The organism is Pseudomonas sp. C1C7 (assembly GCF_013359595.1).
In the GTDB taxonomy this organism is placed as follows: domain Bacteria; phylum Pseudomonadota; class Gammaproteobacteria; order Pseudomonadales; family Pseudomonadaceae; genus Aquipseudomonas.
Window position 1 is genome coordinate 1 of the sequence record NZ_JABFMP010000045.1, and the last position, 46,729, is coordinate 46,729.

Here is a 46,729-nt window from a genome sequence, read left to right on the forward strand (position 1 = left end):
GGCATGTCGCGCCAAGCGGCGCCCGAACAAAGCACCCAAAGTACGCCGTTAAGCATTAAGCGATCATCTGTTCTCGGACGTCCGCTACGGCGAGGTTCGTCGAAGATATCCGCAACCAAATCCCAGGCTGCGTCGGGGAGTTCGTACCGTTTGGCCATCGTGGGCTCCTGCCTTTGATGGTCGCGGACCTTACTGAATCTCAACGTCCGTGGAATTCAATTTGGTTTCGGCGGATTTCGTACAGAACCTAGGCCAGCCACCGCTGGCATCCAGACAGCCAGCGTTATCGTTGACGACCATCGCGAGCATGCTCGCTCCTACAGTGGTATAGCTTGGTGTTGAGTTATTTTTAATTAATTACGCATTTGAGAATGCGGGTTCTGTAACCGCACGGATAAAAGCATCATCCAAAGTTTTTGCTCCGTATTTTTTCATAAACTCTGACCCGTTGGAAAATCGATTAAAACGTTGCTGGCTGATCATGTAAAAATAGGAGCAATTGTTTATTACTTCATCAACATTATGTGAGGACACCAGAATCGCAGCGCCGTCTCTGGCCGCGCCATGTAGGCACTCCCAAATATAGTGGCGAAACTCGGGGTCTACGCCAGCAGTGGGCTCATCGAGAATAATAAAACCTTTAGAGATCGCCAGTAGAGATAATGTAAAAAACCAACGGGTTTCGCCGTAGCTACATAGTGAGCATTTTTTATCCCAGATTTCCTTGTATCTATTAATGATCGATGGGCACCATACTTTCAGCTTTTCGAGTGCACGAGTTTGTGTCATTTGCTCATCAGAGCATAGTGCGACAATCATCTTGAATATGTCGCGCATCCGTAAGCCGGGGGGAGTTGAAATTATTTGAGAAAGGTAGGTGAAATCATGGAAGCTACTTTCAATTCTCCCTGATGAGGTTTTTTTTAGTTCACAGGCGATGTCAAAAAAAGTAGTTTTTCCTGAGCCATTCGGACCTAAGATTCCGGCTATCGAGCCTTCAAATATTTCCATGGATGCCTGGCTGAATATTGTTTTTTCGTCATAGTTGAAGTCGATGAGCTTTGCGCTAAATCTACGCATCAGTATCTGCTCCAGACTGGGTTTATTTTTAAGTGCTTTAGGAATATGAAAGTCGAGAAAATTACAGATAGAGCAATAAGCGCAAGCGTTAATAAGTTGGAGCTGAGTTTTTCAACCATTAACTGGCTCGCAATTGTCAAAGGGTTAGCCATGTTGATGGTTTTGATAATGTCGTTCGGGTAGCTGGCGCCCATTACCCCAAAGATGAGCATAAGAAAAGAGCAAACTGACAGAAGTGTGTTCGAATTTTGAAAATTTATTGGGAGTAGCGTGAAGATGACTCCAAAGCTGCAGAACATTAGAAAACAAATGTAAAACCGGAATATTATAGTTAGAGCTTCTGGTAAGTCATAATTTCCAAAGGGAGGTTTTGTGACTAGATAAAAAGTCGAGCAATAGGCAATTGAAACTATTGAATAAGCAAGGAAGTGTGAGCAAATAAATATACCTCTCGATTTTTTTGAATAGACAAATGAGCGAATAAACCCGCTTTCCCTTCTGCCGATGATGTAAAAGGCAAATCCAAACAAGGCAACGCTCGATGCTACATAAGAATAAAACCATGCTGAGGTCACGGGGTAATTGCCTTGAAAATAATCTGCGTCCTGTTTTGTTACTGCGAGAAAATAAAAAAATGCGCAGGGTGAAAGCATTATCCAAATTAAGGAAATTGGTTCTTTTATTTGCTCTTTTATAAAAATAAGTGCTAGGGTGGCAGTTCTCAATATAATATTTTTGCTCATGATTGGTGTCCTTAAGGAAATGGGACCATTTGTTCTTGGCGATACTCATCGATTGAGTTAGCGAATGGTTCTGAATAGTCATTATTCAGATTTATGTTTTTTGAGTTGTCCATATGCATAAACATGGATGGAGAGATAAATTTACAGAATGTATAGTCTGAGTTATCTATCCTGATCGATTTCATATACAGATAACCTTCGGTGCTTATCTCCTTTAAGGCCTGTTGTAATCCGGGAATGTCGAATTTTAGATCTTTTTTATTATAAATTGAGCTCTGTGGGTATACAATTTTTGATGCTATTTCATCGAATGTCTTGTAGGTATTGCATTTCATGAAGTGACGTATATAGGAGTCGTGGAGGGTGTCTGGGTTTCCTTGGAGAGTATTAAATAAGTTCATGAATCTAAATGTTTGCCACAATTCCAGTATGGATTTTTCAAGTGCTGTGGCTAGATTTTCCGCATAAGACATTCCCGCGCAATAGTGAACATTTCTACCTGGCTCATCGCTGCCGTAAATAGTTAGTAGACAAACACCAGGGAATCTGATGTCTGAAATATCAAACGTTAAGATTTCTCCCGATTTAGAAAGAGAATTGTATAAACCAAAGGCCGTTGTTGTTTTGATCGCGTTTCTGATGTCACCAGGACGAACGCATCCGCTACATTGTTTGGTCAACCAGAATCGGGTGAGGAATTGTCGCTCCAAAAATTCTTTAATAGCGCCGAAAATGGCTGATTCGATGCTTTTATGAAAGCTGCATCCACAAGTGTCTCTGCTCGGATAAATGTTGTCATTTTCCTCATCGCAGCCGTGGCTTAGCGCAATGCAAATAGTCGGAATGGAGCAGGCAGAAAAATTTGAGAGACGTACCACGGAACTCATATTGAACTGCCTTTGGGTCAGGTTGCTCAGGTCAGCATCAGTTGAAGCCGTTTGTCTAAAAGCTTTAACGAATTTTTCTACTTCTGGTGGACTCAGGCTTTCGTGAAAACTGGATGAACAATCTGGCAAAACATCAAAGTAGAAATGACTCCGCTCAAAATATTCGCCTAGTGCAGTCCGTACTGAACCAGAACCATTGCCTATTCCTGATCCCAAAGTGAGTCGATGACCTCCAACTTCCACAATGAAAGGGAAGCCCAGAATACTGGGAGGTTGAATCCATATTTCCTGTGGCAAAAATGAACTTGTGCTTTGATTTATTATGTTCACTTTTTACCTCCAATCAATTGAATGCAAGAAGGGTAGAAAAGAGTTGGATTTAAGCTCAAGGCCCTGCAGACCATATTGTCGGTGTAACCTGACCAAGGACGACTTTTGAGTTTTATAGCTTTGCACTGAAGATCGACTAGCATGTACATTGAGCCCGTTTCCATTAAAGCCAGCCTGTAACCACGGTAGCGATACTTGAACAACGTCTTAGGTAAATACATCATGTAAATAATGGCATGACTGGGGTTTCCCACGCTGTTTCCAGTTGGAAGTATGGCCTCCATCAGTAAGTTTGTTTCCTGGCTACCTTGAAGTATCTCGAATTTTCGGGAACTGGGGAGCAGATGTAAGACTTTCTCAGGGCACGGCCATATATTTGATGATGAAAGAGAGCAACAAAAAACTTCAACAGGATACAGTGCTCCTGCACTTGGGTATCCTCGTTTGGAAGAGTTGGTGCTCTTTGTTAGTAACGGTTTAACTACTTGTTTTATTAGTTCAAAGTCTACGGTGGTTCCGTCAAAAAAATCGCAGGAATGATCCCGATGCAGGGGGCTTTCAATAGATAGATTTTCTAGTGCATGCTCTTCCAGCGTAATATCCATGTCTGGGTATAGCTGAAGTTCGTTTCCAGTTAAGTCGCCGAGCAATTGTGGTTGAAAGTTGTGAAGGCAAGAGATATTTCTGACGCATTCATGAGTTGTGAAATTACCCTTGGTGTGAAAGTTCAATGTGTCGTCATAAACTTTTTGGTCAAGAAATTTCAGATAAAAATCATGCGGAATATTTTTCATTTTTTGATCTCAGGCAATTACAAGAATGCCAGTGTGGATTCGATTCTTCGGTTATAAATCCGCTATCCAAATCCACTGTTATTGATGAAAGTGCATCGTCTTGGTATCTGAATTCCTGACTGCCTTCTGTATGAAGTTTTATTTTTTTTACAAGCAAACCGATGGCCAAGCTTCTTTGCAATAGACCTGGTTTTTGTATTGGCAGGGTAGTGTTGCGTTCCATACAGAACTTTAACAAGGCAGGCCAGGAGTTTCGTGAATTACTGAATTTTTGATGATTTAGTTGTCTGTCAATCTGGCAAAAATGACAAGGGTTTCCGATGCTTGCCATATATGGCTGGTCAACTATAAAAGTATTTCCATTAAAATATGCTACAGAGATTGCGCTGTAAGGGTTGGCGTCTGCCAAGCTGAAATATGTTTTTTTTAACCTCGCATAGTCATACTGTGTGCAGATTATGCAAATAAAGCATGGTTGCTTTCCTATGTCTTCTAGTAAGGTGTCTAGGTTTTCGCTAATTTTGTATTTGCAATTCAATTCTTGACTAAATACTGACTCGATTTCATTTTTATCTTCCCAGTCATGTGTTATTAGTAGTTTTTTGAAGTATATATCTTCGGGTTGGATTTTTAATCCTATTGCCTGCTGAAGAAACTGTATGGTCTCTGTTTTCGGTAACTCAAGTTTCAATAAGGTGTCGGTGAGGTGAGTCTCTTCTATGGGGGCTTGATGTTTTTTTAATTTATGCATGATGCTTATCAGTTTTTCAGAGGTTACTTTGGAAATGCAATGACTGGATAGTATTAGTGATTCGTTGGGAAGATCTACTATGTCGTAATCGGAGTAGATAAGATTCATATAGCTTCTCCTGAAGGATTTTCCATGTCTGGAAAATCCTTTTGGTTTGCAAAGTCAAAGGGAAACGATTTGAGTTTAATTACATTCCCCTGCAACCACCGGTGCCGCCTCCACCCGTACCACCCGTACCTCCTGCCCCTCCGCAACCTCCATTGCCTCCACCGCTACCCCCGCTGCATCCACCTCCACCGCCACAGCCACCACTACCACCACAGCCGCCTTGTCCTCCACTACCGCCAGCAACTTGCGGATTGGTGTTTGAGTTAGAGTTAACTCTGAAGTTGAACAGAACCTCGCCAATCTTCTCGTTTTTCATTTTGTTTTTCTCATTTGAATGTCACTCGGGATTGAGTGGCGCCATTAGATTTAAAAGAATGCAGTCACAATCGCAAGTTGAAGATTTTTTATGTGTAGGAATCTTCATTCATCCTTTAGCGAATGGTCCTACGAATTATTTGGAAAGTTCTTTTGGTGTTTAATATTGAAAGGGCAATAGGGAATGGTGGGTGGTTACATTTTTTATTTAAAAAACTATGTATTAGTCTCTTGCAAATGAAATTCGACGAAAAATTGCGTCTGTAGGACTAAACAAAAAAATTCCTTTGACAGTTTTTTTATTGGCAAAAATAAGCGACGAACGGTAGCTACTTTTAAGTAATCAGCCACCCCTATGGCCCGGTTTGCCGACCTCAGCGACGAAGATCGTTCGAAGTCGGCCACCGGGGGGAAGGCATCATCGCGAAAACGGGTGGTGATACAGATCACATTAATGGTCTGACTTTGGGCTTGCCGAAAAGGACCATTATTCGATGTACCTCCTACATTAAAATTTCATGCAGTTGGGGCACGGTTTCATGGTTTCACAATCACCGGCGGCATGGTTTCCGGCGGGTCCTGCTTGGGCGGCGGAGTGGTGCCCGGCGGATCCTCCTCCGGCACCGGCTGCGGGTCGCTTGGCGGGATTACCGGATTGTCGATGTTCGGATCAGGGGTTTCAGCTGGAAAAGGATTGTTCATTGTTCAAACCTCCAGTGGCACATGGCGTGAGTCGTGCTTAAGTGGATTGACCACGGTTCGATGGATTTGATTCCGGCCAATTGGCGCTGAACTTTTCCCTGCGGCTGTCGCTCGGAACCTAAGTGAGTTCATTCGGCGTTGGACGACCGAAGGGCTAGACGATCAGACACAAGAGCGTCCATGGGGCGTGATGGAGAGATGCTCGATGACTGCTGAAAAACCCACGGAACTGAGCTACAACCCGCATATTCCGCTGTCCCAGGCCTTGTTGCTGCCGCGTATCGTGATCGAGAACACCATGCCGACCCTGGAGGGCGGGCAGTTCGCGGTCAAGGCGGTGGAGGGCGAGGAAGTGGTGGTGTCGGCCAAGGTGTTCGCCGACGGCCACGACAAGCTGGCGGTGCGGATTCGCTGGCGGGCAGACGGCGAGGAGGTCTGGCACAGCGAGGTCATGGCCGATCAGGGCAACAACGGCTGGCTGGGCCGCTTTCGCGTGCGCGAGCAAGGTCGCCATGTGTTCTGCATCGAAGCCTGGATCGACCAGTTCGCCAGCTTCTGCTACGAACTGAAGAAGAAACACGATGCCGGCGTACCGGTCAGCCTCGAGTTGCAGGAAGGCCGTCTGCATGTGCAACAGGCTGCCGAACGCACGGAAGGGCAACTGAGCGAGCAACTGGCGGCCTTGCACCATGAACTGGCCATTTTGCTGGAAGCCGAACAGGTCGCACTGTTTTTGCACCAACGTAGCGCCGATTTGATGGCCCAGGCCGATCACCGCGCCTTTTTGAGCCTCAGCCCCGAATACCCGGTGGATGTCGAACGCGAGTTGGCGCAGTTCGCCAGCTGGTATGAACTGTTTCCCCGCTCGATCACCGACGATCCTTCCCGACACGGCACGTTCAACGACGTGCATTCACGCCTGGCGATGATCCAGGACATGGGTTTTGACGTGCTGTACTTCCCGCCGATCCACCCGATCGGTCGCCGCTTCCGCAAGGGCCCGAACAATTCCCTGACCGCCGGTCCCGATGATCCGGGCAGCCCCTATGCCATCGGCAGCCCCGAAGGCGGGCACGAGGCGATTCACCCGCAACTGGGCAGCCGCGACGATTTCCGTCGGCTGGTGGCGGCGGCGCGGGATCACGGCCTGGAAATCGCCCTGGATTTCGCCATCCAGTGCTCCCAGGACCACCCCTGGCTGCAGCAGCATCCGGGCTGGTTCAACTGGCGGCCGGACGGCACGATCAAATACGCGGAAAACCCGCCGAAGAAATACCAGGACATCGTCAACGTCGATTTCTATGCGGTCGATGCGATTCCCAGCCTGTGGGTCGAGCTGCGGGACATCGTCGTCGGTTGGGTGCTGGAGGGCGTGAAGCTGTTTCGCGTCGACAACCCGCACACCAAGCCGCTGCCGTTCTGGCAATGGCTGATCGCCGACGTGCGGGCGCTGTATCCCGAGGTGATCTTCCTCGCCGAGGCTTTCACCACGCCGGCGATGATGGCGCGCCTGGGCAAGGTCGGTTACTCCCAGAGCTATACCTACTTCACCTGGCGCAACACCAAGCAGGAACTGGCGACCTATTTCACCGAGCTGAACGAGTCGCCGTTGCGCGAGTGCTACCGGCCAAACTTCTTTGTCAACACGCCGGACATCAATCCGGGGTTCCTGCATGACTCCGGGCGTCCGGGTTTCCTCATTCGTGCGGCGCTGGCGGCCATGGGCTCGGGCCTGTGGGGCATGTATTCGGGGTTCGAACTCTGCGAGTCGGCACCGGTGCCGGGCAAGGAGGAGTACCTGGATTCCGAGAAGTACGAGATCCGCCCCCGGGACTTCAACGCGCCGGGCAACATCATTGCCGAGATCGCCCAACTCAACCGGATCCGTCGGCAGAACCCGGCGCTGCATAGCCATCTGGGCCTGAAGATCTACAACGCCTGGAACGACAACATTCTGTATTTCGGCAAGCGCAGTGCCGACGGCAGCAATTTCATCCTGGTGGCGGTCAGCCTCGACCCGCACCACCCGCAAGAGGCCAATTTCGAACTGCCGCTGTGGGAAATGGGCCTGCCGGACGACGCCAGCACCCAGGGCGAAGACCTGATGAACGGCCATCGCTGGACCTGGCATGGCAAGTACCAGTTCATGCGCATTGATCCGGCGTACCAGCCGTTCGGGATTTGGCGGATTACCCCCTGATTGGCTCTGTGTAGGAGCTGTGTAGGAGCTGTCGAGTGCAACGAGGCTGCGATCTTTTGATCCTGAAAAACAAAATCAAAAGATCGCAGCCTTCGGCAGCTCCTACAGAGGGCATCAGCGCATTTTCACGCTGCGCAAAGCATTCAACAGGAGTTTCACATGGCGAAGAAACCCAAGGCAGCCACGTTCATCAAGGACCCGCTCTGGTACAAGGACGCGGTGATCTATCAAGTCCACGTCAAATCCTATTTCGATTCCAATAACGACGGTATCGGCGACTTTCCCGGCCTGATCGCCAAGCTCGACTACATTGCCGAACTGGGCGTCAACACCATCTGGCTCCTGCCGTTCTACCCCTCGCCACGTCGCGACGACGGTTACGACATCGCCGAATACCGTGGCATCCACAGCGACTACGGGACCATGGCCGACGCCAAGCGCTTCATCAGTGAAGCGCACAAGCGCGGTTTGCGGGTGATCACCGAGCTGGTCATCAACCACACCTCCGACCAGCACCCGTGGTTCCAGCGTGCGCGCAAGGCGAAGAAGGGCTCGGCGGCGCGGGACTTCTATGTCTGGTCCGATGACGATCAAAAATACGACGGCACCCGAATCATCTTTCTCGACACCGAAAAATCCAACTGGACCTGGGACCCGGTGGCCGGCCAGTACTTCTGGCACCGCTTCTATTCCCACCAGCCGGACCTGAATTTCGACAACCCGCAGGTCATGAAAGCCGTGCTGTCGGTGATGCGCTACTGGCTCGACATGGGCATCGACGGCCTGCGCCTGGACGCGATTCCCTACCTGATCGAGCGTGACGGCACCAACAACGAGAACCTGCCGGAGACCCACGACGTCCTCAAGCAGATCCGCGCCGAAATCGATGCCAACTACCCGGACCGCATGCTGCTGGCCGAGGCCAATCAATGGCCGGAGGACACCCAGCTGTACTTCGGCGACACCGACAAGAGCGGGCTCAACGGCGACGAATGCCACATGGCGTTCCACTTCCCGCTGATGCCGCGCATGTACATGGCGCTGGCCCAGGAAGACCGTTTTCCGATCACCGACATCCTGCGCCAGACCCCGGAAATCCCGGCCAATTGCCAGTGGGCGATCTTCCTGCGCAACCACGATGAGCTGACCCTGGAAATGGTCACCGACCGCGAACGCGACTACCTGTGGAACTACTACGCCGCCGACCGGCGGGCGCGGATCAACCTCGGCATCCGTCGCCGCCTGGCGCCGCTGATGGAGCGCGACCGCCGTCGGGTGGAACTGCTCAACAGCCTGCTGCTGTCGATGCCCGGCACGCCGACTTTGTATTACGGCGATGAAATCGGCATGGGCGACAACATCTACCTGGGCGACCGCGACGGCGTGCGCACCCCCATGCAATGGTCGATCGACCGCAACGGCGGCTTCTCTCGCGCCGATCCGGCCAGCCTGGTGCTGCCGCCGATCATGGACCCGCAATACGGTTACCTGTCGGTCAACGTCGAGACCCAGGCCGGCGACCCGCACTCGCTGCTCAACTGGACCCGGCGCATGCTCGCGGTGCGCAAGCAGTCCAAGGCGTTCGGCCGCGGCACCCTGAAAATGCTCTCGCCGGCCAACCGCCGAGTGCTGGCCTACACCCGGGAATTCACCGGGGAGGACGGCAAGCACGAAATCATTCTGTGTGTCGCCAATGTCTCGCGCAGCGCGCAGGCGGTGGAGCTGGACCTGTCGGCCTACGTCGGCATGGTGCCGGTGGAGATGCTCGGCGGTAATGCGTTCCCGCCCATCGGCCAGCTCAGTTTCCTCCTGACCCTGGCGCCTTATGGCTTCTACTGGTTCGGCCTCGCGGCGGAAAACCAGATGCCGAGCTGGCACGTGGAACCGGCGCAGAGCCTGCCGGACTTCACTACCCTGGTCCTGAAAAAACGCATGGAAGAACTGCTCGAAGCCCCGGCGCGCGCCACGTTGGAGCAGGGCATCCTGCCGAGCTGGCTGCAGAACCGCCGCTGGTTCGCCGGCAAGGACGCGGCCATCGAGCAGGTCAACCTGGCCTATGGCGTGCGCTTTGGCGATGCGCAGCATCCGGTGCTGCTCAGCGAAATCGAAGTGACCAGCGCCGGCCAGACCAGTCGCTATCAACTGCCGTTCGGCTTCATTGCCGAAGAGCAGGTCGGCGCCGCCTTGCCGCAGCAACTGGCGCTGTCTCGGGTTCGTCGCGGGCCGCAGGTGGGACTGATCACCGACGCCTTCAGCCTTGAGCACTTCGTGCGCTCGGTGTTGCAAGCCATGCAGAACGAGACGGTGCTGGCCTGTGATGGCGGCGATATCCGCTTCGAACCGGGCGCCGGGCTGGCAGAACTGGGGCTGACGGCTGAATCCGAGGTGCGCTACCTGTCCGCCGAGCAATCCAACAGCTCGGTGGTGATCGGCAACAGCCTGGTGCTCAAGCTGATCCGCAAAGTCGCGTCCGGCGTGCACCCGGAGCTGGAAATGAGCGCCTACCTGACCAACGCCGGCTATCGCAACATTTCGCCGTTGCTCGGTTCGGTGGTGCGCCGCGATGGCAATGGCGAAGACAACTTGCTGATGATCGCCCAGGGTTATCTGAGCAATCAGGGCGATGCCTGGGAATGGACGCAGAACAACCTCGAACGGGCGCTGCGCGACGAGTTGGCGGACGCCATGTCCGAGCAGGAGCAGCATTACAACGCCCTCGGCGAACTGAAAGATTTCGCCGGCATGCTGGGCCAGCGCCTGGGTGAAATGCATCAGGTGCTGGCAACGCCAAGCAACAACCCGGATTTCGATCCGCAGGTCACCACGCAAAAGGATTCGCTGGCTTCGGGCAAGGACGTGGCGGCGCAAATCGAGCATGCATTGACGTTGCTCAAACAGCATCAAGACGAACTGAACCCGGCGGACAAAACCCTGGTCAGCCGTTTACTGGACAACAAAAAGGCCATCCTCGGCCACGTCCAGGCGCTGGGCAAACAGACGGCCGGCGGCCTGCGCATGCGCGTGCACGGCGACCTGCATCTGGGCCAGGTGCTGGTGATCAAGGGCGATGCCTACCTGATCGACTTCGAAGGCGAACCGGCGCGTCCACTGGATGAGCGCCGGGGCAAGCACAGCCCGTACAAGGATGTCAGCGGCGTGTTGCGTTCCTTCGATTACGCGGCGGCGATGACCATCAACGTGCACAACGTCGACAACACCGCTGAAGCCCAGGCGGCCCGGCAACGGGTGGCCGAACGCTATTTAAGGGAAGCAAAACAGGCATTTATCGACGCTTATCGGCTGGCGGCAGCTACGCTTGGCCATGCGTGGCAAGATCCGGAAGGTGAGGACGCCGCACTGGCGTTGTTCGGTCTGGAGAAAGCGGCGTACGAAGTGGCCTATGAGGCGGAGAACCGCCCGACCTGGCTGCCCGTGCCGTTGCACGGTTTATATGGATTATTGAGTGGGCTTAAACCCTTTTCCGATCTTGGTGGAGAGTAGTCATGAGTTTCTCGAACAAGGAACAGGGTCATCGTCACAATGAAGCGCTGCTGCCGGCGGCGCGGGATATCGATGCACTGGTGCGGGCCGAACATCACGACCCGTTCGCCATTCTTGGCCCCCACGGCGACGGGGCCGGCGGGCAATTCATTCGCGCTTATCTGCCGGACGCCTTGAGCGTCGAGGTGCTGGCCCGGGATGGCGGGCAGGTGCTGGGCGAGCTTGAGGCTACCCAGACTCCCGGTCTGTTCGTCGGTCATTTCGAGCGGGCACAGCCCTATCTGCTGCGCACACGCTGGGCCGGTGGCGAGCAGGTCACCGAGGATCCTTACAGCTTTGGTCAACTGCTCGGCGAGATGGACCTGTACCTGTTCGCCGAGGGCAATCACCGCGACTTGAGCAGTGCCCTGGGCGCGCAACTGAAAACCGTCGACGGTGTCGACGGCGTGCGCTTCGCCGTGTGGGCTCCGAATGCCCGTCGGGTGTCGGTGGTTGGTGATTTTAATAATTGGGACGGGCGTCGCCATCCGATGCGCGTGCGTTATCCGACGGGCGTCTGGGAGCTGTTCATTCCGCGCCTGAAAGCGGGGGAGGCGTACAAGTACGAAATCCTCGGTAAAGAAGGCATCTTGCCGCTGAAGGCCGATCCCATGGCCCTGGCCACCAGCCTGCCGCCGGACACCGCCTCGAAAGTGGCCTCGCCGCTGAAGATCGACTGGCAGGATCAGGACTGGATGCAGGCGCGGGTCGAGCGGCAGCGACACAACGCGCCCCTGTCGATTTACGAGCTGCACGCCGGCTCCTGGCAATGCGAGCTGGATGATCTGGGCGAAGTGTCCCGCCAGTACACCTGGCCGGAACTGGCCGAACGGCTGATTCCCTACGTCAAAGAACTGGGGTTCACTCACATCGAACTGATGCCGATCATGGAGCACCCGTTCGGTGGTTCCTGGGGCTACCAGTTGCTCTCGCAGTTCGCCTCCAGCTCCCGTTACGGCAGCGGGGATGAGTTCGCCGCCTTCGTCAACGCCTGCCACCAGGCCGAGATTGGCGTGATCCTCGACTGGGTGCCGGCGCATTTCCCCACCGATACCCATGGCATGGCCAATTTCGACGGCACGGCGCTGTACGAATACGGCAATCCCCAGGAAGGCTTTCATCAGGACTGGGACACGCTGATCTACAACCTGGGGCGCACCGAGGTCCACGGCTACATGCTGGCGTCGGCGCTGCACTGGCTGAAGCATTTCCACGTCGACGGCCTGCGGGTCGATGCGGTGGCGTCGATGCTCTACCGCGACTATTCGCGCAAGGCCGGCGAGTGGGTGCCGAATCGTCACGGCGGGCGGGAGAACCTGGAAGCCATCGACTTCCTGCGGCATCTGAACGACGTGGTCGCCCTGGAAGCGCCGGGCGCCCTGGTGATCGCCGAGGAATCCACGGCCTGGCCGGGGGTCAGCCAGAGCACGCAACAAGGCGGTTTGGGCTTTGCCTACAAATGGAACATGGGCTGGATGCACGACTCGCTGCACTATATCCAGCAGGATCCGGTGTACCGCGCTCACCATCACAACGAACTGAGTTTTGGCCTGGTGTACGCCTGGTCCGAGCGCTTCATCCTGCCGATCTCCCACGATGAAGTGGTGCACGGCAAGCACTCGCTGATCGACAAGATGCCGGGGGACCGCTGGCAGAAATTCGCCAACCTGCGGGCGTACCTCAGTTTCATGTGGACCCATCCGGGCAAGAAGCTGCTGTTCATGGGCTGCGAGTTCGGCCAGTGGCGCGAGTGGAATCACGATCAGCAGCTGGACTGGTATCTGTTGCAGTACTCGGAACACAAGGGTGTGCAGAAGCTGGTCAGCGACCTCAACCGCCTGTACCGCGACGTACCGGCGCTGCATGAACAGGACGACGTGCCGCAGGGCTTCCAGTGGCTGATCGGCGACGATGCGATCAACAGTGTCTACGCCTGGCTGCGCTGGAGCCGCGAAGGCAAGCCGGTGCTGGTGGTGGCCAACTTCACCCCGGTCCCGCGTGAGGCGTATCGCGTCGGCGTGCCGTTTGCCGGGCGCTGGAAGGAGTTGTTCAACAGTGATTCGGCGATCTATGCAGGGTCCGACTATGGCAACAGCGGCGGGGCGGATGCCGAAGAAGCGCCGAGCCATGGGCAGGCGTTGTCGCTGGTGTTGAATCTGCCGCCGTTGGCGGTGTTGATGTTGAGTCCGGAGGGCTGACCCGACACCGCGATTGCGGTGTGACAGTGACACAGATGTTGAATGGGTTGGCCCTATCGCGGGCAAGCCCGCTCCCACAGGGTGTTGGTCGTTCACAACTAATGTGTACGCCCAAGACACTGTGGGAGCGGGCTTGCCCGCGATTTTTCAGGGGTTCACACCAAATAGTTCTTCAGCTCGCGGGCGATCACCATCCGCTGAATCTCGCTCGACCCTTCATAGATCTGCGTAATCCGCGCATCCCGGTAGTACTTCTCCACCGGATAATCTTCCAGATACCCATACCCGCCATGAATCTGGATCGCCGAAGAGCAGACCTTCTCGGCCATTTCCGATGCGAACAGTTTGGCCTGGGACGCTTGCGACAGGCACGGCTTGCCGGCGCTGCGCAGGCGCGCGGCATGCAGGATCAGCAGGCGTGCGGCGTTGATCTGCACTTGCATGTCCGCCAGCATATTGGCCACGCTCTGGTGCTCGATGATCGGTTTGGCGAACTGCACGCGGTCGCGGGAGTAGGCCAGCGCCGCTTCGAACGCAGCACGGGCGATGCCCAGGGCCTGGGCGGCGATGCCGATGCGACCGCCTTCGAGGTTGGACAGGGCAATGGCCAGGCCTTTGCCGCGCTCACCCAGCAGGTTGGCTTCGGGGATGGTGCAGTTGTTCAGGGTGACGGCGCAGGTGTCCGACGCGCGGATGCCCATCTTGTGTTCGGTGCGGTCGACGATGAAACCGGCGGTGTCGGTAGGCACCAGGAACGCCGAAATGCCGCGCTTGCCCAAATCCGGGTCGGTCACGGCGAAGACGATGGCCAGCTTGGCCCGCTTGCCGTTGCTGACGAATTGCTTGGCGCCGTTGATCACCCACTGGCCGTCGCGCAGTTCGGCGCGGGTGCGCAGGTTGTGCGCTTCGGAACCGGCCTGGGGTTCGGTCAGGCAGAAGCAGCCGATGGTCTGGCCGCTGGCGAGGTCCGCCAGCCAGGTCTGTTTCTGTTCTTCGCTGCCGTAGTTGAGCACCGGCCCGCAGCCCACGGAGTTGTGGATGCTCATGAACGCGCCGGTGGCGCCATCGCCGGCGGAGATCTCTTCCACCGCCAGGGCGTAGGCGACGTAATCGACATAGGTGCCGCCCCATTCCTCGGGGACCACCATGCCCAGCAGGCCCAGCTCGCCCATCTTCGCCACCAGGGCGTCGTCGATCCAGCCGGCTTTTTCCCAGGCCTGGGCGTTTGGCGCGATCTCGCCGCGGGCAAAGTCCCGGGCCATGTCGCGGATCATGATTTGCTCTTCGCTCAGTTCGATATCGTGCATGGCTCAGTTCCCGCTCTGGTCAAACCCGGTGAAAAAACTCGCCACGTGTGCGGCGTCCAGCGCCTGCAGGGTCGGCGGATTCCAGCGCGGGTTCTTGTCTTTGTCGATCAGCAAGGCGCGCACGCCTTCGATCAGGTCGCCGCGCTCGAACCATTGGCGGTCCAGGTGCAGCTCAAGGGCGAAGCATTGCTCGAGGCTCAGGTGGCGGCCGCGACGGAGCATTTCCAACGTGACCGCCATGGCCACGGGCGAGCGGGTGGCCAGCAGGTCGGCGGTGGTCGCGGCCCACTCGTGGCTGTCGGCGACGGTCACTTCGCGCAGTTGCTCAACAATACTCGGCACGTCGGGCAAGGCGAAGAAGTGGTCGATGGCCGGGCGCAGCGCTTCAAGCGGAGCGTCGGGCAGTTGCTGCACGGCGAGGGTCGCCAGCAGGCCCTGGAGGTCTTTGAGCGGGGTGTCGTGCCATTGCAGCTGGTCGAGCTGTTCGTCCAGCGTGGTCAGCTTGCTGCTGTCCAGGTACCAGTCGGCCAAGCCGCAATACAGGGCATCGGCGGCGCGGATCTGCACGCCGCTCACCCCAAGGTAGATTCCCAGTTCGCCCGGCACCCGTGGCAGGAAGTAGCTGCCGCCGACGTCCGGGAAGTAGCCGATGCCGACTTCCGGCATCGCCAGCCGGCTCTTTTCGGTGACCACCCGCAGATCGGCGCCTTGCACCAGCCCCATGCCGCCGCCCAGGACGAAGCCGTCCATCAGCGCCAGGACAGGTTTGCGGTAGTGGTGAATGGCGATATCGAGGGCGTATTCCTCGACGAAGAAATCGACGTGCAGGGTGTCGCCGCTTTTGAAACTGTCGTGCAGCGAGCGAATGTCGCCACCGGCGCAGAAGGCTTTTTCGCCAGCGCCGCGAAGGACAACAGCATGCACTTGAGGGTCCTGCGCCCAGGCGTCGAGCTGGCGCTGCAGGTGGCGAACCATGTCCAGGGTCAGGGCGTTGAGGCCGGCGGGGCGGTTGAGGGTCAGGTGACCGATGTGGTTGCGGACTTCGGCCAGCACGTCGTTCTGCGTGGCATCCATGGGCCGGTCGCCCTTCGATGTAACCTGAGCAGTCATCAGTAACTCCCTGCTTTTATTGTTCTTTATAAAGAAGCTCGCGCGCGAGCGTTGCAGGATCGTAACAGTGCAAATTTGTGATGTACAACGGGGATATGTGCAGGTGCTGTCTGCGTTTTTGCAATCAGCTCACGTACCTCCCTGTGCCCCCTGTGGGAGCGAGGCTTGCCCGCGATGGTGGTCAACGATAACGCTGGCGGCCTGATGCCCCTCGGTGGCGGGACCTCCATCGCGAGCACGCTCGCTCCTACAGGGGGGGAGGACAGCAATCAGGCGCTGGCGTGGCTGAGCACTTCACCAATGCTGCGACGCCTGGCGTACAGTTCGCTGGTATGGACCAGCTTCTCCAGCTCTTGCGGCGTAACGTCAATGAAGGCCTCCATGTCCGCCAGCGCCAGTTTCAGGTCATCGGCCGTGATCGCCTGACTGTCGATCGGCGGGTGATCGGCGGGCACCATCGGCACCGGCTCGGCGGGACGCTTGGGATACCGGACGCGCGTCAGATTGTTATAGGCCACCGCGCACAGCACCATCACCAAAGCACTGAGCATCACCGGCCCCAGCGCCATCCAGTCCAAGGAAACCGTCACAGGATCGGCCAGCACCGTGGTCGCCGCCACCGCGCCTGCCGGCGGGTGCAGGCAACGCAGCCAGCACATCAGAACCACCGCCATGCCCGCCGCCAGACAAGCGCTACCCAACGTACGACCAAGCACATGGGCTGCCAGCAACCCCATCACCCCGGCGCACAGATAGCCACCGACAATCGACCACGGCTGCGCCAGCGCACCGGAAGACACCGCAAACAGCAGCACCGCCGACGCCCCCAGCGGGCCGATCAGGTGCTGCGCCGCCTCGATGCCGAACACCAGGCTGCAGATCCAGACACTGGCCAGGGTGCCGATGGCCATGCCGATGGCGGCACGGCTCCATTCCGTGGGGCGGGTATTGATAGCGGCAGGCAACCAGCGAGCGAGCATGATGAAAACCGTTCCGTAGACAAAAAAACGAGGTAAAAAAAAGGCTTGCCGGGAATACCCAGAAAGCCCTTGAAGGTGTTCCAACTATTGGGGGAGGAACGATGATAGTTTGCCGACATCAAGTGTTACTGACAAATTCATATTAATGAAGCTTCAGTTCATTAATTCTGATGCAAAGCGACCCGTCGACCGCTCAGGAAACACAGCAATCCCCCCATCGCCGTCAGGGCGCTCAAAGCATAGAACATCGTCGGCGCCGGCGTGTGCATCAGCAGATAGCCACAAAGCACCGGACTGGCTGCGCCACCCAACGCCGCCAGGTTCTGCGCGCCGTAATAACTGCCCCGCAGTTCCTCCGGGGCCAGGGTGTCGACGAAAAGGAATTCCGAGGGATAAATGATCATTTCCCCGAGGGTGAAGACGAACATCGCCACGCACCAGCTGACCATGCTGTCAGCGAGGCTGAAGCCGATCAGACCGAGAATGAACAGGCTGGTGCCACCGGCGATCCAGTAGCGCAATTTTTCCCGGGTGATGAAACGGCCGAACTGGTACTGCAACAGGATCACCGCAATGGCGTTGCAGGCGAGCAGGGCAGCCATGATGTCCAGGGCCCGTTTGTCGTCGGTGGTCACCAGCAGGTACTGCGACAGGTACAGGGTGAAACGTCCGTGGACCACCGTGCTGAGCAGGCAGCCACAGGTGAACATGATCAGGGTGCGGTCGTTCTTCAGGGTCACCAGGGTCTTGAGGAAACTCTGCGGCTGGCCAATGACTGGCCTCGGCGCCGAGTCCCTGGGAATCCCGACCATCAGGAAGATGCTGAAGAACGCGATGGCGCCGGCAATCAGGAACGGCGCAATCGGATAGTAGCCGGCGATGGTCACGCCGAGCATGGGGCCGGTGGCGTAGCCGATGTTGGTCAGGGTGTAGCGAATGGAAAACGCCTTGGCGCGCTGGCCGATCGGCAGGTTTTCGCTGAGGATCGCCTTGGAACCGATGAGGAACAGCGCCGACGCGGTTTCGGTGATGATCAAGGTGAGGGTGGTCAGGTACAGGTTTTCGGCGAAGGTCAGCAGCACGAAGCCAATCGCGCTGGACAGCATCGTCAGGATCAACAGACGGCGCTTTTCCAGGCGATCGATGATGTAGCCGCCATACAGGGCGAGCAGGGTGGCGATGAACACCGCAATCCCCAACAGCAGACCGACGTCCTGATGGTTGAGGCCCAGCTTGTTGCTCAGGAACAGCGTGAGCAAGGGACTGCTGATGGCTCGGCTGACGACGATGGTCAGCGAGACGATCATCAGGCGGCGGATAACGAGCGAGTAATTGAACACGGTGGGGCAAATGTCCTTATTCAGATGTGTAGTGTTCGACGATGTACCGAGTTGCGCCCATTCGCGGGCAAGCCCGCTCCCACAGGAGGCTGCAGTGAACACAATATTGGTGAGCACTGCAGATCCAATGTGGGAGCGGGCTTGCTCGCGAAGAGGCCGGGCCAACCAACAAATGACTCAAGCCAGGCACCGTTCCAGCCCATCAACCGATTCCAGTGCTTCCAGCCGCCACAACTGCTCGACCAACCCCATCGCCTGCTGCCGCGAGATCACCCGCGTCGCCAGGCTGTAGAACTTTTCCACCAGCGCCTCGTCACTCAACGGATTGCCCGGCGCTCCCAGAGGTGGATCGACACACAGGCTGGCCAGCCGACCGTCCACGGTCCGTACACTGACCACCGGCTCGCCATCCTCTGACAGTTGCGGATCCACCTCAAGACGAATGCGCGACAGCCAGCGAGCAATTCGCGGATCGTCGCGCTGCGCCTCGTCATAAGCCTCAAGCCGGCAATGGCCATGCACCAACCGCGCGGCGAGGGCGTAGGGCAGGCTCATCTGCGCCGCCGCCAGGGTGCCGACATCCTGGCTGCCGCACATGTCCTTCAGAAACCCGCACAACGACACCTGGACATCCTCTACCTGATCGGCGCCGACCTGCAATTGCGCAAGCAACAACCCCAGCGCATCGATGGCCGAATGGGTGCCCCGGCAGGAGGCGTAGGGTTTGATCGAGCAGCGGGCGAGTTTCCACACCGTCCCCAGATCGGCATCCAGCGCTTCGGGTTGAGCGGTCTGCGAGGCCAAAGTCCTGAGAAATCCGCCCCAGACATCGTCGAACAGTTTCGACGGCCCGGTGACGCCTTGCCCGGCAAACCGCGCCGCCAGCAAGCCGCCCTCGGCCGCGCGACCGCTGTGCAGTTTTTTGCTTTGCGAGCCATCGTGGATGAAGGCCCACAACCCGCCGCTGAAACTGCCCGCGATGCCGAGCGTGGCGAGCATTTGCTCCGTGTTCAAACCCAGGATTCGTGCGCTGGCCGCCGCCGCGCCGAACACGCCGCAGGTCGCGGTGGAGTGCCAGCCGGCACCGTTGTGGGCGCTATAGCTGCCGCAGGCTTCGAGGACCCGACGGCCGATCTCGTAGCCGATCACCACGGCAGTGATGAACTCGCGTCCGCTCACAGGCTGCCCGGCCAGCGAGACCGCCGCCATGACCGCCGGCAACACCACGGCGCCGGAATGATCGCAGCCACCGGTGTCGTCCAGCTCCAGCGCGTGGGCGGCGACACCGTTGAGCAAGGCCGCCTGAGCCGCGCCGAGTCGCAGGTCGGTGCCCCAGACCAGGGTCTCACCGACGTCGCCCTCGAACACCCGGCGTGCCTGCAGTGCCACGCTGCTGTCAGCGCCGGCCAGGGTTGCACCCAGGGTGTCGAGAATATGTCGCTTGGCTTGCGCCACCAGCGTTGGCGGCAAATCCTCGAACCGGGTCTCGACGCAAAACTGCGCCAGCCGTTGCATCCGTCCGGTCATAGGAGGTAATCCCGGTAATGCCGCTCATACACTGACGCCGGATGATCCTCGGTCACCGGCGCCGCGGACTCCGCCCACCATTGCGCGACTTCAGCTCCGGTGGCGATCCACACGTCATCGCGCTGCTGGATACCTTCGAGCAGCTCGCGCAACACACCGATGCGTCCCGGCGTGGCGATGATTTCCGGGTGCAGGCGCAGCACATAGCACAGGCCGAAACGATGAAACCCGGCGAAGTCCATCTGCAGGTTGCCCAGGGTGTGGCTGTAGGAGGCGATCCGCGATTGGGCCGGTGGCACCGCCGGGCTGAGGTTGAAGGCGAAGTAGGGCTCGTCCTCCAGTTCGTAGTGCAGCGGCAGTTCGATCACATCAGGGGCGGTCGGGTGGGCGAACGGCAGGTCATCGCCGCGCCACGAAGACGACCAGCCAATACCCTGATCGCGCAACGCCTCGATGAAACCCGGTGCGCCGTTGCCGGCGGGGATGCGGAAACCACCGGGACGCTGCCCGGTCAATGCCTGCAAGGCCTGGCAGCCCCGGGCAATTTCCGCGGTCTGTTGCGCCAGATCGAGGTTGTCGTAGTTCTGGTGACGATAGCCTGCACAGGCGATTTCATGGCCGCCGGCCTGGATCGCCCGCAGGTGCCCGGGGTTTTCCTCGGCGACGATGCCCGGGACGAACCAGCTGCTACGCACGCCCAGTTCCCTGAACAGCCCGAGCAAACGCTCGACGCCGCGCTGAGTACCGTAGCGCCAGACCGACAACGTCTTGTCGCGCCCGGCGACTTCCGGGGCCTGGGTGAGAATGCCGTGGATGTCGTTGTAGTCGACGGTCAGTACCACGGCGCAGCGGTAGCCCTTGGGCCAGGTAGTGAACTCAGCCATGGTGATGCTCCTTCAGCCACCAGTGGGCGACGTCGCGGCAGGTGGCGAACCAGACGTCGTCTCGTTGGCGCATGTGTTCGAAGAGTTTTTCCAGCAGCAGGATGCGCCCCGGTTTGCCGGTGATCTTGGGGTGGAACAGGGTGGTCAGGCACAGGCCTTCGTCCATGGCGCCGTCGTATTCGCGACACCAGTTGTCCAGGGTCAGTGCGTAGCTGGCGGTACGGTCCAGTCCTGAAGGAAAGTCCGGCGCACGGGTGTAGGCGATGGAGGCGTAATCGTCCATCTCCCAGCGACCGGGGATTTCCACCAGCGGCGTGGCATGACCCGCCACGTTGACCAGATAGGGCCGGTCATCGCCGCGCATGCTGCTGGAGTAGGTCACGCCGGCTTCCACCAGCATCGCCGGGGTCTCGGCGCGCCAGTCGCCGGACGGGGTGCGGAAGCCTTCGGCGCGGATGTTCAGGTGTTTCCAGAACACCTCGCGGCAGCGCTGCATCACGTCCTTCTGCTGGTCCAGCGTCAGGGCGTAAAAGGATTCGTGTTTGTAGCCGTGATACGCCACCTCATGCCCGCGCTCGACAATCGCCTGGGACTGTTTCGGCCAGTTCTCCACCACCCACGCGGGGACGAAGAAGGTGGTCGGCAGGCGGAATTCGTCGAGCAGATCGAGGATCCGCGGCAGTGCCCGATAGGGGCCATAGCCGCCGAAACCGAAGTACTCGGGCTTGTGCCAGATCGAACCGTTGAGCATGGCATCGCCCGTGGGGCCGTCGAGGTCGAAGGCCAGGGCCAGACAGGCCTTGTGGTTGTCGGGCCAGGTGGACTTGAGTGAGGAGGACATCGTGGTGCTCCAGCTTTCTATAGGCAAAACACAATTCATGTGGGAGCGGGCTTGCCCGCGATGAGGGTGGCACTTTCAACATCAATGTCGCCTGCCAGTCAGCCATCGCGGGCAAGCCCGCTCCCACAGGTACTACATTTGACTCAGATATCTACTTGCCGGCGTTAATGGTCACCGTCTTGATCGCCCCCAGCTCCAGGTCCCACTTCTTCAGGATCGCCTGGTAGCTGCCGTCGTCGATCATGCTTTGCAGGGCGACTTTCACCGCCTCGCTCAGCTCAGGCTTTTTCTTGCTCACACCAAGGCCGGTGAACTGCGAGGAGATCGGCAGGCCCACGGTCTTGTACATGTCCTTTTCCTGGGTCTTCAGATACGGCAGGGTTTCGCTGCCCTGCATCGCCGCGTCGATGCGGCTCTGGCGCAGTTGCGCCCGGGCGTCGGCGGAGCCTTCGGTACCGATCACGGTGATCGCGGGCTTGCCGGCGGCTTCACAGTTGGCCTTGCTCCACTCGGCGATTTCCGCCGGGAAGGTGGTACGTCGGCTGGTGCCGACTTTCTTGCCGCACAGATCGACGATCTCGTTGGTGTCCTTGTTTTTCTGCAAGGTGTAGAACTGCGGGCCGCTGGTGAAGTAGTCGACGAAGGTCACGCTGGCCTGACGCTCGGCGGTGTCGGTCATGCCCGACAGCACCATGTCCACGCGGTCGGTGGTCAGGGCGTTGATCATTTGCTCGAAGCCGGTTTCCTGCCACTTGATCTTCACGCCCAGGCGTTCGGCCAGGGCATTGCCCAGGTCGACGTCGACGCCGGTGAGGGTGTTGGTGGCCGGGTCCTTGAAATCCATCGGCGGGTAGTTGGGCATGATCGCGACCACGATCTCGCCCTTGTCCTTGATGCTGGCCGGAAGGTCGGCGGCGAAGCTGAAACCGCAAGCCATAACGCCTGCGAGTACTGCTGGAATAACGAAGTTCTTCATGGGTCGTTCTCTTATGAGTGTTTTTTTAACGCCAACCGGCGTTCAGGTTCGAACGGCAGAAATGAAGCTTTGGGTGCGAGGGTTTTGCGGACTTATTAGTATTTCTTCGGGGCTTCCTGCCTCCACGATCTGCCCGCCGTCCATGAACACCATGCGGTTGGAAACTTCGCGGGCGAAGCCCAGTTCATGGGTGACGACGATCATGGTCATGCCGGTCTGCGCCAGGTCGCGCATCACCGACAACACCTCACCGACCAGTTCCGGGTCGAGTGCCGAAGTGGGTTCATCGAACAGCATCAGCTTGGGGCGCATGGCCAGCGCACGGGCGATGGCGACACGTTGCTGCTGACCACCCGACAGTTCGATCGGGTAGCTGTTGCGCTTGTCGGCCAGGCCGACGCGGGCGAGCAGTTCCAGGGCTTCTTCGGTCGCCTCCTTGGGCGAACGCTTGAGCACCTGGCACGGCCCTTCGATGATGTTTTGCAGCACAGTCATGTGCGGGAACAGGTTGAAGCGCTGGAACACCATGCCGGTGGACAGGCGCTGGCGGGCGATCTGGGTTTCGGTCAGCTCGTGTAGCTTGTTGCCGACCACGCGGTAGCCCACCAGTTCGCCGTCGACCCACAGGCCGCCCTTGTCGATCTTTTCCAGCTGGTTGACGCAGCGCAGCAGGGTGCTCTTGCCGGAGCCGGACGGGCCGATGATGCACAGCACTTCGCCTTGCTCGACCTCGATATTGATGTCCTTGAGCGCGTGGTAACTGTCGTAGTACTTGTTCAGGCTCACGGCCTTGACGATGCTTCTCATGTCGGATTCCTCAAGAACGCTTGCCGGCGCCGCGAGCGAAACGTCGCTCCAGACGGCTTTGACCGAAGGACAGCACAGTGACGGTGGCCAGGTACCAGATACCGGCGACGATCAGCAGCTCCATCACGCGGGCGTTGGCGTAGTAGATGTTCTGGGCGTTGTAGAGCAGTTCCGAGTACTGGATGACGCTGGCCAGCGAGGTCATCTTCACCATGCCGATGAACTCGTTGCCCACCGGCGGAATGATGATCCGCATGGCCTGGGGCAGGATGATCCGGCGCAGTGCCTGCAGGCGCGGCATGCCGATCGATTTGGCTGCCTCGTACTGCCCGGTGTCCACCGAGAGCAGGCCGGCGCGCACCACTTCGGCGGTGTAGGCGCCCTGGTTGATGGAGAGGCCCAGCAGGGCGGCCACGAACGGTGTCATCAGGCTGACGGTGTCGAGTTCGAACACCCCCGGAATGCCGATAGTGGGAAAGATCAGCGCCAGGTTGAACCACAGCAGCAGTTGCAGGATCAGCGGCGTGCCGCGAAACAGCCAGGTGTAGGTCAGTGCCACATAGCGCAGGATCGGGTTGGCCGACATGCGCATGATCGCGGTGATCACCCCGAACAAGATGCCCAGGGCCATCGCCAGCACGGCCATGATGATGGTGTTGAGCAAGCCCCACATGATCGCCTGGGAGGTGAGGAACTGGCCGATGTACGACCATTCGATCTTGCCTTCGGCGAAGGCGCGCACCAGGCCCAGCAGTGCGACGACGATCAGGGCGGCAAAGAACATCCGCCCGTAGTAGCGCCGGGGCACGTGTTGATACTGGGTGATGTCGAACTGGTTTTCCGCCAGTTTGCGCTCGGCCTGGAGTCGTTGTGCCTGTGTCTGGCTCATGTTGTTTCTCCGTACACCGCCTGTTCAAACCGGCGGCATATATGGTTGTTCAGGTGAAACACTGTCCCTGTGGGAGCGGGTTTTGTGTCTGCTTCAGAGGCGGAAACCCTGATAGTCCTCAGTCCAGCGCTGCTGCGCGGCGAGGGCGGTTTTCAGGCGGCCGATCTGCTCGCGTACCTGTTGCGGCGCGGTGCCGCCCCAGCCGTTGCGGGCGGCGATGGCGGCTTCCAGGGTCAGGCTTTCGCGTACTTGCGGCGTCAGTCGCGGGTCGATCTCGGCCAGCAGCGCCGGGGAGGCTTCCCACAGTTCGATGTCGTGTTTCTCGCAGGCCTTGACCAGCGCACCGGTGATTTCATGGGCTTCCTTGAACGGCACGCCGCGCACCGCAAGCCAGTCGGCGACTTCGGTGGCGAGGGTGAAGCCAAGCGGTGCCTGACGACGCAGTTCCTCGACGTTGACCGTCATGGTCGCCACCATCCCGGCCATCGCCGGCAGCACCAGCAGCAGGGTGTCGACGCTGTCGAGCACGCCGTGCTTGTCTTCGCTCAAGTCGCGGTTGTAGGACAGCGGCAGGGATTTGAGCGTGGACAGCAGGCCGGTCAGGTTGCCGATCAGGCGACCGGCCTTGCCCCGTGCCAGTTCGGCGATATCCGGGTTCTTCTTCTGCGGCATGATCGAGCTGCCGGTGGCGTAGGCATCGTCCAGCGCGATCCAGCGGAACTGGCGCGACGACCACAGGCAGAACTCTTCGGCCAGACGGGAAATGTTGACCCCCAGCATGCTGGCGATGAACAGGAATTCGGCGACGTGATCGCGGCTGGCGACGGCGTCGATGGAGTTTTCGCACACCCCGCTGTAACCCATTTCCCTGGCCGACTGCTGCGGCATGCGGGCGATGGCCGAACCGGCCATGGCTGCAGCGCCCAGTGGCGACAGCGAGGTGCGTGCGTCCCAGTCCACCAGGCGCTGCACGTCACGCAGCATCGATTGGGCGTGGGCCAACAGGTGGTGGGCGAACACGATCGGCTGCGCCTGCTGCAGGTGGGTGAAGCCGGGGCAGATGCTCTCGACGTGCTGTTCGGCCTGATTCACCAGCGCCTGTTGCAGCGCCAGCACTTCCACGGCCAGGGTGCGGACGTGATCACGCAGGAACAGGCGCAGGTCGTTGGCGGTCTGGTCGTTGCGCGAGCGACCGGCGCGCAGCTTGCCGCCCAGGGCGCCGAGGCGCTCGGTCAGCAGGCGTTCGATGAACGTGTGGACGTCTTCGTCGTCCAGGGTCGGCGCGATGCTGCCAGCGCGAAAATCGCTGCCGATCTGCTCCAGAGCGTCGAGCATGGTCCGGGTTTCCTGCTCGCTCAGAAGGCCTGCGCGCTGCAATTCCCGGGCGTGGGCCTTGGAGCCGGCAAGGTCGTACGGCGTCAGGCGGAAATAGCGCTCCGGGCAACGGGAGAGGGCAGCCAGGGCTTCGGACGGACCGCTTTTGAAGCGAGCACCCCAGAGACGGTCGGTGGTTTGAGACATTGTTGTTTTCCTCGTCGATAACGCGAACTGAAAGCGTGTGCCAGACCTGAAATCCGCAGCGAAAAACATTCGCTCAAGATCAGGTCAATTCAATTTCAAGGGCAGGGGAACAGCGCAGTTGCAAAGGGGCGAGAGCTGATCGAAATGTCAGCTTTTAATATTTGCGAATCAGTGATTTGGCACTGATGTTCGGGATTTTTTGGCAGTTGCCAAGCCTGGTTTTCTGTGTTCATTATTATTTAGGCCAGCTATGTTTTTGTTGTTGGACACAGATTGTTGAATTGGGCGCCAGAGGTAAATAAGCATTATGGAAACCCCACTTTCCAATTCCGGAAACCCGCCGCTGAAAGCGCCGCAACGGGCGCCGCTGGCCCTCAGCGGGCTGGATTTCAAACTGCTCAAGGTGTTCAAGGCGGTGGTCGAAGCGGGTGGTTTCAGCGCGGCGCAGAACGAACTGAACGTGGGTCTGGCGGCCATCAGCAAACAGATCTCGGACCTGGAAATCCGCATCGGCATGCGCCTGTGCACCCGTGGGCGCGAGGGCTTTCACCTGACTGAAGAGGGACGCATTGTTTATCAGGCGTCCATTGACTTGTTTGCTTCCGTTGACAACTTTCGTGATCGGCTTAGTTCGGCGCAAAATGAACTTGTCGGTGATCTTGGTGTGGGGGTTATTGATAATACTATTTCCGATCCTTTATCGCCGTTAGTTGCTGCGCTTAGAGCGTTGAGCGAACAGTATCCGAAAATAAGATTTCAACTTCAGGCATCTCAGCTCGATGAAGTGGAACGGGGCGTGGTAGAGGGTCGGCTGGTCGCCGGGATCGTGCCGGTTTATCAGCGGCGGGAGGAATTCGACTACTACCCGTTATACGAGGAACGCTCGGAGGTTTATTGCGCCGTCGGCCATCCGTTGTTCTCGATACCGGCCGATCGGATGAGCAGCAACATGCTCAAGGATTACGAGTGTGTTAATCACCGTTATGCGATTCATCGCGACAAACTTAACTTCGCTCACTACGACAGTTCCTCAGCCTCGGCGACTCAGGTCGAGGCCGTGGCATTGTTGATCAGGACCGGTCGATTCGTCGGCTTTCTTCCGCAACATTACGCGGCGCAGTGGGTGGCGCAGGGGCAGTTCCGGGCACTGTGTCCGGAACTGATCCACATCGCTACACCGTTCAATCTGATTCTGCGTCACAACGTTGTGCGCAGTCCGCTGGTCAAGGCATTCGCCCAGGCGCTGGGCGTGGATCTGAAGTCCCCGACCTGAGGACGTCAGGCGACGCCCTGCGCCGGCCACTGCTGATGCGGAATCGGCAAATTGCGCGACTCGCCGCGACCCATCGGGAAGTACATGAAGCCGTTGCGGGACAGGCGTTCGGCGTCGTACAGGTTGCGCCCGTCGAAGATCACCGGGGCCTTGAGGCGCTGGCGGATCAGGTCGAAATCCGGGGCCTTGAACTGCTGCCATTCGGTGCAGATGATCAGCGCATCGGCGCCGTGCAACACCGACTCCGGGGTGCCCATGAGCATCAGTTTCGCCTCGTCGGGGTACAGGTTCTGGGTTTCCTGCATCGCTTCGGGGTCGAACGCGCGCACGCTGGCGCCAGCGGCCCACAGGGCTTCGAGCAGCGCGCGGCTCGGGGCATCGCGCATGTCGTCGGTGTTGGGCTTGAACGCCAGGCCCCACAGGGCAAAGGTCTTGCCGCGCAGGTCGCCCTTGTAGAAGGCTTTGACGCGTTCGAACAGCTTGTGTTTCTGCCGCTGGTTGATCGCCTCCACCGCTTGCAGCAGGTCGCTGGAGCAGTGGGCTTGCTCGGCGCTGTGGATCAGGGCGCGCATGTCCTTGGGGAAGCACGAGCCGCCATAGCCGCAGCCGGGATAGATGAAGTGGTAGCCGATACGCGAGTCGGCGCCGATGCCCAGGCGCACCGATTCGATGTCGGCGCCCAGGTGTTCGGCCAGTTCGGCGATCTGGTTGATGAAGCTGATCTTGGTCGCCAGCATGCAGTTGGCGGCGTACTTGGTCAGCTCGGCGCTGCGCAGGTCCATGAACATCACGCGGTCATGGTTGCGGTTGAACGGCGCGTACAGATCGCGCATCACGTCGCGGACCTCATCGCGTTCGCAGCCGATGATGATGCGGTCCGGACGCCGGCAATCGGCCACGGCCGAGCCTTCCTTGAGAAATTCGGGGTTGGAGACGATATCGAACTGCAGCAGGCGCCCGACCTTGATCAGGCATTTGTCGATGTGCTCGCGCAGCGCATCGCCAGTACCCACCGGCACCGTGGATTTCTCCACCAGAATCACCGGTTGCTCACGGTGGCGCGCCACCGCTTCGCCCACCGATAGCACATAACGCAGGTCCGCCGAGCCATCCTCGCGGGACGGCGTGCCGACGGCGATGAACAGGACCTGGCCGTGTTGCACGGCGAACTTTTCGTCGCTGGTGAACTGCAATCGTCTGGCCTCAAGGCTTTCGCGCACCAGGCTGGCCAGCCCAGGCTCGAAGATGCTGACGTGACCCTGCTGCAACAACTCGACCTTTTTCTGGTCAATGTCCATGCACACCACGTCATGGCCGACTTCAGCCAACACGGCTGCCTGCACCAGACCGACGTAACCGCTGCCAAATACACTGATTTTCATCGGGTGTTCCTGTCCTGATCCACTCAGGATCAGAATTAACAGCTCGATGTTTCAGTTCATCTATCGGCTGCCGGGGCCTTGGTCGGATCGACAATTGACTTTCCCGACCATGATCGGCAGCGTAGCGACCTTCTTTTTTTGCCCTTTTTTTGTACTTTTTCATTCAAGGCTGTTTCGTTTGACTGACTTACCCGTTGTTGATGCAACCCTCGCCAAACCCAATCCGCTGACGGTGTATCTGGCGCGACTGGCGCCATCCAGCCAATTGACCATGCGCTACGTGTTGCAGGACGCCGCCGATCGCCTGGGCTTCGAGGACGTGAACATCGAGGAAATCCCCTGGCATGGGTTGCAGCCTGAGGATGTGATTGCGTTGGTGGCGACATTGCGTGCCGATGGTTATGCGCCCAACACCTCGTCGCTTTACGTCAATGCGGTGCGCGGGGTGATGAACGAGGCGTGGCGCATGAGCCTGATCAGCCAGGAGCATTTGCTGAAGATGCGCTCGGTCAAGGGGATTGCCGGTACGCGACTGTCCCAGGGGCGCAATCTGCGGCGCTCGTTGATTCGCGAATTGATGGATGTCTGTGCGGCCGACCCCCGGCCTCAGGGGCTGCGGGATGCGGCGGTGATCGCGATTCTGTATGGCTCGGGGATGCGCAAGTCCGAATCGGTGAATCTGGAGTTGAGTCAGGTCGATTTCGCCGAGCGCAGCCTGCGGGTTACGGCCAAGGGCAATAAGCAGTTGATCAAGTACGCCCCGGCCTGGGCGTTCGCCAAGCTCGATGCCTGGTTGGAGTTTCGCCGTTCACAGCTCAAGGAGGGGGAGGAGGACGATGCCTTTCTCTTCAACCGCATTCGCCGTGGCAGTCATATCACTCGCGAGCGCATCACTAAACACGCGATCTATTACATCGCCCGCCAGCGTGGGACGCAGGTGGGGGTCAAGATCATGCCCCATGATTTCCGTCGGTCGTTCATTACCCGGGTGATCGAGGAGCATGATCTGTCGATTGCGCAGAAGCTGGCGCATCACAGCAATATTCAGACGACGGCCAATTATGACGTTCGCGATGACAACGAACGGCGCAGGGCAGTGGATCGCTTCGACCTTTGATTCACCGAGATCCCCTGTAGGAACGAGCAGGCTCGCTCCTACAGGGGTGTTGCGTCTGGCTTATGCCTCGCTCAGCACATGCGCATGACCAATGGTCGAGACGTGGACGGCGCTGCCAGCAGGGGGGGCATACATGCCGGAGCTGCGTACGAGCAGGGAGCGGCCTGACTGTTCGCCGCTGGCGCAGGCTTGGAGTTCGACGGTCAGGGTGCAGGTGTTGCCGCTGAAGTCGCGGTCGGTGACGACGGCGCGGCAGCCGGTGACTTCGGCGGTGTGGGGCAGGATGTTGGCCAGTTGCAGTTGTTCGGGGCGCAGCATGATTTGGGCGGCGCTGTTGTTGCGGTGGTTGTTGACGGGGATGCGGCCCAGGTCGCAATGGGCCCAGCCGGCTTCGATGCGGGCCGGCATGACCACGGCGTCGCCCAGGAACAGCGCGGTCTGGACATCGCCGGGGTAGCGGTAGAGGTCCAGCGGATGGCCGGACTGCACCAGGCGACCATGGCGCATCACCGCCAGTTGATCGGCGAAGGACAGCGCTTCGCTCTGGTCGTGGGTGACCAGGATGGTGGTGACTCCGGCTTCGGCCAGCAGGCGTGCCACCAGTTTGCGCATGTTGGCGCGCAGGCCGGTGTCGAGGGCCGAGAACGGTTCGTCCAGCAGCATCAGCCGCGGTTGCTGGGCCAGGGCCCGTGCCAGTGCCACCCGTTGCTGCTGACCGCCGGACAGCTCATGGGGCCAGCGCTGGGCCATGGTCGAATCCAGCGCGACGCTGTCCATCAGTTCGGCAATGCGCTGATGCCGTTCTTCACCCTTGGTCGCCAGGCCGAAACCGATGTTGGCCGCCACCGTCATGTGCGGGAACAGCGCGCCGTCCTGCGGCACATAGCCGATCAGGCGCTGGTGCGCCGGGACTTCATGGGTGCTGTCGACCAGGGTCTGGCCGTTGAGCGACAGGCGGCCGGAGTCCGGGAACTCGAAGCCGGCGATCATCCGCAACAGGGTGGTCTTGCCCGACCCGGACGGACCGACGATCACCGTGCGGCTGCCGGTGGGCACCGACAGGCTGACGTTATCCAGGGCCTTGTGCGTGCCGTAGTGTTTGGTGAGCGAATGCAGTTCCAGAGTGTTCATCGGCCGGCCGTTTTTTTGGATTGGTGATAAAGGATTCCGGTCAACGGAAGCGACAGCACAATCATCATCAGGGCATAGGGCGCCGCGGCGGCGTAGTCGATTTCGCTGGTCATGGCCCAGAAACCGGTAGCCAGGGTGCGCGTGCCGTTGGGGGCGAGCAGCAGGGTGGCGGTCAGTTCGTTGGTGATCGCCAGGAACACCAGCGCCGCGCCCGCCGCAGCGCCCGGCGCAGCCAGACGCAGAGTGATCAGCCACAGCGCATGGCTCGGCGAACGGCCGAGGCTGCGCGCCATGTTCTCCAGTTCCACCGGCGCCTGGGCGATTCCCGCCCGCAGGCTGACCAGCGCCCGGGGCAAGAACATCAGCAGGTAAGCCAGCAGCACCGTGATGGTGGTCTGGTAGATCGGCCGGGCGAAGTGGATGGTCACGGTGACCAGTGCCAGCGCGACGACAATCCCCGGCAGGGCGCTGGTGATGTAGTTGCAGCTTTCCAGCAGCCGCTGCAGCCGGCCCGGTGAGCGAATCGACAGCCAGGCAATCGGAATCGCCGCGCAGGTGGTCAGGGCCGCGCCCGCCAAGCCGAACAACAGGGTCTGCTCCAGCGCCGGCAACAGTTCGGGCAAATTCCAGACCTCAAGGCCCCCGGCAATCAGCCACTTGCCCAGCGTGATCAGCGGCACGCCCAGGGCCAGGGCACAGGTGGCGATCTGCAGTAGCAGTGCGAACAACGTTGCCGGCCCCCTCAGGTTGACGACCCGCTGCTCCCGGGCGCTGCCGGAGCCGACGCGGGCATAACGCGCATGGCCACGGGCGGCGGATTCGGCGGTCAGCATCAACAGGCAGCACAGCGCCAGCACGCCGGCCATCAGGTTGGCGGCAGGTCCGTTGAAGGTGGATTTGAACTGATCGAAGATCGCCGTGGTGAAGGTGTCGAAGCGGATCATCGCGTACAGGCCGTACTCGGCCAGCAAATGCAGGCCCACCAGCAGCGCACCGCCGCAGATGGCCAGGCGCAGTTGCGGCAGCACCACCCGGAAGAACACCGCCCAGGGCTTGAGCCCCATGGATTCGGCGACGTCCTCGATGGCCGGGTCCAGTCGACGCAAGGTCGCGGCAACCGGCAGGTACAGGAACGGGAAATAGGCGATCACCGAGACCAGCACCCCGGCGAACAACCCGTGGATCGGTGGCACCAGGCTGACCCAGGCGTAGCTGTGGACGAACGCCGGCACCGCCAGGGGCGCGGTCGCCAGCAACGACCAGGCGCGACGGCCGGGCAGGTTGGTGCGTTCGGTGAGCCACGCCAGGGTCACGCCCAGCGCGATGCACAAGGGCACGGTGATGACCGCCAGCAACACGGTGTTGACCATCAGTTCCCCGACCCGTGGCCGGAAAACCAATGGCACCACCTTGCTCCAGCCGGTATCCAGGTAAACGCCGATCACGAAGGCGATGGGCAGCAGGGCCAGCAACGAAACCAGCACCGACAGGCTGACCACCCACGCGCCACCACGGCTCGCGAACAGACCGCGCGATCGTCGACGCAGGTTAGCGGATGTCGGGGGTGCGACATCCGCCGGCAGGATTTCAGGCATCAATTAGAGCAGTCCGGCCTGAGTCATCAGCTCCACGGCTTTTTTGCTGTCGAGTTTCGACGCATCGACGCTTGGCGCATCGAGCTGCTGCAAAGGCACCAGTTTGGGGTTGGATTGCGCGTCTTTGCCCACGGCATATTCAAACGACTTGCCATCCCTGAGCACCGCCTGACCGTCCTTGCCGGTGATGTACTTCAGGAACGCCTGGGCCTGTTCCTGATGTTTGCTGGAGGCCAGAACGCCGCCACCGGAAATGCTCACGAACGCACCCGGATCCTTGTGCTTGAAGTAGTGCAGGGCAGTGTTTTTGCTGTTCTCGCCGGTCTTGTTCTGATCGACGTAGCTGTAATAGTGATAGATCACGCCGCTGTCGATCTGGCCGGCATTGACCGCCTTGAGCACCGAACTGTTGCCGCGATAGGCGGTGAAGTTGGTTTTCATCGCTTTCAGCCAGTCCAGGGTCGCCGCTTCGCCTTTCTGCTGAAGAATCGCCGCGACGATGGCCTGGAAGTCAGCGCCGCCTGGCGATGCAGCCCAACGACCTTTCCACGCGGGGTCGGCCAGGTCCATGATCGATTTCGGCAGCTGCGCCTCGGTCAGTTTGCTCGGGTTATAGACGAACACCGTCGAACGTGCGGCGATACCGACCCATTTGCCGTGAGACGGACGATAGGCGGAGTCGACCTGCTCCAGCGTCGCCTTGTCGACCGGTGAAAACAGGCCCGCGTTGTCCACCAGGACCATGGCGGGGGAGTTTTCGGTCAGGAACACGTCCGCCGGCGAGGAAGCGCCTTCCTGCACGATCTGGTTGCCCATCTCGGTGTCGTCGCCATTGCGCAAGGTGACCGGAATCCCGGTTTCCTGAGTGAAGCCTTCAACCCAGGCCTTGGTCAGGCCTTCGTGCTGCGCGTTGTACACCACAATGCCGACGCCATCGTCTGCATACACGTGGCCAGCACTCACCAGGGCGGTGGCCAGCAGGGCTTTTTTCAGGAAGGAAGGGATTCGGACAATCATGCTATGGCAGCTCCAGTTTTTTTAATCGAGCAAGCAGATTCGACGGCGGGGGACGTCGATTATTGTAGATCAATAGGAATCATTTGCAGGTTTGGCGCGGCGGCAAATGTAATGGGTGAAATGAGAAAAATTCGTCAATTGGTCGGGGTGCTCAAAACTGTGGGAGCGAGCAAGCCCGCTCCCACAGGGGGGGTGTTAGCCGGGATTTGTGGACGGACAGGTCTTCTGCGTCCCGCTCGAGGCCTGGCTGATCAACGCCGCCAGGCGCTTGACGTTGGTCTGCTGTGCCGCCACCAGTTCATCGATGGACGGTCCCGAGCGCGTCTGCAACGTGCTGCGGCAAGACATCATCACCACATCGTCACTGCGCAAGCGCCACTTCACATCCAGCAACCCGTACTGGCCGGGAATCGAGTCGAAGCGCTGCACCTCCAGACGCACCGACACCTTGCGCTGCGGGCTGCTGTTGACCATCTGGTCGAGCAGGGCACTGCGCAGTTCGTCCACCAGGCTGGCGCCCCACCATTGGGTTTCGAGGATGGCCATGCCGGTATTGCCCTCGCGCACGACAATCTGTGGACGGTCGACCTGGGGCGGCACGGTCAGGCCTTCGATCTGGATATCCGTGGTCGCCCGGGTGTTGCCGCTTGGCAGGGCCGGCGTCAGGGTGTGGAACTGAATCGGATCGCTGCGGCAGGCGGCCAGCAATGACAGCGCGGCGATCAACGCAATCTTCAGCGGAAAAGCCATGAGTGATGCTCCTTTGGTCATTTGCTTGGCGGCCCTTGCATGTCGATCGGCGCGGCGTTGTCCGGACGGCCGCGGATCAGCGACTCCGGATGGCGTCCCAGGTAGTCCGCCAGGTCACGCAGGGCGCGCGAGGTGCGTCCCAGTTCGTCCAGGGTCTGCCCCAGTTTTTCCCGCTGCGGCGAATCATCCGCCAGGGTGGAATTGGCGGATTGCAGCGTGGTGTTGGCCGATTGCAGGGTTTTGCTTACGTCAGTGAGGGTGTTGGAGACACCGGGCAGGGTCTTGGCGTTGAACTGTGTGAGGGTTTTGCGCACTTCCACGAGGTTGGCGTCCAGATTGCCGGCGATTCGCTCGATAGGCAGCTGATTGATCTTGGTGACCATGGCCTCGAGTTTTTCCTGCAACTGTTCCAGGCTGCCCGGAACGGTGGGGATCATCACTGGACGTGCGGTCGGATCGAAGACGACTTTCTCCGCTTTCGGGTAGAAGTCCAGGGAAATGTACAGCTGACCGGTCAGCAGATTGCCGGTGCGGGCCTGGGCACGCAGGCCGTTCTCGATGAATGCGCCCATGATCCGCGCGGATCCGGCTTCGTCATTGGGGTCATGATTCAGGGCCTTGAGCATTTTGGTATGGGCCTGCCCCAGACGCTGCGGATAAATCACGATGCCGACGTTGACCGGGAAACTGCGTTTTTTCGCGTCGAAGTCCAGGTTGACCGACACCACCTTGCCGATCTCCATGCCGAGGAATTCCACCGGCGCATCGACCTTGAGCCCGCGCAGCGCCTGATCGAAACGCAAGGCCAGGTATTGAGCCTTGCCACTGGGCGGGGCGAGGGCGGTTTGCTGGTCCTCGAACAGTTCGTAGGCATATTCCTCCGGCGCCGGTTTGTCGTCCGGGCTGTATTCGGGAGCGCGGAAGGCAATACCGCCCACCAGCATCGACGACAGGGATTCGGTCTTGACCGCGAAACCGTTGGCGCCGACGTTGACGTCAATGCCGCTGGCATTCCAGAACCGGGTGTTTTCGGTGACGTACTGATCATTGGGCGAGTTGATGAACAGGTCGATATTCACGCCCTTGCCGTCCGGGTCCAGCGCATAGGCCACCACCTGGCCGACCGGAATCTTGCGGTAATAGACGGGTGAGCCGATGTCCAGCGAGCCAAGGTCCGGAGTGTGCAGGGTAAAGCGCTTGCCCGGCTCGCCGTAGGTGATGGGCGGCGGGTTCTCCAGGCCCTTGAAGTTCTTCGCACGGCTGTTGTCCTGGCCGATGTCGGCGCCGATGTAATCACCCGACAACAAGGTGTCGATACCCGATACGCCGCCGGCCCCGATTCGTGGCCGCACCACCCAGAACTGCGAATCCTTGCGGGTGAAGCTTTCGGCCTGCTTGGCCAGTTTGATGGTGGCATTCACGCTCTTCTGGTCGTCGCTCAGTTCCACGTCTTCGACATGGCCGATGACCACGCTGCGGTACTTGACCTCGGTCTTGTTGGCAACCAGCCCGCTACCGGTCTTGAAGGTCACGACGATGGTCGGTCCCTGCTGCATGATGTTGTGCACCACCAGCGAGATCCCCACCAGTACCGCGACGATCGGCACGATCCACACCAGTGACACGCTGAATCGCCGTGTCTTGATCGGCGCTTGGCCGGGGGCCTGTGGCCCGTCAGTGGCTTGTTGCTTCATCCGTGACCTCCTCGATGTGTGAACCTTCGTCGCTGGTGTCCCAGATCAGACGCGGGTCGAAACTCATGGCGGCGAGCATGGTGAACACCACCACCAGGCCAAAGAACAGAATGCCCGGCCGCGGCTCGATGTCGGCCAGGGCCTGGAACTTCACCAGCGAGGCCACCAGGGCCACGACTATCACGTCGAGCATCGACCAGTAACCGATGACCTCGACGAAGCGGTACATCTTCGACCGTTCCTTCTGGGCCCACAGGCTCTTGCGCTGTACGGTGACCAGCAGCATGCCCAGGGCGACGAACTTGATGCCCGGCACCGCGATACTGGCGATGAAAATGATCAGGGCGATGTCCCAGGCGCCGTGGGCCCAGAAATCCAGTACGCCGCTCATGATGGTGCTGTCGGCACCGTTGCCGACCATCTTGGTGTTCATCACCGGCAGCAGGTTGGCCGGTACATAAAACACCAGGGAGGTGACGAGGTAGGCCCAGGTGCGGGTCAGCGAGTTGGTCTTGCGCCGGTGCAGCGGCGCGCCACAACGCGGGCATTCGTGGGGCTCGTCGGTCATGTCGCAGGCCAGGTCACAACTGTGGCACAGGCACAGATTCAGCTCGGCGGCTGTAGGGGGGGGCGTTTGTGAGATTGTCATTGGAGATCCCACAGGTCACGGATATCGCGGCCGGCGATACGGATCATCACCAGGCTGAGGATGGCCAGGGCGATCAGGCCGATGCCGGGCAGCACATCGAGGAAGCCGGCGAGCTTGATCACCGCGACCATCGCGCCCAGCAGGCAGACTTCCAGCATGCTCCAGGGCCGCAGCGTTTCCAGCCAGCGCATGCAGAACTTGAAGGCCGGGGCGCGCTGATGGCCGAGGGCGAAACCCAGGACCCAGATCAGCAGCACCAGCTGGAAGATCGGCGCGATGATCATCGAGATCGCCGCCACCATCGCAATGAAAGTGATCGGCCCCAGGCTCAGGGCCAGCACCGAGTCCCACAGGGTCGCGCTGTTCTTCAGGCCCTGCAGGCTGATGCTCATGACCGGATAGAAGTTGGCGAAGATCCACAGCATCAGCGCGGTCAGGGTCAGCGCCAGGCGCTGCTCCACCGTCAGGCCGTTATACCGCTGAAGCACGCCGCCGCAGCGTGTGCACAGGGTTTTCTGATGTTTGGCGAGCGTGGTTTTCTCGTACACGCAGTCGCAGTGCTCGCAGATGATCAATTGGTCTGTCGTTGCCATGGGCCAGGCTCGATGAATGCAGAATTGATGAGCACCCCCTCAATATAGAAGTGACTCGCGATTGAGCAAATCGAAAGACTGAACGAACTACGGACCGGTGGCTGACACCGCTTCATGTAGGAGCTGCCGAAGGCTGCGATCTTTTGACTTTTGTTTTTAGAAGCAAGATCAAAAGATCGCAGCCTTCGGCAGCTCCTACAGGGGGGCGGCGTGGGCTTTGGGGTTAGCCCAGAACTTCACGCATGCGATACCAGAGCATGCCCAGCGCCAGCAATGGCGAACGCAACGCGCGGCCGCCGGGGAAGGTCATGTGGGGCACGGCGCTGAAGACGTCGAAACCCTGGCTGTGCCCGGCATGGATCGCTTCACCGAGCAGTTTGGCGCACCAGTGCGTCACGTTCAGGCCATGGCCGGAGTAGCCCTGGGCGTAGAACACGTTGGGGTGCTGGCGCAGGCGGCCGACCTGGGGGAAGCGATTGGCGGTGATGCCGATCTTGCCGCCCCATTGATAGTCGATGCGCACATCCGCCAGTTGCGGGAAGACTTTGAGCATCTGCGGACGCATGTAAGCCGCGATGTCCCGTGGATCACGCCCGGAATAATGGCAGGCGCCGCCGAACAGCAGACGCCGGTCCGCCGATAGCCGGTAGTAGTCCAGGCCGACTTTCTGGTCGCACAGCGACAGGTTGTGCGGGATCAATTGCGCCGCCAGCTCCACCGACAAAGGCTCGGTGGCGATGATATAGCTGCCCGCCGGCAGCACCTTGCCACTGAGTTTTGGCTCGAGTTCCTCCAGATGCGCGTTGCACCCCAGCACGAGCGTGCCGGCGCGCACCGTACCGCCGGCGCAACGCACCTGCACCGTGCTGCCATGGATGATGTCCAGGACCGCACTCTGCTCGAAAATCCGCACGCCCAGGCCCTGAGCTACGCGGGCCTCACCCAGCACCAGATTCAACGGGTGCAGATGACCGGAGCCCATGTCCACCAGGCCGCCGGCATAGACGCCGGAATCGACCACCTGCTCACGGATCTTCCCAGGCGCGACCAGGCGGATTTCGTGGACGTAGCCGGACTCCTTCAGCTGCGCATGTTCAGCCTTGAGCCCGGCAAATTGCGCCGAGGTGTTGGCCAGCTCGCAAAAGCCCCAGCGCAGGTCGCAATCGATGCCGTGCTCACGAATCCGCCGGCCCACCAGTTCCACCGACTCGTTGCCGGCGCGCTCCATATAAGCCACGCCCTCGGCACCGACGTGCCGGGCAAAGCCGCTGACGTCATGGCCGATGCCGCGAATCAGCTGCCCGCCATTGCGCCCGCTGGCGCCCCAGCCGATGCGCCGGGCCTCCAGCAGAATCACCGAGAGCCCGCGCTGGGCCAGTTCGATGGCGGTGTTGACGCCGGTAAAACCGCCGCCGATCACGCAGACATCGGCCACCAGGTCCTCATTCAGCGTGGGGAAAGGCGTCAGGTTATGGGCCGAGGCAGCGTAGTAAGACTGCGTATGTTCCTGGGTGTACTGGTTCATTGGTTGGACTTCACTTTGCTCCAGGAACGGGTCATCAGTCGCATGATCGACTGTGGCGGCGTGGTGGAGATGTAGAGCTTGTCGAGGACTGCCTGCGGCGGATACACCTCGGGGTTGTTCACAAGTTCGGCGTCCATGTACTGCTTGGCCGGCGGGTTCGGGTTGGCGTAGCCGACCGAGGCGCTGACCTTGGCGATCACTTGCGGGTCGAGCAGGTTATTGATGAAGGCGTGGGCTTCTTTCTGGTTGGCGGCATCGGCGGGAATCGCCAGCAGGTCGAACCACAGGTTGCTGCCTTCCTTGGGGATCGCGTAGGCGATGTTCACGTTGTTCTTGGCTTCCTTGGCGCGGTTGGCGGCCTGGAATACGTCGCCGGAGTAGCCGAAGGCCACGCAGATGTCGCCGTTGGCCAGGTCCGACACGTACTTGGACGAATGGAAGTAGGTCACGTAAGGGCGAATGCTCAGCAGCTTGGCCTCGGCCTTCTTGAAGTCCTCGGGGTTTTCGCTGCGCGGGTCCATGCCCATGTAGTTGAGCACCGCCGGAAACACCTCATCCGCCGAGTCCATCATCGACACGCCGCACTGGCTGAGTTTCTTGATGTTTTCCGGCTCGAACAATACGGCCCAGGAGTCGATGTGGTCGACGCCCAGCACTTGCTTGACCTTGTCGACGTTGTAGCCGATGCCGTTGGTGCCCCACAGGTAAGGCACGGAATGCTCGTTGCCCGGATCGTTCTTCTCCAGCAGGGCGAGCAGTTTCGGGTCGAGGTTCTTGAAGTTCGGCAGCTCGGAGCGGTCGAGCTTGAGGAAGGCGCCGGCCTTCACCTGACGGGCCAGGAAGTGGTTGGACGGCACCACCACGTCATAGCCGGTGCGCCCGGCGAGCAGCTTGCCTTCCAGGGTTTCGTTGGAGTCGAAGACGTCGTAGATCACCTTGATCCCGGTCTTGGCCTGGAAGTCGGCGAGGGTGGTTTCGCCGATGTAGTCGGTCCAGTTGTAGACGCTGACGGTGGGCTGGGCCTGGGCCATGGCGCTGAACAGAGTGGCCAGGGCGACCGGGACCATGGATTTCAATAGACGCATTTCGACACCTCTTTGAATTGTTGGAATTTTTTGGGTGATTCTCTGGTGTTCTCTGACCCTGTGGGAGCGGGCTTGCCCGCTCCCACAGGTGAATGGTGTTGCCTGTGAGAGTGGTGGGCTGTCAGACGCTGAGGAGCAAAAATTCCCGCTCCCAGGAACTGATCACCCGCTTGAAGTTCTCGTGCTCGGCGCGTTTGACCGCGACGTAGCCGCGCACGAACTTGCTGCCCAGGTAGCGGCCGATGGCGTCGCATTCTTCCATCTGGGTCAGGGCGTCTTCGATGGTGATCGGCAGGCGCAGGTTGCGGCGTTCATAGGCGCGGCCTTCCACCGCGGCACTCGGCTCGATGCCTTCGACCATGCCGATGTAACCGCACAGCAGACTGGCGGCGATCGCCAGGTACGGGTTGGCGTCAGCCCCCGGCAGGCGGTTTTCCACGCGCATCGCTTCCGGGCCGGACGTCGGCACGCGCAGACCGACGGTGCGGTTTTCCTCGCCCCATTCCACGTTCACCGGTGCCGAGGTGTCCGGCAGGAAGCGGCGGAACGAGTTGACGTTGGGGGCGAACATCGGCAGCACCTTGGGGATGTACTTCTGCAGGCCGCCGATGTGCTGGCGGAACAGATCGCTCATCTTGCCGTCGACATCGGCGAAGATCGGCTTGCCGGTGGCGATGTCCACCACGCTCTGGTGAATGTGCATGGCGCTGCCGGGCTCGTCGCCGATCGGCTTGGCCATGAAGGTCGCGGTCACGTTGTGCTTGAGCGCCGCTTCACGCAGGGTGCGCTTGAACACGGTGATCTGGTCGGCCAGATCCAGCGCGTCGCCGTGACGGAAGTTGATTTCCATCTGCGCCGGGCCGTCTTCGTGGATCAGCGTGTCGAGGTCCAGGCCTTGCAGTTCGCACCAGTCGTAGACGTCTTCGAACAGCGGGTCGAATTCGTTGGCCGCGTCGATGGAGAACGACTGGCGACCGCTTTCCGCGCGGCCCGAACGGCCCAGCGGGGCTTTCAACGGCAGGTCCGGGTCTTCACAACGCTGGGTCAGGTAGAACTCCATTTCCGGCGCGACGATCGGCTTCCAGCCCTTGTCGGTGTACAGCTGCAGGACTTTCTTGAGCACGTTGCGTGGCGACAGTTCGATCGGGTTGCCGAACTTGTCGAAGGTGTCGTGAATCACGATGGCGGTCGGCTCGATGGCCCATGGCACCACGTACACCGCGTCCGACACCGGCTTGCAGACCATGTCGATGTCGGCCGGGTCCAGCAGGTCGTAGTAGATGTCGTCGTCGACGAAGTCCCCGGTTACCGTTTGCAACAACACACTTTCCGGCAGGCGCATGCCTCGCTCATGCAGGAACTTGTTGGTGGGTGCGATTTTGCCGCGTGCAATGCCGGTCAGGTCGCTGACGACGCACTCGACTTCGGTAATCTTGTGATCTTTCAGCCAAGTGAACAGCTGATCGAAAGGGGCATTCATAAAGACCTCGTTATTGGTTTTGTGAACGCGGGGGAAGGTTGATTTCATCTGTCAGATGCTTCCCACATGACGCGTTGACGACTATCTTGGGCGAGCCTTCAGCTTCCATCTATCCACTTTAAGCAGGACAAAACGCACCAAAAGAGTGCGTAAGGTCGCCCATGACAACGTGCAATTCACTGCAGGTTCAAGCGTTCAACACCGCCGATGTCGCCGAGCAGATCCGCGCCACACCGGGCTGGGTCCAGCATTACCAACAGATGTCGCCGGGGCATTTTGCAGGCCAGGTACGCTATCTGGATTTGCAGGGCGTGGAGATTTACGAAGAGTCGATGAACACCCGGGTTGAGCAGAATTTCAGCGCGCCACCGGGTTCGTTGGCGTTCTGTTTCGATCGCAGCGACAACGCGCTCTACGTGCTCAATGAAGAAAGCCGCAACATCTGGATCACCCCGGAGAACTATCAGGAAATCGCCGTGGTGTTCGGTCCGCAGTTCGTCCAGCGTCATGCGCTGGATGTCGCTCGCCTGGAAGGTCTGTTCCTGGCGCCGCTCAATTGCCAGCAGAACGGGTTGTTCAGCCGCTGGCTGAGCAGCACCCTGACGCAGCTGTCGCAAACCATCGACCCGCCGAGCCGCGAAGCCCTGACCGAGCAGTTGCTGGACGATTGCCTGTTCATCCTCGACAACGCCTGTGTTCGCCTGGACCAGGGCGCGTTGCAGCGCCGGGCAGGGGAGCGGGCGATCATGAAACGGGTAGGGGAATGGGCGGCGGATACGCCGGAAGAACAGCTGAATCTGCTGGAGCTGGCCCAGGTCGCCGGGGTTTCATTGCGCCAGTTGCAGCATGCGTTCAAGACCTACACCGGCATGGCCCCGACCCAGTGGCTGCGCCTGCGCCGACTCAACAGCGCCCGGCGTGAACTGCTCAGCCGTACGCCCACGCAAACCACCGTTGCCGAAGTGGCGATGCACTGGTCGTTCTGGCATCTGGGGCGGTTTTCCAGCAGCTACCGCGCGCTGTTCAAGGAGTTGCCCAGCGACACCCTGAAACGCGCAAGCACTGTGCAACCCGCAGGGTGCGGGCGGCGTTAGAAGGTCGGCGGGGTAATCACCCAGATCACCACGGCGTCCACGTCACCGGGGTTGCCGTAGCGGTGCGGTTCCTGGCTGGAGAAGCTGAAGCTGTCGCCTTCGCTGAGCTGGAAATAGCGCTCGCCCACCCACAATTCGAACTGGCCGGACAACAGGTAACCGGCTTCTTCGCCTTCGTGGCTGTAGCTTTGCTGGCTGTAGGTGCCCGGCGGAAAACGCGAGTGGAGCATTTCCAGCTGGCGGTTCGGCGGCGGGGTCAGCAACTGATCGACGATGCCATCCTCGTAATGCACGCTCAGGCGACTGTTCTTGCGCACCACCACGCCATCGTCTTCGGGGTTGGTGTTGGCTTCGCTGGCGAAGAACCACTGGATAGTCACGCCCAGGCTGCGGGCGATATTGAACAGCGCCGGGATCGACGGGTAGGCGAGGTTGCGTTCCAGCTGGCTGATGTAGCCGGCGGTGAGTTCGCTCTGCTGCGCCAGCTCCGCCAGGGTCATGCCCCGACGCTTGCGCAGGCCGCGAATGCGCGTGCCGAGGAAATGCGGCTCGGTGCTGCCGGTGGCGGGTTGTGTGGTGGGGCTGTTGCTCATAATCAATTCCGAACCGGAGGCTACGCAATCCCCTGTGGGAGCTGCCGCAGGCTGCGATCTTTTGATTTTGATTTTTAAAAACAAGATCAAAGGATCGCAGCCTGCGGCAGCTCCTGCACGGGGACCGTCAATTGAATGTAACGGCCCGGAGTATAAACAGCCTCAAAGCTCCCACGCGACTTTCAGCCCTTCATAAATCGCTTCTTCGGCGGTTCGCGGTGCCAGGCAGTCGCCGATGCGCCGCAATTCCACCAGCCCCTTCAGCTCATCCCCCAGGGTATCCACCGGCTGATGCCCCTGGCACAGCACCAGGGTGTCGATGTTCTCCATCAGCATCGCCTCGCCACTGGCGGTGTGTTGCAGATAGACGGTGTTGTCGTCGCAGCCGTACAGCCGCGCATAAGGCGTGATCGGGATGCCCAGTTTGTGCAGCTCGCCGGCCAGTTGATCGCGCACGTACAGCGGCAGGTTTTCCCCGCAATGGGTGCCGTTGACCGCCAGTTGCACCTGATGCCCGGCGCGGGTGAGGCGTTCGGCGATGCCGGGGCCGATCCAGTCGCAGCGCCAGTCGACCACCACTACCGAGCGGCCGATCTTCACCTCGTCGCGCAGCACCTGCCAGGCATCCACCACCTGCAATTCGCCGCCGCGCTCGAAATGCGGCCAGTAGGGTTCGGCGCCTGTGGCGACGATCACCATGTCCGGTTTTTCCTGCTCCACCAGCGCCCGGTCGACCCGGGTGTTGCGCACCACGCGCACCCCCGCCAGTTCCATTTCCCGTTGCAGGTTGGTGCTGGCGCCGCCGAATTCGCTGCGCCGTGGCAGCAATTGCGCGAGCAGTACCTGGCCACCCAGTTGCGAGCTGGCTTCGTACAGCGTCACCTCATGCCCGCGTTGCGCCGCCACGGCAGCGGCCTTCATGCCGGCCGGACCGCCACCGGCGATCATGATGCGCTTGCGGGTTTTCGCCGGCTGGCGCTGGCCGAAGATCAGCTCGCGCCCGGTTTCCGGGGCCTGGATGCAGGAAATCGGCAGGCCTTTGTGGAAGTGCCCGATGCACGCCTGGTTGCAGGCGATACAGGCGCGCACGTCTTCGAGGTGGCCGGTGTCGGTCTTGTTCGGCATCTGCGGGTCGCAGATCAGGGCGCGGGTCATGCCGCAGACGTCGGCCTGGCCACGGGCGATGATCAGCTCGGCTTCCTGGGGCTGGTTGATGCGCCCGGTGACGAACAGCGGAATGTTCAGGCTGGCTTTGAACGTCCCGGCTTCCTTGGCCAGGTAGGCCGCTTCGATGGCCATCGGCGGCACGATGTGCACCGCGCCACCGAGGGACGCCGAGGTGCCGGCGACGATGTGCACGTAGTCCACTTGCGTCTGCAGCAATTTCACCGCGGCCAGGGATTCGTCCTCGGTCAGGCCTTCGGGGTCGCGCTCGTCGGCGGAAATCCGCAGGCCGACGATGAAGTCTTCATCGGTGCTGGCGCGGATCGCCGCGATGATTTCCCGCAGGAAGCGCAGGCGTTGTTCCAGCTCGCCGTTGTAGCCGTCGGTGCGACGGTTGACCCGAGGATTGATGAACTGCGCCGGCAGATAACCGTGGCTGGCCACCACTTCCACGCCGTCGATCCCGGCCTGATGCAGGCGGCGGGCGGCAGCGGCGTAACCGGCAACAATCTCGTCGATCATGGCCTGATCCAGTGTGCGCGGCATCACCCGGAAACGCTCGTTGGGCACCGAGGAGGCGGAGTAGGCCACCGCCAGCAAACCATCGCTGGACTCCATGATTTCCCGCCCCGGATGGAACACCTGGGACAGCACCACGGTGCCGTGGGCGTGGCAGGTTTCGGCGATTTTTCGATAGCCGTCGATGCAGGCGTCGTCGGTGGCCATCAGCACATGGGAGGTGTACCGCGCACTGTCGTGCACGCCGGCCACCTGCAACACGATCAGCCCGGCACCGCCTTCGGCACGGGCGCGGTGATAGGCGATCAACTGTTCGTTGACCAGGTTGTCGGTGGGCATCGAGGTGTCGTGACCGCTGGACATGATGCGGTTTTTCAGGCGCTTGCCACGGATCTGCAAAGGTTCGAACAGGTGCGCGAAGGCAGGTGTCGAGGTGGACATGGTGCGGGTACTCCAGCGGGCTGAAGCCGAAAGGCCAGACAACAACCGGACGTGCCATGACACAGGACCTGTAGCAGCTGCCGAAGGCTGCTACAAAAGTCAGCACTCACTGGGTGTTGCTTACCAAAGGGCCGGGTTTTCGGCGTTGTTATTATTGTTCTATGAAAATTTACCTTGAGTAAAAAATCAACTTGTTTTTTTACTGAGTCTTGCAGTAGTTTCGTTTCAAGCCCGCTCTTGGGCCGCCTCACCAGACAAGCCTCATCAACAATAAAAAAGGGCCGGCAGGCCGGCACCACGAGGAACCATTGATGAAATCGAACATGCTCAAGCACGGTTTTTATCCCTTGGCGTTGACCCTGGCCATGGGCCTGGGCAGCGTCCAGGCCGCATCGGAGATGGTGGTGGTCGGCTACGGCGGCGCCGGTCAGAAAGCCCAGGACGTGGCGTTTTTCCAGCCGTTCAGCGCGGTGGATCAAAGCAAGGTGATCCAGAGCGAATACAACGGCGAGATGGCGAAAATCAAAGTCATGGTCGACACCGGCAATGTCGACTGGGACGTGGTGCAGATCGAAGGCCCGGACCTGATGCGCGGGTGCGAGGAGGGCATGTACGAACGGCTGGACTGGACCCGTCTGGGCCACGCCGACCAGCTGATCCCCGAGGCGGCGCAGGATTGCGGGTCCGCCGCGCTGGTGTGGAGCGTGGCGATTGCCTACGACACCGACAAACTGGCCCAGGCCCCGACTTCCTGGGCGGACTTCTGGGACGTGCAGAAAACCCCCGGCAAACGCGGGCTGCGCAAACGCGCGGTGTACAACCTTGAATTCGCGTTGCTGGCGGACGGGGTGAAGGTCGAGGACGTGTACAAGGTGCTCAATACGCCCAAGGGCGTGGACCGCGCGTTCGCCAAGCTCGACCAGCTCAAGCCCTACATCCAGTGGTGGGAAGCCGGCGCGCAGCCGCCGCAATGGCTGACCGCGGGGGATGTGGTGATGACTTCGACCTACAGCGGGCGTATCGCCTCGGCGGCGCAGAACGGCAGCCATCTGGGGCTGGTCTGGCCCGGCAGCCTGTACGGCATGGATTACTGGGCGATCATCAAGGGCTCCAGGCATGTCGATCAGGCCGAGCGCTTCATCGCCTTTGCCAACCAGCCGGATGCCCAGGTCAACTACGTGAAGCAGATCCCTTACGGCCCGACCAACACCAAGGCCGCCGCACAACTGGACGACAAACTCGCGCAATGGGTGCCGACCGCGCCGCAGAACCTCAAGGGCGCGCTGTCGATGGACGTGGGTTTCTGGGTTGATCATGGCGAAGAGCTGGAAGAGCGCTTCAACGCCTGGGCCAGCAAATAACGCTTGCGGCTGGACGTCCACGGGCGTCCGGCCGTACTGTCTGCCGCAGCCGATTCGCCTGGAGATCCAAAAACAATGAACGACATCGTGACCCATCTGCCACGCAGTGCCACCGAACAACGCTTGCGTGAGGAGCTGGCGGCCTGTTATCGCCTGATTGCGCATTTCCGTATGACCGATCTGATCTTCACCCACATCTCGGTGCGTTTGCCGGGGCCGGAGCATCATTTCCTGATCAATCCTTATGGGCTGATGTTCGATGAAATCACTGCGTCGAATCTGGTGAAGATCGATCTGCAGGGAAGGGCGGTGGAGCCTTCGCCGTATCCGGTCAATCCTGCGGGGTTCGTGATTCACAGTGCGATTCACGGGGCTCGGGAGGATGCGCAGTGTGTGTTGCATACCCATACCAAGGCCGGGTGTGCGGTGGCGGCGC

General features: G+C 59.8%; 39 protein-coding genes. 8 read left to right on the forward strand and 31 right to left on the reverse strand.

Translation table 11 applies throughout. The annotated features are described in order from the left end of the window. The 7 genes from HNO86_RS26275 to HNO86_RS26305 all read right to left on the reverse strand — a co-directional run. The coding region (locus HNO86_RS26275; RefSeq protein ID WP_175379840.1) for a transposase at positions 1 to 158 on the reverse strand (158 nt) is incomplete at its 3' end. A gap of 199 nt (positions 159 to 357) precedes the next feature. Further along, entirely contained in the window at positions 358 to 1,080 is a 723-nt protein-coding gene (locus tag HNO86_RS26280) for an ATP-binding cassette domain-containing protein (RefSeq protein ID WP_175379841.1), read from the reverse strand. Continuing rightward, on the reverse strand, positions 1,080 to 1,823 hold the full coding sequence (locus HNO86_RS26285) for an ABC transporter permease (RefSeq protein WP_175379842.1): 744 nt from the start codon (positions 1,821 to 1,823) through the stop codon (positions 1,080 to 1,082). Before HNO86_RS26285 ends, HNO86_RS26280 begins: the two co-directional genes overlap by 1 nt. Positions 1,824 to 1,834: 11 nt before the next feature. Beyond that, positions 1,835 to 3,040 carry a YcaO-like family protein gene (locus tag HNO86_RS26290; RefSeq protein WP_372242562.1) on the reverse strand — a complete coding sequence of 402 codons (1,206 nt, stop codon included), beginning with the start codon at positions 3,038 to 3,040 and terminating at the stop codon, positions 1,835 to 1,837. After that, positions 3,037 to 3,834, reverse strand: coding sequence for a SagB/ThcOx family dehydrogenase (locus HNO86_RS26295; protein ID WP_175379843.1), 798 nt, complete (start codon positions 3,832 to 3,834; stop codon positions 3,037 to 3,039). The genes HNO86_RS26290 and HNO86_RS26295 overlap by 4 nt, the downstream gene beginning before the upstream one ends. Beyond that, the gene (locus HNO86_RS26300) at positions 3,815 to 4,693 is read right to left on the reverse strand and encodes an McbB family protein (protein ID WP_175379844.1); all 879 of its coding nucleotides are present in this window, start codon (positions 4,691 to 4,693) and stop codon (positions 3,815 to 3,817) included. Before HNO86_RS26300 ends, HNO86_RS26295 begins: the two co-directional genes overlap by 20 nt. A gap of 852 nt (positions 4,694 to 5,545) precedes the next feature. Continuing rightward, on the reverse strand, positions 5,546 to 5,710 hold the full coding sequence (locus HNO86_RS26305; RefSeq protein WP_175379845.1) for a hypothetical protein: 165 nt from the start codon (positions 5,708 to 5,710) through the stop codon (positions 5,546 to 5,548). A gap of 205 nt (positions 5,711 to 5,915) precedes the next feature. Here HNO86_RS26305 and HNO86_RS26310 point away from each other — a divergent pair, with 205 nt between their 5' ends. From HNO86_RS26310 to glgB, 3 genes are all read left to right on the forward strand, one after another. Beyond that, positions 5,916 to 7,910: an alpha-1,4-glucan--maltose-1-phosphate maltosyltransferase gene (locus HNO86_RS26310; RefSeq protein WP_175379846.1), complete on the forward strand. Its 1,995-nt coding sequence runs from the start codon at positions 5,916 to 5,918 to the stop codon at positions 7,908 to 7,910. A gap of 159 nt (positions 7,911 to 8,069) precedes the next feature. After that, positions 8,070 to 11,411: a maltose alpha-D-glucosyltransferase gene (gene treS / locus HNO86_RS26315; protein ID WP_175379847.1), complete on the forward strand. Its 3,342-nt coding sequence runs from the start codon at positions 8,070 to 8,072 to the stop codon at positions 11,409 to 11,411. 2 nt (positions 11,412 to 11,413) lie between these two features. Continuing rightward, on the forward strand, positions 11,414 to 13,648 hold the full coding sequence (gene glgB, locus HNO86_RS26320) for a 1,4-alpha-glucan branching protein GlgB (RefSeq protein ID WP_175379848.1): 2,235 nt from the start codon (positions 11,414 to 11,416) through the stop codon (positions 13,646 to 13,648). Between the two features lie 155 nt (positions 13,649 to 13,803). Here glgB and HNO86_RS26325 read toward each other — a convergent pair whose 3' ends face one another. The 11 genes from HNO86_RS26325 to argH form a co-directional block, all read right to left on the reverse strand. After that, on the reverse strand, positions 13,804 to 14,955 hold the full coding sequence (locus HNO86_RS26325) for an acyl-CoA dehydrogenase family protein (RefSeq protein ID WP_175379849.1): 1,152 nt from the start codon (positions 14,953 to 14,955) through the stop codon (positions 13,804 to 13,806). Positions 14,956 to 14,958: 3 nt separating this feature from the next. Then, positions 14,959 to 16,065, reverse strand: a complete 1,107-nt coding sequence (locus HNO86_RS26330; RefSeq protein WP_175379850.1) for an enoyl-CoA hydratase/isomerase family protein — start codon at positions 16,063 to 16,065, stop codon at positions 14,959 to 14,961. 269 nt (positions 16,066 to 16,334) lie between these two features. Then, positions 16,335 to 17,045, reverse strand: a complete 711-nt coding sequence (locus tag HNO86_RS26335; RefSeq protein ID WP_175379851.1) for an HPP family protein — start codon at positions 17,043 to 17,045, stop codon at positions 16,335 to 16,337. Between the two features lie 161 nt (positions 17,046 to 17,206). Then, on the reverse strand, positions 17,207 to 18,385 hold the full coding sequence (locus HNO86_RS26340; RefSeq protein WP_175379852.1) for an MFS transporter: 1,179 nt from the start codon (positions 18,383 to 18,385) through the stop codon (positions 17,207 to 17,209). Positions 18,386 to 18,562: 177 nt separating this feature from the next. Further along, on the reverse strand, positions 18,563 to 19,912 hold the full coding sequence (locus tag HNO86_RS26345) for an MmgE/PrpD family protein (RefSeq protein ID WP_175379853.1): 1,350 nt from the start codon (positions 19,910 to 19,912) through the stop codon (positions 18,563 to 18,565). Continuing rightward, positions 19,909 to 20,796, reverse strand: coding sequence for a polysaccharide deacetylase (locus tag HNO86_RS26350; protein ID WP_175379854.1), 888 nt, complete (start codon positions 20,794 to 20,796; stop codon positions 19,909 to 19,911). The genes HNO86_RS26345 and HNO86_RS26350 overlap by 4 nt, the downstream gene beginning before the upstream one ends. Next, a complete protein-coding gene (locus tag HNO86_RS26355) occupies positions 20,789 to 21,637 on the reverse strand; it encodes a polysaccharide deacetylase (protein ID WP_175379855.1) in 849 nt (282 codons plus the stop codon). Before HNO86_RS26355 ends, HNO86_RS26350 begins: the two co-directional genes overlap by 8 nt. A gap of 151 nt (positions 21,638 to 21,788) precedes the next feature. Next, complete coding sequence (locus tag HNO86_RS26360; protein ID WP_175379856.1) at positions 21,789 to 22,613, reverse strand: ABC transporter substrate-binding protein; 825 nt, start codon at positions 22,611 to 22,613, stop codon at positions 21,789 to 21,791. A gap of 42 nt (positions 22,614 to 22,655) precedes the next feature. Beyond that, positions 22,656 to 23,420 (reverse strand): amino acid ABC transporter ATP-binding protein, encoded by a 765-nt coding sequence (locus HNO86_RS26365; RefSeq protein WP_175379857.1) that lies wholly within the window; start codon positions 23,418 to 23,420, stop codon positions 22,656 to 22,658. Between the two features lie 10 nt (positions 23,421 to 23,430). Continuing rightward, entirely contained in the window at positions 23,431 to 24,309 is an 879-nt protein-coding gene (locus tag HNO86_RS26370) for an amino acid ABC transporter permease (protein WP_175379858.1), read from the reverse strand. A 93-nt stretch (positions 24,310 to 24,402) separates the two neighbouring features. Next, the gene (gene argH, locus HNO86_RS26375; protein ID WP_175379859.1) at positions 24,403 to 25,830 is read right to left on the reverse strand and encodes an argininosuccinate lyase; all 1,428 of its coding nucleotides are present in this window, start codon (positions 25,828 to 25,830) and stop codon (positions 24,403 to 24,405) included. Between the two features lie 307 nt (positions 25,831 to 26,137). Here argH and HNO86_RS26380 point away from each other — a divergent pair, with 307 nt between their 5' ends. Continuing rightward, positions 26,138 to 27,103 (forward strand): LysR family transcriptional regulator, encoded by a 966-nt coding sequence (locus tag HNO86_RS26380; protein ID WP_175379860.1) that lies wholly within the window; start codon positions 26,138 to 26,140, stop codon positions 27,101 to 27,103. A 5-nt stretch (positions 27,104 to 27,108) separates the two neighbouring features. Here HNO86_RS26380 and HNO86_RS26385 read toward each other — a convergent pair whose 3' ends face one another. Continuing rightward, a complete protein-coding gene (locus HNO86_RS26385; protein WP_175379861.1) occupies positions 27,109 to 28,485 on the reverse strand; it encodes a UDP-glucose/GDP-mannose dehydrogenase family protein in 1,377 nt (458 codons plus the stop codon). A 178-nt stretch (positions 28,486 to 28,663) separates the two neighbouring features. Between HNO86_RS26385 and xerC the strand changes: the two genes are divergently transcribed. Next, complete coding sequence (gene xerC, locus HNO86_RS26390; protein WP_372242563.1) at positions 28,664 to 29,602, forward strand: tyrosine recombinase XerC; 939 nt, start codon at positions 28,664 to 28,666, stop codon at positions 29,600 to 29,602. A 60-nt stretch (positions 29,603 to 29,662) separates the two neighbouring features. Here the strand turns inward: xerC and HNO86_RS26395 are convergent, their stop codons facing one another. The 10 genes from HNO86_RS26395 to HNO86_RS26440 all read right to left on the reverse strand — a co-directional run bounded on the left by HNO86_RS26395 (position 29,663) and on the right by HNO86_RS26440 (position 41,121). Beyond that, positions 29,663 to 30,733, reverse strand: a complete 1,071-nt coding sequence (locus HNO86_RS26395; RefSeq protein WP_175379862.1) for an ABC transporter ATP-binding protein — start codon at positions 30,731 to 30,733, stop codon at positions 29,663 to 29,665. Next, entirely contained in the window at positions 30,730 to 32,328 is a 1,599-nt protein-coding gene (locus HNO86_RS26400) for an iron ABC transporter permease (protein ID WP_175379863.1), read from the reverse strand. Before HNO86_RS26400 ends, HNO86_RS26395 begins: the two co-directional genes overlap by 4 nt. A 3-nt stretch (positions 32,329 to 32,331) precedes the next feature. Beyond that, positions 32,332 to 33,345 carry an iron ABC transporter substrate-binding protein gene (locus HNO86_RS26405; RefSeq protein WP_175379864.1) on the reverse strand — a complete coding sequence of 338 codons (1,014 nt, stop codon included), beginning with the start codon at positions 33,343 to 33,345 and terminating at the stop codon, positions 32,332 to 32,334. Between the two features lie 195 nt (positions 33,346 to 33,540). Next, positions 33,541 to 34,095: a membrane integrity-associated transporter subunit PqiC gene (locus HNO86_RS26410; RefSeq protein WP_175379865.1), complete on the reverse strand. Its 555-nt coding sequence runs from the start codon at positions 34,093 to 34,095 to the stop codon at positions 33,541 to 33,543. 17 nt (positions 34,096 to 34,112) lie between these two features. Then, entirely contained in the window at positions 34,113 to 35,789 is a 1,677-nt protein-coding gene (locus HNO86_RS26415; RefSeq protein ID WP_175379866.1) for an intermembrane transport protein PqiB, read from the reverse strand. After that, positions 35,770 to 36,438: a paraquat-inducible protein A gene (locus tag HNO86_RS26420; RefSeq protein ID WP_175379867.1), complete on the reverse strand. Its 669-nt coding sequence runs from the start codon at positions 36,436 to 36,438 to the stop codon at positions 35,770 to 35,772. Before HNO86_RS26420 ends, HNO86_RS26415 begins: the two co-directional genes overlap by 20 nt. Then, complete coding sequence (locus tag HNO86_RS26425) at positions 36,435 to 37,031, reverse strand: paraquat-inducible protein A (RefSeq protein WP_175379868.1); 597 nt, start codon at positions 37,029 to 37,031, stop codon at positions 36,435 to 36,437. The genes HNO86_RS26420 and HNO86_RS26425 overlap by 4 nt, the downstream gene beginning before the upstream one ends. Positions 37,032 to 37,254: 223 nt before the next feature. Continuing rightward, complete coding sequence (locus HNO86_RS26430) at positions 37,255 to 38,556, reverse strand: FAD-binding oxidoreductase (protein ID WP_175379869.1); 1,302 nt, start codon at positions 38,554 to 38,556, stop codon at positions 37,255 to 37,257. Continuing rightward, positions 38,553 to 39,641 carry a polyamine ABC transporter substrate-binding protein gene (locus tag HNO86_RS26435; protein WP_175379870.1) on the reverse strand — a complete coding sequence of 363 codons (1,089 nt, stop codon included), beginning with the start codon at positions 39,639 to 39,641 and terminating at the stop codon, positions 38,553 to 38,555. Before HNO86_RS26435 ends, HNO86_RS26430 begins: the two co-directional genes overlap by 4 nt. A 121-nt stretch (positions 39,642 to 39,762) precedes the next feature. Continuing rightward, the gene (locus tag HNO86_RS26440) at positions 39,763 to 41,121 is read right to left on the reverse strand and encodes a glutamine synthetase family protein (protein ID WP_175379871.1); all 1,359 of its coding nucleotides are present in this window, start codon (positions 41,119 to 41,121) and stop codon (positions 39,763 to 39,765) included. A gap of 161 nt (positions 41,122 to 41,282) precedes the next feature. On the opposite strand from HNO86_RS26440, the gene HNO86_RS26445 reads away from it, so the two are divergent. Then, positions 41,283 to 42,215 carry a helix-turn-helix domain-containing protein gene (locus HNO86_RS26445; protein WP_175379872.1) on the forward strand — a complete coding sequence of 311 codons (933 nt, stop codon included), beginning with the start codon at positions 41,283 to 41,285 and terminating at the stop codon, positions 42,213 to 42,215. Here HNO86_RS26445 and HNO86_RS26450 read toward each other — a convergent pair. Both HNO86_RS26450 and HNO86_RS26455 read right to left on the reverse strand, forming a co-directional pair. Next, entirely contained in the window at positions 42,212 to 42,808 is a 597-nt protein-coding gene (locus HNO86_RS26450; RefSeq protein WP_175379873.1) for a cupin domain-containing protein, read from the reverse strand. The genes HNO86_RS26445 and HNO86_RS26450 overlap by 4 nt on opposite strands. 162 nt (positions 42,809 to 42,970) lie before the next feature. Continuing rightward, positions 42,971 to 44,932 carry an FAD-dependent oxidoreductase gene (locus HNO86_RS26455; protein ID WP_175379874.1) on the reverse strand — a complete coding sequence of 654 codons (1,962 nt, stop codon included), beginning with the start codon at positions 44,930 to 44,932 and terminating at the stop codon, positions 42,971 to 42,973. 311 nt (positions 44,933 to 45,243) lie between these two features. Between HNO86_RS26455 and HNO86_RS26460 the strand changes: the two genes are divergently transcribed. Then, on the forward strand, positions 45,244 to 46,293 hold the full coding sequence (locus HNO86_RS26460; protein WP_175379875.1) for an ABC transporter substrate-binding protein: 1,050 nt from the start codon (positions 45,244 to 45,246) through the stop codon (positions 46,291 to 46,293). 75 nt (positions 46,294 to 46,368) lie between these two features. Next, positions 46,369 to 46,729 (forward strand): class II aldolase/adducin family protein (locus HNO86_RS26465; protein WP_175379876.1); only part of this gene is annotated, 361 nt, incomplete at its 3' end.

Excerpts from the sequence above, each read along its gene's own strand:
- HNO86_RS26425 (WP_175379868.1), bottom strand. The coding sequence starts at position 37,031 with ATGGCAACGACAGACCAATTGATCATCTGCGAGCACTGCGACTGCGTG.
- HNO86_RS26435 (WP_175379870.1), bottom strand. The coding sequence starts at position 39,641 with ATGCGTCTATTGAAATCCATGGTCCCGGTCGCCCTGGCCACTCTGTTC.
- HNO86_RS26360 (WP_175379856.1), bottom strand. The coding sequence starts at position 22,613 with ATGAAGAACTTCGTTATTCCAGCAGTACTCGCAGGCGTTATGGCTTGC.
- HNO86_RS26280 (WP_175379841.1), bottom strand. The coding sequence starts at position 1,080 with ATGCGTAGATTTAGCGCAAAGCTCATCGACTTCAACTATGACGAAAAA.
- HNO86_RS26325 (WP_175379849.1), bottom strand. The coding sequence starts at position 14,955 with ATGCACGATATCGAACTGAGCGAAGAGCAAATCATGATCCGCGACATG.
- HNO86_RS26405 (WP_175379864.1), bottom strand. The coding sequence starts at position 33,345 with ATGATTGTCCGAATCCCTTCCTTCCTGAAAAAAGCCCTGCTGGCCACC.
- HNO86_RS26300 (WP_175379844.1), bottom strand. The coding sequence starts at position 4,693 with ATGAATCTTATCTACTCCGATTACGACATAGTAGATCTTCCCAACGAA.
- HNO86_RS26365 (WP_175379857.1), bottom strand. The coding sequence starts at position 23,420 with ATGAGAAGCATCGTCAAGGCCGTGAGCCTGAACAAGTACTACGACAGT.
- HNO86_RS26385 (WP_175379861.1), bottom strand. The coding sequence starts at position 28,485 with ATGAAAATCAGTGTATTTGGCAGCGGTTACGTCGGTCTGGTGCAGGCA.
- HNO86_RS26445 (WP_175379872.1), top strand. The coding sequence starts at position 41,283 with ATGACAACGTGCAATTCACTGCAGGTTCAAGCGTTCAACACCGCCGAT.
- HNO86_RS26455 (WP_175379874.1), bottom strand. The coding sequence starts at position 44,932 with ATGTCCACCTCGACACCTGCCTTCGCGCACCTGTTCGAACCTTTGCAG.
- argH (WP_175379859.1), bottom strand. The coding sequence starts at position 25,830 with ATGTCTCAAACCACCGACCGTCTCTGGGGTGCTCGCTTCAAAAGCGGT.
- HNO86_RS26295 (WP_175379843.1), bottom strand. The coding sequence starts at position 3,834 with ATGAAAAATATTCCGCATGATTTTTATCTGAAATTTCTTGACCAAAAA.
- HNO86_RS26330 (WP_175379850.1), bottom strand. The coding sequence starts at position 16,065 with ATGACTGCTCAGGTTACATCGAAGGGCGACCGGCCCATGGATGCCACG.
- HNO86_RS26350 (WP_175379854.1), bottom strand. The coding sequence starts at position 20,796 with ATGGCTGAGTTCACTACCTGGCCCAAGGGCTACCGCTGCGCCGTGGTA.
- HNO86_RS26415 (WP_175379866.1), bottom strand. The coding sequence starts at position 35,789 with ATGAAGCAACAAGCCACTGACGGGCCACAGGCCCCCGGCCAAGCGCCG.
- HNO86_RS26335 (WP_175379851.1), bottom strand. The coding sequence starts at position 17,045 with ATGCTCGCTCGCTGGTTGCCTGCCGCTATCAATACCCGCCCCACGGAA.
- HNO86_RS26410 (WP_175379865.1), bottom strand. The coding sequence starts at position 34,095 with ATGGCTTTTCCGCTGAAGATTGCGTTGATCGCCGCGCTGTCATTGCTG.
- HNO86_RS26420 (WP_175379867.1), bottom strand. The coding sequence starts at position 36,438 with ATGACAATCTCACAAACGCCCCCCCCTACAGCCGCCGAGCTGAATCTG.
- HNO86_RS26345 (WP_175379853.1), bottom strand. The coding sequence starts at position 19,912 with ATGACCGGACGGATGCAACGGCTGGCGCAGTTTTGCGTCGAGACCCGG.
- HNO86_RS26310 (WP_175379846.1), top strand. The coding sequence starts at position 5,916 with ATGACTGCTGAAAAACCCACGGAACTGAGCTACAACCCGCATATTCCG.
- glgB (WP_175379848.1), top strand. The coding sequence starts at position 11,414 with ATGAGTTTCTCGAACAAGGAACAGGGTCATCGTCACAATGAAGCGCTG.
- HNO86_RS26400 (WP_175379863.1), bottom strand. The coding sequence starts at position 32,328 with ATGCCTGAAATCCTGCCGGCGGATGTCGCACCCCCGACATCCGCTAAC.
- HNO86_RS26285 (WP_175379842.1), bottom strand. The coding sequence starts at position 1,823 with ATGAGCAAAAATATTATATTGAGAACTGCCACCCTAGCACTTATTTTT.
- HNO86_RS26450 (WP_175379873.1), bottom strand. The coding sequence starts at position 42,808 with ATGAGCAACAGCCCCACCACACAACCCGCCACCGGCAGCACCGAGCCG.
- HNO86_RS26355 (WP_175379855.1), bottom strand. The coding sequence starts at position 21,637 with ATGTCCTCCTCACTCAAGTCCACCTGGCCCGACAACCACAAGGCCTGT.
- HNO86_RS26430 (WP_175379869.1), bottom strand. The coding sequence starts at position 38,556 with ATGAACCAGTACACCCAGGAACATACGCAGTCTTACTACGCTGCCTCG.
- HNO86_RS26370 (WP_175379858.1), bottom strand. The coding sequence starts at position 24,309 with ATGAGCCAGACACAGGCACAACGACTCCAGGCCGAGCGCAAACTGGCG.
- HNO86_RS26380 (WP_175379860.1), top strand. The coding sequence starts at position 26,138 with ATGGAAACCCCACTTTCCAATTCCGGAAACCCGCCGCTGAAAGCGCCG.
- HNO86_RS26305 (WP_175379845.1), bottom strand. The coding sequence starts at position 5,710 with ATGAACAATCCTTTTCCAGCTGAAACCCCTGATCCGAACATCGACAAT.
- treS (WP_175379847.1), top strand. The coding sequence starts at position 8,070 with ATGGCGAAGAAACCCAAGGCAGCCACGTTCATCAAGGACCCGCTCTGG.
- HNO86_RS26440 (WP_175379871.1), bottom strand. The coding sequence starts at position 41,121 with ATGAATGCCCCTTTCGATCAGCTGTTCACTTGGCTGAAAGATCACAAG.
- HNO86_RS26460 (WP_175379875.1), top strand. The coding sequence starts at position 45,244 with ATGAAATCGAACATGCTCAAGCACGGTTTTTATCCCTTGGCGTTGACC.
- HNO86_RS26395 (WP_175379862.1), bottom strand. The coding sequence starts at position 30,733 with ATGAACACTCTGGAACTGCATTCGCTCACCAAACACTACGGCACGCAC.